This window comes from Paenibacillus sp. MAHUQ-63 (assembly GCF_028765165.1).
Classification (GTDB): Bacteria; Bacillota; Bacilli; order Paenibacillales; family NBRC-103111; genus Paenibacillus_E.
The window spans coordinates 1126042-1183712 of record NZ_JARADB010000003.1; the positions used below are offsets into that span (position 1 = coordinate 1126042).

The window sequence follows — 57671 nt, forward strand, 5'->3', positions numbered from 1 at the left end:
GGCTCCGCTGATGTTTCCGCCGTCTGTCAGCGCATTGCCGTCTTTCTTCCACTGGTAGCTAAGCGGCGCGTCGCCGCTGGCGGTTACACTGAACGTTGCAGTCTGCCCCTCTGTCACTGTCTTGTTCCCTGACTGACTTGTGATCGACGGTGCCACGGGCGCCGGATTCACCGTCAGAGTTGCCGCGTTGCTTGTCGCATTCCCCGCTGCATTGGTGACCGCGACGGTATAGCTGCCCGCATCGCCCGATTGCGCGTTTGTGATGCTTAGGCTCGCCGCCGTGGCTCCGCTGATGTTTCCGCCGTCTGTCAGCGCATTGCCGTCTTTCTTCCACTGGTAGCTAAGCGGCGCGTCGCCGCTGGCGGTTACACTGAACGTTGCAGTCTGCCCCTCTGTCACTGTCTTGTTGACCGGCTGACTTGTGATCGACGGTGCCACGGGCGCCGGATTCACAGTCTGTGTAACCGTAAATGTTACGTTCGTCATGTTGTCCGCATATATCGTCACCGTTGCGGTGTACGTGCCTGCTGCCAGGCCGTCCTTTGCTTTCACCGTAAACGTCGTCGACGTCGTTCCGCTGTTCAGAGTCGTCGCTCCCGGCTGCGTAATTACAAAGTCGGTCGCATTGGTTCCGCTTAACGCTGTGGCTACGTTCGTCAAATCCCCGGTGCCGGTTGTCGTAATCGTGATCGTTTTCGTGTCCTGAGCGCCCGAACTGTAACCTGCCGTCAGTGCCGTTGCCGTTTGATCGGCTATCTCTGCTATCGTGTACGTTGGTGCATAATCGGTCATGACGCTCACCGTGTTCGAGTTGCCTGCGTTCGCCCCGCCGGTGACCACTAACCGGAAATCATATGCGGTGGCCGCGCTGAGCCCCGTTACCGTCGCGGTCGTCGAACTGGTTGCAATCGCGCCGATCGTGGCCGTTGTCCATGTATTCGCTCCGGCTGGCGACTGCTCGATGATGATCCCCGTCGCTCCGCTGGCTGCTGTCCAACTGAACGATGCCGTTGTGCTCGTCTTCGCTGTGCTTGCAAAGTCAGTGATCGCGGATGCAGGTATATCCAGCTTCTGTATGCGATGGTTGGAAGTATCGGCCACATATACATTCCCACTGCTGTCTACCGCCACTCCATAGGGACCACTAAACTCGCCCAAGTTGGTTCCAGTGCCGCCGCCGACCTTTTTCCACTCTCCCCATGTATTCGTCGATAGGGTCAGCTTCTGGATGCGATGGTTGGAACTATCGGCCACATACACATTCCCGCTGCTGTCTACCGCCACTCCATAAGGACTATTAAACTCGCCCAAGCTGGTTCCAGTGCCGCCGCCGATCTTTTTCCACTCGCTCCATGTATTCGTCGATAGGGTCAGCTTCTGGATGCGATGGTTGGAAGTATCGGCCACGTACACATTCCCGCTGCTGTCTACCGCCACTGCACTTGGACCAGTAAACTCACCCAATCCGCTTCCTGCGCCGCCGCCGACCTTCTTCCACTCGCTCCATGTATTCGTCGATAGGGTCAGCTTCTGGATGCGATGGTTGTTACGATCACCCACATACACGTTCCCGCTGCTGTCTACCGCCACTCCCATTGGAGTGTTAAACTCGCCCAAGCTGGTTCCTAAGCCGCCGCTCTTCCCCCACTCGCTCCATGTATTCGTGGATTGGGTCAGCTTCTGGATGCGATGGTTGCCGGAATCGGCCACATACACGTTCCCGCTGCTGTCTACCGCCACTCCATAAGGATTACTAAACTCGCCCAATCCGCTTCCTGCGCCGCCGCCGACCTTTTTCCACTCGCTCCATGTATTCGTCGATAAGGTCAGCTTCTGGATGCGATGGTTGGAGGTATCGGCCACGTACACATTCCCGCTGCTGTCTACCGCCACTCCTCTTGGAAGAGCAAACTCGCCCGGACTAATCCCGTTAACAGGCCCTAATACAGACCACTGAATCCATGTATGGTTGGCTGCGTTCAGCTTCTGTATGCGATTAATGTCATCGGCTACATATACGTTCCCACTACTGTCTACCGCCACTCCATTTGGATTAGTAAACTCGCCCAAGTCGCTTCCTGTTCCGCCGCCGCTCTTCACCCACTCGCTCCATGTATCGTTGGCTGCGGTCAGCTTCTGGATGCGATGGTTGCCAGAATCGGCCACAAAGATATTCCCGCTGTTGTCTACCGCCACTCCTCTTGGAGTATTAAACTCGCCCAAGCCGGTTCCTGCGCCGCCGCCGCTACTTTTCCACTCGCTCCATGTATTCGTGGATTTGGTCAGCTTCTGTATACGATTGTTGAAAGTATCACCCACATACACGTTCCCGCTGCTGTCTACCGCCACTCCATTAGGAAAATTAAACTCGCCCAAGCCGCTTCCTGCGACTGCGCCGGCGCTGGGCTTTTTCCACACGCTCCATGTATTCGTCGATAGGGTCAGCTTCTGTATGCGATGGTTGCTACTATCGGCCACGTACACATTCCCGCTGCTGTCTACCGCCACTCCTCTTGGATTGTTAAACTCGCCCAAACCGAGTCCGCTGCCGCCGCCGACCTTTTTCCATTCGCTCCATGTATTCGTCGATAGGGTCAGCTTCTGTATGCGATGGTTGCCAGAATCGGCTACGTACACATTCCCGCTGCTATCTACCGCCACTGCACTTGGACCACTAAACTCACCCAAACCGGTCCCAGCGCCGCCGCCGACCTTTTTCCACTCGCTCCATGTATTCGTCGATAGGGTCAGCTTCTGTATGCGATGGTTGCCAGAATCGGCCACATACACATTTCCGCTGCTGTCTACCGTCACTCCTTTTGGAATGGTAAAACCTCCCGGGTTTGAACTGATGACCGGCCCAGTCCGGACAAATTGACTCCATGTCTCCGCTGCATATACCGGGATTTCTAACATACATGTACATGCAATAAACAGCGCCACGCTCAATATGTACAGCTTCCACAACCATTGTTTGGCTTTTCTTTGATGATTCACAGCTATCGTTCCCCCTTTTCGACAAAAATCAGGTTTATTATACAAAATCACAATAAACAAAGAATAAACAACAAAGAGCCTTGGAATCCCGATCAATTCCGAAGGCTCTTCATTCTGCTTGTTTCTATTGCGTCAAACTAACGATAAAATCCCGGATTCGGGGATCAGGCTTCGTTCCAAGCTCTTGCAGCAGCATCTCCTCCAGCTTGCGATATTGTCGAAACGCCTCATTCTTCCTCCCCATCGCTGCGTACAAACGGATTACCTCATGATTGATATCCTCTCTAATCAAATCTAATTTCAAAATTTCGCAAAAGTAATGCAACGATCTTTGCGGCTCGTTTCGCTTCATATGGAATCTTGCGGCGGCCTCCAGCAATTCGATATAATTTTGTTCAAGCCGGCGGGTCTTTTCGCTCGCCCATTCGTATGCCTTTCCTTTCAAAAACGGCCCCGTATATAGCGTTTCCGCTTGTTCAAGCAGATCTGCGCTGTTTTCAGAGGACACTCTGATTTGCCGCAGCAACCGTTCGAATTCATACAAATCGCAATAAATGCCGCTCTCTTCAATCCGGATTTCGTTTTTGCCTGCTATAATAAAATTCCCCATCTTGTTCTCGCTGATCGCTTTTCGAATATAGTACAGGGTCGAATTCAAATTTTTCCATGCTTTTTCAGGTTCCAAGTCACTCCATAACGTATCGATAATTTCTTCCCGACTGACTGTTCCCTTGCAAACAAGAAAAGTAAACAGTTCTTCCGTTTTAGGACTCCTCAGCTTTAATGGCTCTTTATTCTGATCCCGCCGGTATATCTTCAATCCATTGAACAGAAGAACCTCTATGGAAGATCCGGAAGCCGCACCCCGATGTTTTTTTCTGATTTTGTCCAACGTTTTTGACAAACGCTCGGTGGTTACAGGCTTCAGCAGATAATCCAGCGCGCTCATATCGAACGCTTGAACTGCATAATTGTCATAACCGGTTACGAAAACCACGTCTATAGATTCATCGAGCTGAAGCAGCAGACTGGAAAGCTTCATACCGTTAATTTCCGGCATGGAAATATCTAGAAATGCGATATGTATCGTATTCGCCTTCACAAATTCATAAGCTTCCAACGGGTTTAGAAACGTCTGGCATATTTCGATGTCTCCGTTCTCGGATAGTATCTTCTTCATTCGTTTCACCGATAATTCTTCATCATCCACGATAATGGCTCGCAGCATGCTTTAGCCTCCAATCTGCTTAATCGGCTTAGCAGGAATCTCAAAGGATACCTTCGTGCCCATTCCTTCCGTGCTTTCTATACGGAGGCTCTTTCCGTAAAGAAGCTTCAGGCGCCGACTAATGTTCCACAGCCCTACGCCTTCCTTTTGATCATCCGATTCCAGTATTTCCTGCCGTTTTTTTTCTGTCATACCGCATCCATTGTCCTCTACGGCAAAGCTGATCACGGTGTCCGCTTCCTTTTTCACGGATATTTGTACGTTTCCTCCCCTTAGAATGGACATCAGGCCATGTCTAATGGCATTTTCCACCAACGGCTGCAAAATCAGCGGGGGAATCAGAATATTCCGATTCACATCCACATCATATTCCACATTCAACCTGTCGCCAAACCGCGCCTTCTCAATGTTGATATATGCTTGTACCAGATTCAATTCATTTTCTATGGTCGTAAGCGAATCCAGTTGCTTGAAATCAAAGCTGCCTCTCAAATACTGCGAAAGCTGCAGCGTCAGCTCCTCCGCCTTCAGAGGCTCATCCGGGCAAAGTGCGGCAATTGAATTTAGGGCGTTGTACAGGAAATGAGGTTTGATCTGGGAACGCAAAAATGCAATTTCAGCGTCCTTTGCGTTTTTCACGGAAGCTTTCAGTCGGATGAGACTTCGGAGTCGCGCCATTAACTCCTCCGCTTCAAACGGTTTCCCAACAAAATCGTTTGCACCATTTTCCAGCGACAAGATCATATCGTCAACCCTATCTTTAGCCGTCAGCATCAGTACCGGCAGTTCAGAGGAAGAGAACCTCTCTCGAATCGCTTTCAGCACCCCGTAGCCGGACATGTCAGGCATCATGATATCCAGTATAACCAGAAAAAATTCCCGTTTTTTTGAAAGTTCATCCAGCGCCATTTGCCCTCGATTCACAGCAAGGGTGGAATACCCCTCCAGCTTCAGCAAATTGATCATGGATTGAAGATTGCCGAATTCATCATCCACCACCAGAATAGATTCGTCTTTTTCCCCTTCGACATATAGGGGATACTCCGAATAAGCGATGCTCACATCCTTTTGCAGCGGTTCCTTCTCATCCGCTTGTCCCTTCATTTTTCTCGAAACCGTGCCCGATATCGGAAGCGTAAAAATAAAAACCGATCCTTGCCCGGGATTGGATTCCACATGAATTTCTCCGTCGTGAAGCTCCACCAGCTTCTTCGTTATGCTTAATCCAAGACCGGTTCCGCCATAATTTTTCGTTTCGGAAGCATCCGCCTGTTCAAAAGCCTTAAAAATACGATCCTGCATAGGCTCTGTAATCCCGATACCCGTATCTTTTACACGAACCTCAACCCTATCACGGATAACTTTGGCACTTACGTCTACCACGCCTTGCTCGGTGAATTTGATCGCATTGCCAATCAGATTGTGCATAATTTGGATCAGACGGTTGCCATCCGCATATACCTCAGGAATATTCTCTGAGATCCGGTTGGCAAGCGTTATCTGCTTTCCTCCCAGCAGAAACAAGTGAATCCCGATGACCGAATCGACGACAGCTTTCAGATCTATGCCGCTTTTATATAACGAAATATCTCCATGTTTCATTTTTGAATAATCGAGGAGCTCGTTTACAAGATAGGATAATCTTCTTCCGCTTTCCATCACAATGGTGAGATTATGCGCTTGTTTTTCGTTAACCGGCCCCTCAACTCCCTTAATAAGGGTATCAGTAATGCTCACTATGGCATTTAATGGCGTCTTCAGCTCATGGGAAGTATTGGACAGAAAATCATCCTTAATTTTGTCTAATTGGAGAAGCTGATTTTTCATTTCATCTATCGTATGATAGGCCTCAAAAAAACGGAGAGCAATCATAAAGATCAGAATGATGTTGAACACAACGATATAAAATTGCCCTAGCCATAGATTTTCTTTAAAAGAAAAGGCAAACAGGATAATGTCTATGGAATACAAATTAATCGCGAGAATCGCCATGAACAGCAGAAAAGATTTAAAGCGATCGGTTTCGGCACTCTTGATATGTAGTAAGGCAATTCTCAAAAGCAGCCAAATAATCATCAACTCATACAAAGCGATCATATACGGTTGGATGACCATATAAGCGCGAATAGGAAGGAACGCTATCATAACCAGATAGCAGCTTAATACGATGGTTACGGCTTGAGTAAACTTTAGCGAAATAATGCTTTTTTGCAGTTGATAGAAAAAGATAGCTAACATAATCATGCAAGCAAATGAACAGATGTCCTTCATCTTAAATAAAACTTCGAATGAAATTCCAGGCAAATATACTATGAGAGGTCGTTCTCCGAGCAAGCCGTTATAAATTGCGTAAAGCAAACAAATTACAGCAAAAACCAGCAATGTATAGTCTTTTTTGCGATATAACGCTGCCGTTACAAAGCAGATGAAGAAAATAAACGCAAGCGTGAGGAGAATAGCGAAGGTACTGAATTGATGCGCCGCGCTCTTCTGCTGAAGCTCATTCATCGCGGCTTGTTCACCAAAATAGATGGATACCGGAATGCCTCCATTTACATAATCATAATTGGCAACCTGGACGATAATTTCAACGTCTCCCTTATCGGAAGAAAAAAAGCCGATTTGCGGAATATTCCCCGGTCGGTAACCCGCTGCTTCCTGCGACGGTTTTCCATCCGCGAAGAGCATGTGCCCGTTTGCATAAACCGCGCTTGAAAAACGTATGTTCGACTTTTTCAAAGCAAATGTTCCGTTGAAAGGCACGTTTTTCAGCACCATTCGGTAAGTGGCAAAACCAAAAGCGGGCAAGGGCTGGCCATTGACTATTTTGCCATTCCACTGAGAGGGCACCTTGATAAAATCCGTCGTAGAGGGCTTGTGTGTTCCTGCTTGGTTGAAATCGTCAGAGGTTAACAATCGATTCCAATAAAATTCCCATTCACCATCCAGCTTGATTCGCTTATTCTGTTCATAATTCCACGCAGAGAGGTCCATTACTCCATCCCGAACCATTAAACCTTTCTGCTGTTTTTCTTTATCCATGACGATGGATAGCGGAATTAGCGAAAAAGAAATCAAGCCAATAAGACAGACGATCAAGGTCCTTTTAAGCACAGGCATCCCCCCTTTAAAAATGATGAAACAGGTATTCGACATTTTTTTCAAAATCCCTCTAAATGCTCTGCGAGAAAATTGGGAAAAACTTTCAATTAAGTCTTAAACGCCCATGCCGGGCGCGCATACAAAAAAGAGCCTGCTACTTGTGTAGCAGAGCTCTTTTTCATTTTGTGGATTAACACTATGTAAGCGAACCGTAGCTTGGTAAATCCATAATTCGACGCCGTGTGATGCTAAAGATTTTTAAGGATGCTACATTAAATCCGCGCGAGTCCTCTTCGATCAGGCGCGTGCGGAGGCTCTTCCAGCCATTCGTACTCAATCATGATATCCATTCCTTCTTTTCCATACTTCATAATTTCCGGGATTAATTTGGAATACTCTGAGACTAGATCAACTCTGGAAGACGTCGATAATGCATGTCCAATATAAGCTGCCCCTTGTGTGTTAAGCGTTGTAATCAAAAACATAATCAACCTATCGGAAAACGGCGAAACTGTAGATGTAGTTACTTCGGAATTAACCATTATAGTCCCAAGAAGATCATCATTAATAAAGGTCTTATTCAAAAACTCAATCTGTTTTTGAGCCAACTGCTTCCCCTTAACCAGATGTTGCTTAACCTTTTCATCTTTGGCAACCTGAATTAATCCGGTCAATAGAAGCAATCCGAAGTAGTTTCGCTCAATATTAAAAAACATCTCCGAAATTTCAATTACATTAAGGGGACGTTGTTTCTCCAACCACTTCGAAATAAAGGTTTCCTTGTTCCTAATAAACTCGATATGATCCGGATAAGGAATCATCGGCGGTCGATCGTATATTCCTTTATGGAGCATTAGTTCGATTGAAATATTGTATAATTCAAGCGTCGATTGAAGACACTTCGTAAAAAATAATCGAACATCTTCACGAGCCACGTTAGAAACGATCTTTCCATAGGTCACCAAACCTACTCGACTCATGCCATACACATAGCTTACGGAAAATAAATCAAAAAACAACGCTGGAGCCGTAAGGTCCACATCATTTTCCGAAAACCCCCTCGGAATAGGGAAGTTTTCTTTTGAAAAAATATTCTTGATTTCCTCCATGTGCTTTTCGGATAAATCCATTGTTCTTTGCAGCAGGACTTCAACGTCTTTATGTCCATTGTACTTTTGCAGATGTTTGATTAAACAAATAGACATGCTCTCATTGATATAAACCGACCATAACCAAGCGATTTCAGTGGATGATAATCCGACTTCATGTGTCACGTTCATTTTCCCTCTCCTCGCCCTTTTCTGAAATTTTCCGCAGATCCTCCAGCGCATTAAGAACTGTATAATTATGGTTTCACATTAACAAGAAGAAAATTCATCCGTTTGTTTTTTAAGTTAGGTTAGAACTCAACAAGGTCATTTAACCGTACAACGACAACAAGCGATGGTTATTATCCATCGCCTACTTATCTTTCTTCATTAGTTTCTCGTCGTCATATTCAATTCTGTCAATTTGCTCAATACGATTAACAACATGAGGTGGCCGTTCCAGCCATCCATGCTTAATTTAAATATTAGCCGCATCCTCCGCATAAATTCCTATTTCAGCAAGAAGTCGACATACCAGCACTATACAATTACTTTCTCGAGAGTGAAACGAACAGATTAAATCGATAAGAAGTAAACAAAATTGCCTTGTAACAGGAACTTACAGACATTAGAAAGTTCCCCCATAGTAGCTATATGGTTTGAGATCTTTGTTAATGCTCAACGGAGATCTTAACACGTTAGGATGGCTGTTTTATTATCCGTCCTCTTGCAGTTTATCTAAGTCCTCTAGGTTTTTGAAAAAACTGATTTTAAGATCGATTTTCTTCAGCGACTCTTCCAGTTCCTTCATTTGATCGATAACTTTCCGGCGATAAGCTTCCATAAATTCTCGTCGTGCTGTTATTTGAGAGACTTCACTATTTTGCAAGTCGATAAACTGCTGCATCTCCCGAATGGGCATCCCCATCGTTCGAAAGTAACTTAAAACTTGAAACCATGCGATATCGGATTCTGAATATTGACGATATCCATTTTCGTCCCGTTCTATACCGTCAATTAGCCCCATTTGCTCATAGTATCGCAATGTGTGGATGCTTAATCCCGTCTCTTCAGAAACTTGTTTGCTCGAAAATTTGTTTTCCATATTTTTTATTATAGCAGTGATTTGACTGTATTGCTATCGAGTGCACTCTATACTTTATCATTGCACATGTAAGCAATAATTTTTCATTTTAGGAGGAATTCATTATGCGTATTTTTGTCACCGGAGCAACCGGATTCATCGGATCTGCGGTCGTCCGCGAACTGATCGATGCTGGACATCAAGTTGTCGGCCTTGCCCGCTCAGACAAGGCAGCTGTGTCGCTGACGGCCGCCGGAGCGGAGGTATACCGTGGTGCTCTCGACGACCTCGACAGCCTGCGCGACGGCGCCGCTGCGGCGGACGGCGTTATTCACCTGGCCTTCATTCACGACTTCGCGGACTATGCAGCCGCTGCAGAGACCGATAGGCTGGCGATCGAGGCGATAGGAGCAGCGCTTGAGGGCTCTGACAAACCATTCGTAGTCACCTCGGGGACGCTCATGCTCACGCCGGGACGTCTTGGGACAGAAGAAGACGCGCCGATCCCGACTACACCACGGCACTCCGAGAAGGCGACGATGGCGCTGGCAAGTCGTGGGGTGCGATCATCGATCGTCCGTCTTGCGCCGTCCGTGCACGGCCCGGGCGATCATGGCTTCGTCCCGGCCCTTATTGACATTGCCCGCGCCAAAGGTGTCTCTGCCTACATCGGCGACGGGTCCAACCGCTGGCCGGCCGTGCATCGCCTTGATGCGGCGCGCCTGTTCCGGTTGGCGGTGGAAGCCGCACCGGCAGGCTCGCGGCTGCACGGCGTCGGCGATGAGGGTGTGCCCTTCCTTGATATCGCCGGCGTCATTGGTCGCCACCTGAACCTGCCGGTGGTCAGCATTCCCCGCGAAGAAGCGGACGCCCACTTCGGCTGGCTTTCCTTCGCCGCGCCAGCCGACAACCCGACTTCGAGCGCACTGACTCAGGAACGTTTGGGATGGCGGCCAGTGCATCCCGCACTGATCCAGGATCTCGAACAGGGGCACTACTTCAACAGCTGAACCGCCATAAAAATGTGACACAGGACGATTCCCTGGTAATTGCCGGGGGATCGTCTTAACCGTATTCAAGTATAATTTTCAAATTGATATTTAGTCCTCTGACGATACCCACTATTTCCATGCAAGGCTACACTCGCGATAGATAATTTTCCTTCAACCAATTCATGCTTTCTGCAACTGCTTCCAGCGAAGGATTTTCACATTTATCCTGCTCGACGATCAGCCAATCGACATCCGCCTCGGAAGCGGCTTCTATAACATCCGGCAAGCGGATAATGCCTCTTCCTAATTCCAACGTATCAATTGTGCCGTCCGGGGCATGTCGGAAATCCTTTAAATGTAACAAAGGAAGACGGCCCGAATATTTGGCGATGTATGCCAGAGGGTCTTGGCCGATGAACTGCACCCAACCGAGGTCCATTTCCACTTTTGCTTCGGATGGGGGAAGTGTATCGTACAAAGCATCAAATACAAATTGCTCCCCAATTTTGTTCTCGAATTCAAATGCATGATTATGATAGGCAAATTGCAGACCTTGTTTTCGCGCTTGCTCGGCAACGCTTTTGAAGAATTCAAAATGCCGCTGCCAATCTTTTCTATCCTCCGGCGCAATACTTGGGCAGATGATATATTGTCCGCCGATCGTTTTTAAGTAAGCCAGCTCATTTTCGAGGTTGTCTTGAAGCAGATGATAGCGTACATGGCTTCCAATCGGCTTCAAATTCAGTTCATCCAGAAGACCCTTCATCTCTTCTGCCGGCACATTGAAATAACCTGCAAATTCTACTCCCTCATATCCCATAGCAGCTACTTTGCGGAGCACGCCCTTAAAATCCTTGGCCGTTTCGTCGCGAAGCGTATACATTTGTAAGCCTAAGCCCATTCTCTTCAAAGCAATCTCTCCTCTCTGTATCCAGAGCCTTATTTCACTGCTCCGCCGGCCAAGCCTGTAACGATTTTCTCCTGGGCCATAAAATAAATCAGAAGCAGCGGTAAGCTTGCTAATGTCAAGCCGGCCATCAACGCCGGAACGTTTACGGTGAATTCACCGTAGAACTTTTGCATACCGAGCGGCAGCGTCATATTTTCCGGACTCGTAATCAAGACCAGCGCAAAGATAAATTCCGTCCAAATATGAATAAAATTATAGATGACGATGGTAGCTAATGCAGGTGTCAGCATCGGTAGTACCACATTCCAAAAAATACGCTGGTGACTGCAGCCGTCGATCTCCGCCGCTTCTTCCACCTCGCGCGGCAATTCGGCCATAAACTGTGACAGAATAAAGATCGAAATCGGCAGGCTAAAGGCAACGTATGGGCCAAACAGGGCAGGAATGGAGTCGCCCAAGCCCATGTTTTTGGTCAATATAAAAATCGGAATCAAGGTAGAGTGGATCGGCAGCATCATTCCGGATATAAATAACAGGAACAATAGTTTATTACCCCGAAATTTCAAGCGGCTGAGCGGATAGCTGGCCAACGCAGAAATGAGCACAATCAGCACAACCGATACCACAGTTACCACGATACTGTTGAACAGGTAGCTGCCGAGTCCTTTTTGAAAAGCCAGTATGTAGTTTCCAAACTGCACCGATGTGAATAAGGAAAAAGGATTCATAAAAAACTCTTCTTGCGTCTTAAATGAAGTCAGCACCATGTATAAAAACGGGTACCCTGTAAATACCAGCAGAAGAAGTGCTATGACATACAAAGGGATTGCCTTTATTGTTGATACCATCTAGAACATCCCCCTCTTCTTCCGGCTTGCTTCCAAGGCTTGAATAATTCCGGCGGCTATAAAGGCCAGCAAAAACATCATAAAGGCAATCGAGCTGCCGTAGCCCATATTAAAGTGAATGAACGCTTGCTTATACATGTAGGTACCGAGCAGCTCTGTACTGTTATTAGGGCCGCCACCCGTCATGATGTAGAAGATATCAAATGATTTCAGGGAGCCTACAATCGCCAAGGTAGATGAAGTGACGATCGTCGGGACAAGCAGCGGAAAGGTGATATGCATAAACCGTTTAACGGCGTTAGCGCCGTCAATGCTTGCCGCCTCGTACAAATCCTCCGGAATCCCGACAATAGCTGCTTTGAACAAAATCATGTAAAAAGGCGCGTATTGCCATACGGTAACGATAAGGATTGCGGTCATTGCGGTTTTTTCCTCGCTTAACCAAGCTACATACTCAAACCCGAACAAGCTAATTAATCGGTTGACTGCACCGTTTAGGGGATCAAACATGAACACCCACAGCAAGCCAATCGCAACAGTCGACATCAAAAAGGGCATAAAATAGATCGTTTGAAAAAACCGTCTTCCTTTTATAGGGGCAAACAGCATTAACGCCATGATCAAGCCCAATGGAATTTGCAAGAATACGGAAGCCAATATGACTTTAATGTTGTTCCACAGAGAATGCCAAAATACAGAATCCGCTAAAAGTCTGAAGTAATTATCAAGTCCGATAAATGTTTTTTCCGCTCCGCCCTTCCAGTCGTAAAGACTGTAGTTGAGCGTTCCCACGATGGGATATAAAATGTAGACGGCATAAATAAGCAGCGCAGGCGTCAGAAACAACCAGATCGTAATCAGTTTTTCAAAATGCTTGGTTTTTCCTTTTATTACCGGAGCAGTTATTGGATTAGCTTCACTAATTTTCTGCAAGGATCCCACGCCTTTCATAGTTGATGAGAATAAGGGGAGGGAGATTCGTCACCTCCCCTCCCTGCTATTATTTTTTCAATACTTGCTTCGCTTTTTCTTCCATTTGTTTAGCGGCTGCCTCTGGAGTCGTCGACAACCCGAACAAGGCTTGTGTTGTGTCTTTATGCAATTCGGCAAGGTCAGCCGGAAGCGTTTGGTCATACGGCCAGAAGATCGTTTTGGCTACATTGACCATATCAGCTAATCTCTTTGCGTACGGATCCTTGTATTCAACGCCTTTCACAGCAACAACAGAGCCCGTACGGTCGGAATAAGCTTGTGCTGTTTCTACGCTGGCCAATTCCTTGATCAATTCGATGGCCAATTCAGGATTTTTCGATTTCTTAGCAACTGACCATACAGGCGCTGTGGAGCCTTGTAGACTGGATTGGTCGCCTTTTCCGCCCGGCAGAGCCGGGAAGTTAAAGAAGTCCAGCTTTTTCTCGAAAGCAGGTGCTTCTGTACGTACATTGTTCACCAGGGAGTTGGACATTAGCATCATAGCAGCCTGCTCGGTATAAAGAATTTGACGGGATTGGCCGGCGTCATATGGAAGCCCGTTAAAGCCTTTGTTGAAGGCTTCCTTCTTCACCAGTTCTTGAATATATTGGCCTGCTTTAACATAGCCGGGGTCATCAAAGCCTTTTCCGGTCCGGGCCAAAGCACCGTTAAACAAATCAGAGCCTGCTTCGCGATCGGCAAGATACATCAAATAATAAGCTCCAGGCCACTTCGGTTGGTTAGCTAATGCTAACGGGATCACTTTATTTGCCTTCAGCGTATCAATAACGGTCATGAACTCTTCCCATGTAACAGGAGGCTTCAAATTATACTTGGCAAAGATGTCTTTATTGTAGAAGATTTGCGCAATGGAAAGTCCCAAGGGCAGCCCGTAAACCTTGCTGTCAAACGTTGCATTATCGAGAGCTTGCTTGCTGAAGGTGTTAGCGTCAAATTTGCCGGAAATATCAAGAACATTCCCTTGGTTCACAAATTCCTTCAGCCAGCCACCGCCCCAAGAATGGAACACATCAGGAGGCGTGCCACCGGACATGGCTACAGCGAATTTTTGTTTATAGGTATCATTTGGCGTTTGCAGCGTCTTCACTTCAACATCCGGATGCTTCTTTTTGAAACGCTCTACCGCTTCCAGATATACTTTTTCTTTGTCACCCGGATCGATATACCAGAACTCAAGAGTTTTCTTTTCTCCGCTCGCCGTCTTTGTGTCCGCTGGCTTCGGATCGGCCGGTTTTGTACCGGAAGCCGCCGGAGCCGGTGCGTTACTGCATGCCGCTAAAGTTAAAAGGGATAGGACGCTCAACAATGCTACTGTCTTTTTCATGTGTGACAACCCTCCTGATAATGTTTTAAATTAGTTTGATATTATAAAACAACGTTTTAACAAAAGTAGCCGGCGAGCCATCCCCCCTCTCAATACAAAAATTTTGTAATCGATTACAAAAAGAAATGTAATCGATTACATTTAGCTAAAAGTTTGATTACCTTAGCTCAGCGCCGCAGGATTGTCGAATAATTAACTCATCACTGATAAAAATATGACTTTTCGACTGCAGCCTCCCTTGCAGTAATGCTATTAACAGCTGCGTAGATATTTTTCCGAACTCTTCTTTTGGTTGGGCAATCGTTGATAAAGGCGGCTCGCATATAGAAGCCATCCTAATATCATCAAACCCCATAACTGCCAGCTGTGAAGGTACTGAAATGCCTAATTCTTTAGCAGCCCTCATGGCGCCAATAGCCATCTCGTCGCTGGCTGCGATAACCGCTGTAGGACGGTTGGGCGAAGACAGCATCTCTAGAGCTAATGAGTACCCTGCATCCAGATAAAAATCTCCTTCACGGATTAAAGCTTCATCCGTCTCCAAACCGTTCTGCTCCATAGCCTGTCGGAAGCCCTTTAACCGCTCGGAGCTTATTTCAAGATTAAGCGTTCCGGCTAAATAGCCGATTCTGCGGTGGCCCAGCTTAATGATATGCTCGGTTGCCGCCCGGGTGCTCACAGCGTTGTCGTTGGTCACAAAAGGAATATCAGGATTAGACACCTTGCGTCCTACTATAACAACCGGATACTCTTCCGCTATAGCTTCTAAGGCTGCTGTTTCCATTCGGGGAAACAGCAGGATCACTCCGTCGACCATCCTTTGCTTAAGCAGGCGGATGTAACTCTCTTCGAGATCCGGAGATCTGTTCGTGTCTCCCAACAGCACTTGGTAACCGCTTTCAATCGCAGTTGCTTGAATAGTCTTAAGTATGGATGTAAAAAAAGTATTCACGATATTAGGAACAACCACCAGAAAGGTATTGGTCTGCAGTCTTCTTAGATTCCGTGCCAAAACATTCGGCTGGTAGTCCAGCTCCTTAATAGCCTCGTATACCTTCTGGCGGTTCTTGGGGGATACCTTATCGGGGTTAGAGTAAACCCTTGAAACGGTTGCTACGGATACGTTAGCTCTCTTAGCCACATCATCCATCGTAGTCTTCTCCATTTAAGGATTCACCTCTTCTTTGATGGAAATGTAATGGATTACATTTAATTGTATGCGCTTTCTTAAATTGATAATAGAGCATAAATAGGAACATGTCAACACGAATTTCCTCCTAAAAAGCGGCCGATTGGAAGCGGTCGAAGAAGAAAAATGCCGTAACTCTGCAGCTTCTCTTCAATGCTGCAGCAACGTCTCGTCCGGCACAGAAACAAGCTCATGCGGCAGTAGATTAAGGTTAGCATATATATGTCTGAGAATGTACGATCTAAAAAAAATCTTAGAGGAAGATTCCTCTAAGATTTTCTTCAGTAGGACAGTCAGTTTTTTAACGCTTATCTTTTCGCGTAACGGTCATAGGCTGCCTGCTGTATTTTCAGCACATTGTCCAATCCCATTGAGTTGATGTGTGCGACGAAGTCGTCGAACTTATCCAGTGGCTCCGTCCCCATAATAAATTTGTTGATCATTTCATCCTTATACGTTGTAATCTCCGTGTACTTCGAGTTCAGCACATCACGTTCCTCCTGATTGAACGACAGGGAAACTGGAAATTTGTCCTTAATAAACGGTGTAATCGAATCGCGGATTTTCTCGATCTTTGGAGTCACCATGGCGTTCTCGTAACGGATATCCCACTGATAAGCAAACTCTCTGTGGCCCAGCTCGTACATTTTGATTAACGGGGAGTTATTCGCGTCCTTCATGATCGCATCCGTATATTTGGGCTGGTTGTTCTCCATCGTGTATGTTTCTCCGAGCTTGCCGAAGTTCATTGCCAATTGGCCTTCCGGACTATAGAACCAGTCCTGCATCTTAGCGATTTCTACTTTATATTTTGATTTGGAGCTAAGCGCGAAGCCGTTCTTAATCAAGGTTTGCTGGCTCTTGGTATAGGGTTCCGCTCCGGACGGTCCCTTCAGCGGAATGGTACCGGTCATCACCGTATTGGGATTCGCTTTTCCGACTAGCTTCTCTAAATATTCAATTCGGGGGAAGGAATCGAAAGTCAGTCCCGACACCTGGTTGGTAAAGCGGGATTCCCACACCTTCTGGTCATTGGTGACGTACTCCTTGTCGATCAGCCCTTCCTTATACAGCTTTGAGACGTAGGTTAGAGCCTCCTTCAACTGAGGATTCGTGAACGTATACTTCACTTTGCCGTTATCTGCGTAGAAGTCCTCCTCCAGCGACACCCCGAACGGCTCAAAGAACGGAAGTAATCCTTTTGTTTTGTTGCGGGTCGTAAACGGAATCTCATCGTTCTTCCCATTACCGTTCGGATCCTTCTCTTTAAAAGCCTTCAGGACCTGATACATCTCTTCGGTTGTGGTCGGCGCCTTAAGCCCCAGCTTATCTAGCCAGTCCTGCCGGAAGATGTTCAGATTAATCGTCTTGACCGCTGAGATTTGGGGAAAGAAATAAATATTTCCATCATCTGATTTGATCTCTTTCATAATTTTCGGATCTGCATCCATAACCTTTTTAAAATTCGGCATATATTGATCAATCAGCTTATTGAGCGGCTCGAAGATGCCATTTTCACCGCCCTTATTGAGCAAATCCGGGGTAGCTTCCATCAAATCCGGAAGATTGCCTCCCGCGAGTGTCAAATTGAACTTCTCGATGTAATCCTTCGTTTCGTTCGGGGCCTTGACCCACTTGAAATAAACGTTGGTCTTCTCCACGATCGGTTTCATCCAAGGGAGGTCGTTGGACTCGACTGATTCCGGTCTAGGTCTCATATAGACGCTGATTTCTGTCTTTTTGTCTACAATTTTCGCATTCGGGTCTTTCTGGGCGGCCGCCGGCTCGGAAACCTTAGCAACTGCGTCTTTCGTCGGCTCGGGTGTGCCCCCGGTTTGGCAAGCTGTGAGCAGTACAGATAGCGCTACTGTAGTAGAAACGCCTTTGATCATTTTTTTTCGTTTCATCTCTGTGAACCTCCTTTACAATTCTCAAAAGTATGATCATGGGACGGGGATCCCGTGATGTAATGAGAAAACGGTACAAGTTCAGCCCTTCACGGAACCGATCATCGATCCCTGTACGAAATACTTCTGGATGAACGGGTAAACAACTAGGATCGGCAGCGTCGCAACCACCAGGGTAGCGTATTTGATTGACTCACTTATCAGATTCTTATCGTCGTAAACATCGACCATCACTTGATCCGTCTGATTCTGGATGACGATATCCCGCAGCAAAATTTGCACCGGAAACTTAGCTTCGTCATTGAGATAGATCATGGCCGGGAAGAAGCTGTTCCACTCGTTCACCGCGTAGAATAGTCCGATGGTCACCAGACTCGGCACAGACAGCGGCAGGACGATGCGGATCAAGGTTTGGAGGTAGGAGCAGCCGTCGATCTTGGCGGCATCCTCCAGCTCGGCCGGAATCTGTTCGAAGAATGTCCGCTGGACAAACACATAGAACGATGCAATCGCCGATGGAATAACGATAGCCCAAATGGTGTCTCTCATGCCTAAGGCATTGACGACTAGAAAGGTCGGGATGAGCCCACCGCTGAACAACATCGGCAGAAGCACCAATGCCGTCAGCACGTTCCGACCGGGTAAATCTCGCCTGGACAGCGGATAGGAAGCGCAGATTGTCAGAACGAGACTGATGGCCGTTCCGACTACCGTATAGGTCACCGTATTCAAGTAAGAACGCGCTAGCATCGGAAATTCAAGCACCCGCCTGTAAGCCTCGAATTGAAGCCCCATCGGGATAATGCCGATTCGCCCCTGCTGGATAAACAGCTGGTCACTTAGCGAAGCTGCCAGAACGTAAAGGAAAGGATATAACGTAATTACAGCCACAACCGACAATACGACCATATTGATGATGTTGAACAGCAGCCTTCCCGGCATTACTCGCATTGAAGACATCTCATTTTCCTCCTACCAAAGACTCGTTTCCGAAACCTTTCGTGCAAATCGGTTGGCCGCTACAATCAGAATCAGGCCCATCACGGATTGGAACAAGCCCACTGCGGCTGCAAAGCTGTAGTTGGTTTCCAATATCCCCCGGCGGTACACATAAGAGCCGATGACGTCAGCTGTTACGTAGGTGTTCGGATTATAGAGCAAAACGATCAGATCGTACCCGACCTCCAGCATGTGCCCTATTTTCAAGAGGAACAAGATAATAATTGTCGGCAAAATGCCGGGCAGTGTAATATGCCATGTCTGTCTCCATCGGCTTGCACCGTCTACTCTCGCCGCCTCATATAGCTCCGTATTAATGCCGGTGAGTGCCGCAAAATACAGTATCGCCGACCAGCCCATCGTTTTCCATAGGTCGATCCCGGTGTAAATGCCCCAGAAATACCCGGGCTTCAACAAAAAGCTGATCCGTTCGTAGCCCATTTGGACAAGCATATTGTTCACCAAGCCGACCGTAGGCGACAGGAAGGTAACCGCCATACTGGCCACGATGACAGTGGACACAAAATGGGGTAAATAACTGATCGTCTGCACCGTCCGTTTGATCATCGAATTGCGAACCTCATTCAGCAGCAGAGCAAAAATAATTGGGGCGGGAAACACAAACACCAGGTTAAGCAGGTTGATCATCAAGGTATTTCTAAGTAGCCTCCAGAAATAGACCGAATGGAAAAAATCGATGAAATGCTTGAAGCCGGCGAAGTGACTCGCCAGTATCCCCTTATATACGTTGTAGTCCATAAACGAAATGGTCAGCGCCATAAACACGGGGACGTACCGAAATACCACATAATAAATCAGCGGTGCCAGAAACATCAGATAGTATGGTAGTGCTTTCTTGAATGTCTTCTTCCAGTTGGCCGCTTTAGGAACGCTTAGCCCTGGAGAAGTAGTGGCGATAGCACTGCTCTGTTTATCCATAGGCACGGTCCTCCTTTCGTGAATTCGTTTTACGCTATAAATGTATACGTTTTCATTCCTTTCGTACATCGATATTTCTTTCGATTCGTCTACATATTTCCATGATGACGATCTCTTTTTTATTGGATTCATAGTCAGACCGTAAGGCAAGGGTCCGGCATGATCAACCGGACCCAGGATCAAGTATGACAAGACAGACCGTCTGTAAAGAAGAGTACTTGACAGGCTCACTTTGGTGATGCTGAAATAAGGCACTGCGTACTAGTTGTTGCAGGTTTCGTTCATATAGCGCATTGTATTTCCCCTTGGCTCTTGGGCCCACCTAGCGGAAATACGATGCGTTATTCTACTCAAAAACGGGCATTTAGGCCGCGGTGCGGAACTACAGGCCTTTATTTCGCGGTGTAGGCCGGTTTCCGGGCCGTATCAGGAGCATTAGCGCATCGTAGTTCCGCTTCACTCGCCAAACACGCCGTATTCGCTGATTTAGCGCATTGTATTTCCCTCGGCCCAATTCCCCGTTCTCGCCCAAGCAGCCCGCCAATAAATAAAGGGTAACCTCTCAGTCACCCCAAAACATATAAATTCTTATATCTCTAAAAAGCCGCCCGGCGCCCGGACAGCCATTATCACGATATTAACTCTGCTGCATTTGTCTAAACTGGCCGGGAGTTACCCCCTCGTATTTCTTAAAAACCCGTATAAACGTATTGGAGTTGGTGAAGCCAACCTGGTCCGAAATATCGGTAATCGTATCACCGCTGCGGCTAAGGAGAGCTTTGGCCTCCTCCACTCTTTTGGAATTGATGTAGTCTACACAGTTCATGCCTGTAATTTCTTTGAAAATGCTGCTTAAGTACGACGGCGACAGCCCGAGTGCATCCCCAAGCACGGTCAGTGATAAATTTTGAGCGTAATTCTGTTCCACATACGCCTTGATCCGGGTAAACATATGCGAAGATTGGCCCTGTTTCCGTTGAAGGATCCAGCCGCTGATTTGGCCGAACGCCTCTTCCATGCATTCCTTCTTCTTGTGTAGCCCGGGCTGCTGGTCGAGCTGCTGGTACAAGTCGAATCCGGCCCCGAAGATCTCTTCCATCGACGAGTGTACTTCATACACGGTTCGCACCGCCGTTCCTGCAAGAGCATGAAACAGGTTGCGGATCATCTCCGGGGTTAGACTCCTGCTATCCAAGTGTTCTTCCCACAATGTCTCCAGAAGCTCGCTCCAGCCCGATCGATTTCCCGTTTTGACAAGATTGACGAGATGCTTCTCCGTTTCCAACGAATAAATCGGCTTACCGGCCAGCCGGCCGCCAACTTCTTCTACAAAAATAACAGTGCCTTCTCCTTGCACGATTTTATATTGCAAAGCGCGCAGTGCCTCGGCATAAGAGGACGGAATATCGTCTGCCCGGGCGTAGAGCTTCCCCACCCCCACCGTGATGGACCGAGAATAAGACATCTGCAGCCCTTCGGTCACCCTATGGATAAATTCATATACGGTCCCCAGCTCAGGGCTGTTCCGGTCTATATTCAGAATGGATACGAGCATATCGCTTCGTTTCCGGATCGTTTTGACTGCATACGAGCAGAATGGTCCGTAACCATCGGGGTTATCAATCGCGCGGATCATTTCTTCTATAGCGGAGCTGCCCGTGTCCGTGAGCGTGAAATCTCCGAGCTCAAAAACGATCACCTGGTAGGAATCGAAGGCAAAAGGCAGCTCGAATTCCTCGGACAGCCTCTCGAGCTCTCCGGAGGAGATCCCGTTCTCGAGCAGATCGTTGAGCACTTTATGCTGCAGAGCCGGAAGGTTGCGGTGAAATGCATTCCGTAGGCTAGAATTCTCATAATACACGAAATTAATGATGCGATTGATGAACTCCAGCTCATTTTCCGGTTTTCGGCCTCCCTCCGGCTGCTTTCGATCGAACTGCTGGATGTAGTCGACGATTTTATGTATGGGCCGGTAAATCCGGTTGGTCAGCCCGTAAGACAGGATCCCCCCGATCACAAGGCACAGCAGAGCAGCCATAATTGTAAACTGTCTGAAGCGGCTAACCTTCTCCGTAATAAACGCAGTAGGGACGACACTGATGTATTTCCAATCGCTGACTTGCGATGAGGTGAATACGATTTCATATTTCTGGCCGGAGACTTCTGCCTGAACATGTCCTTCTTCTGCTTCCATATTTTTGAATTTATCCGAAAGTTCGTTCCTAATCGTGTTGAACAGGTCTTCCTGCCCGTGCCGCATGGGGCTGCCGAATACCACATTTCCCGCCTTGTCCATTGTGTAAATAAACGCTGGATAAGGGTCGCTGACCCGTTGGATCATCTTGGAGAAGTCTTCCGCCTTTACATTGATGTATAAGATGCCCATCGGAGACAGGTCGTTTAAGGGCGCAGTCCGAGCAAACGTAAGCAAATTGGAGGTTACTCCATAGCTCGATGCTTGCTGGCGTCCAACGTATGTAAAGCCGATATGCTCCTTCCGCGGTTCCCTCCATTCGGAAGAAGCATCCGTTTGAAGTATCTCCTGGTAAAAGTACTCCGTGTTATACTTGGAGATATTATTCAGCACTACCGGGTACCGGTAGAACTGGATCCAAATATCGGCAAGCAGCGGATTAGCTAGCTTAATGCTTTTCAAATAATCAATATTATCCATAAATAGAAGTTGGTCCAGATCCCACGTCTTTTCCGATAAATAAAGTGCCCGTCGAATCGATGGCTGCAGCGAAACCTGATAGGTTAGGTTGTCCATCGTACTTAAGGCATGATCGACGTTATCCCGTGCCTGCTCAATATACCTGTTGTTGGATTCCACGACCTCGTCGGTCAGCAGCGCGGACGACTTGCTATAGGAAGCGTAACCGAATGCCAAAATCGTAAAGAGCACAAAGACATTAAATAAAATCAACAGTCGGATAAAAACGCTTCTCTGTTTAAACAGCTTTAAGCTTTGAGGAAGCATTGACAGTTTGACCCCCCATGCCTTCTATTTATTACCCTCACTAACAATACTAGTGGAATGGCCAAAGGGTGTAAAGCGCTTTCAGAATGGGAGCTCACGAATTTCCGCGATATTCAAACTGTTTAAACGTCGCTTTGCCGCTGGGTTGAAACAGTACGCCCATTGCAAAGATCCCCACACGAGGAGCCGTATAGCACTTATATCGGGCATAATTCTCCGGATATAAAAATTCGGCCGGCACGGTAACGTCCAGCTCTGTAAACGATACACCGTCCGTAGAGTACGCGAAGGTGAAATGCTGAGCGTCCAGCCTTGCTTTCAGCCACAAATCCGCTCCTGGCTCCAAATCAAGCTTGCGCTGATAAAGCACATTGCGGAAGCACTTCTCCGAACGGTCCAGCTGTAAATAAAGACCGTCTGCCTCCTGCCTCTCATGCATCCTATTCGTGTCGAATTTCTGTCCCGAGGTTTGGCCGATCCCATTGCGGACACTCATCAGCAGCATGGCATCCATATCGCGATAGAGAATCAGCCCCGCTTCTTCACCTAAAGATCGCGGCGCCAAGGATAGCCGGGTTAGCGCCTCAAACCCGAAATGCTCCCAACGGCGGGTTAAGATCAAGGTGGAGCCTGGAACATATAAGGGATACGCTTGGCATTCCAGCTCTAGTCCGTTCCCCTTAAGCGTATAGCCCCCTTCCAGCGGATAGCGCACCCACTCCCAGACCGGAGACAGCTCCTTTTCGTTAAAGCAGTCCGTCTTCTCCTCGGTCAAATCAGGGGCTTGCCCCCCCTCAATCAGAACCTCCACACGCTCCTGCGGACGGCCGCCGTCTCCAACTTCAAACCAACCGTTGTCCGTCCAGCGTACATGCTCGAGAAATGTCTCGCGGCCTAAGGGGGTTGCTCCGCCCGGCGTCAGCGGACGGCCGGCGAGATGGAGCATCCACCAGTTCCCAAGGGAATCCGCTACCAGCTTGCCATGCCCTGCCTTCTGCAGAGGCTTCGCCGGATCTGGCTGGGATAGAACCGGATTGTGCGGACAAGACTCATACGGTCCCCAAATGGAATGGCTGCGTGCCAACGTTACCTTATGTCCGAAAGAGGTTCCTCCTTCCGCCAGCATCAAATAGTAATAGCCGTTGCGTTTGACGATGTGCGGCGCCTCCGGCGTGCTGCCTCCGGTACCCGGCCACACCTGGCGGGCTTCCCCGATCAGGCGGGTTCCGTCGGCTTTAAGCTCCTGTAGCCAGCCTCCGCCGAAGGCGAGATATCGTCTTCCGTCGTCGTCATGAAAGATCGACGGGTCTATGAAATGATGGTTTAATACAATGCCATCCGAATAAGGTCCCTCCGGCCGGTCAGCCGTAAACAGCAAATTCGTGCATCGCGGCTGACCATGGAAAAAAGGAACGACCACCCAAAACTTCCCGTCCGCATAAGAAATATCGGGAGCGAATACACCGTGAGAATCGGGGACTCCGGTCAGATCGATCTGGCTCCTTCGGGTGATAACGTGCCCGATCGGCCGCCAGTTTATGAGATCACGGGAATGGTGTACCATGACCCCAGGGAAATATTGGAATGTTGAGGAAACGACATAATAATCCTCCCCAACCCGCACAACCGAGGGATCGGGATGATCCCCCGGCAGCACAGGGTTAGGTACAGATTTTATTCTACGCTCAGCCATATGGTTGGAGGCACCTCTTTCAGCTTAATTAAACATCAATTGGATTCAGCAGCCCTTCTTCCTATCCTCAATATATTTCTAAACTGAGCTGACTGTAAATCTTCATTTTTTACGACTCATCTTTATTTTTTTAAGGGCAACTCGTCTTGACATTTGAAAGAGACAGCAATTCATGATGCGCTTTCTGGAGATATTGACGGAACGCTTCGAATTCTAGATTGGAAACGTCACTGTTTTTTATGTGAAAAATGATTTCGAAAGAGAAGTCATGTCGAAGGTGTTTACGTATTGTTCGGAGGTTATAGATTATCTATGAAGCCCGGGGTGCTATTACTCCAGCGTCTTAGCAGCAAATACTAAGTATGACATCAGACTTGTGTTGCATGCGCATCCTTTATGAGCTTCACCACTTCATAGGCTATCAGAGAAGTTGAGTTTACCGTACTCCGTTTCTCTAAAAAAGGGGGATTCCGAATTTAATTTAATGAGATTGGTTCATTGATGAAAAAAACGCCTCGTCCGGTTATCGGACGAGGCGTTAGTTTCGAGATTGGCGGTAATCGCCGTATATCCATTGCTGATTTACCCGGCGTAACAGGCTTAGCGTAAAAGCCTACTTCTTGTTATTTAAGAAATAACGCCTGCGCGTCGCGCAGCAAGTAACCCGCTGCCTCAACATCAATATGCTTTCCGCTTTGTGCGTTTACCTCATGAATAAAGGATTGCAACTCTCCATGTTCCAGCTTCTTCTGCAGGCTGTTAGCTATTCCTCCGTTATCAATCCACTCGCTTGCTGCAAAGCGCGTTACCAGTTTCTTCAATCCCTCTATGCTTGCATAGGTCTGGAAAACCACCGCTTGGCTACCCGTATTCCCCGCCAAGTCGCTACCATTCACAACTAGCGTATGCGTGCCAAGCGGCAGCTCATACAGTTCCATGCTCTCCCCGGGTTGATATGGCATTCCATCCAATGTTGCTTGCGTCTTGCTGTCGGCCACTCCTGACAGATTGTCCTTGAGGATAACGACAGGTGCGATATCGCCTGCATCACTGTGGCTTCCGTAAACAACACCTGTTACGGCGACTTCAGGTGCAGTGGCGTCCAGCTTAAAGCTGGTTGTCTTCGTTGCTTCCAAGTTACCTGCCTGATCCTTCGAACGGTATGCAAGTACATAGTTTCCATCCAAGCTGACCGTAACGGGTGCCGAGTAAGCCAACCACGTATTGCCGCCGTCATAGCTATACTCTATGCCGGATACACCGGACAAATTATCGTAGGCGTCTAATGAAACCGTCACTGGATGTACATACCATCCGTTAGTGCCATCCGGCTGAGAAGGCGTAATCACTGCAGTCGTTTCGGGTGCCTCTACATCATTTTTTACATAGTCCATCTCCAAAGTGAATTGATTTCGCTCGCGGAACAACTGGTTCTTGTCGGTAGAATACCAGTTAACATCCACCTTATTGCTGTCATTGTGGAAGGTAAGCAGCATCAACATGGCGTATCCAAGCGGCATCTTCACTTTATCTGCGTTATTCTCGAATTTGCCCCATACTTGAATGGATTCTTTTTGCTGCTTCAACTCGTAGAACTGTTCCAAATAGCGGTCATCGTTGACAAACCCCGGTGACGGATAGTTGGCGCGCGTGAATTTCGTCAGTGCCAGGGAGATCGCAAGCTTATCCGGATTTTTCAGAATGAGATCGGTATATTTCGGATAGCCGTTCTCCAATTTGTAGGTTTGCCCCTCTACACCGAAGCTCTCCAGCATGTGGCCTTCTTCGCTGAACATGTAATCGAGCCACTTGACCGCTTCCTCCGGATGCTTGTTCGATGCGGAGACCGCTACGCTGCCATCCGGTCGGTAGGCCACCTGCTTATTGACAAAACTCGGTTGATCTCCTTTTTTCAGAACAGGATACTGGGCGGCTGCCAGATCATATTTCGGATCCTTCTCAGATCCGCCTTTCAAATATACGCCGATAGAGCTGCCCGCAAAGCCAAATACCGCGCCTGACTTACCGGATGTCATCTTCGCGTCGATCGTTTTCTTATCGTTGGCGCCGAAGTCCGGATCGATTAACCCTTCTTTATACCAGCTGCGGAGGAATTGCAGGTACTCCTTATAAGCCGGCTCCAACGGCCCGTATTTCACTTTACCGTTATCTAGGTAGAAGTCACGTCCGATGCCGAAAGCTCCCGCGATAAAATCATTCGTTTTATTGGCATCCGCTTTATCGATATAAGTCGTATAAGGAGCTGCTACGCCTTTTTTGCTTTTAAATTCGCGCAGCACCTTCGTCCACTCGTCCAATGTTTCCGGAACAGCCAGTCCCAGCTCATCGAGCCAATCCTTCCGGACCAGTGGTCCAGAGAACGTATTCACCTTACCGATGCCAAGCGATGGTATGACATACATGGTCCCGCTGTCTGTCTTCACTTGCTTCGCTACCTGCGGATTGTCGTTCAAATATTTCTTGAGGTTCGGCGCGAACTTATCGACCAGATCGTTTAATTTGATAATAACCTTATCATTAATGGCCTTCTCCGGGCCGCCGGGATATGCCAGCCAGTTGTATTCCATAAGATCCGGCAAATCTTTGGAAGCGATCAGCAGGTTAAACTGTTCTTTCTCATTCCCTTGCGGCGGGTGGGAGAAGTCCGCGTGAACACCCGTGCGTTTCTCCAATTCTTTATACATCTCAACCTCGCCTAAATTTTTGACAACAGCAGCCGCATTAGGATTCAGCGGTGACCAGTATTTGAAGCTGATCTTCCCTTCGCTCGTACCTTGTGGTGTTGAAACGCTTTCAGTTGTAGACCCTTGATTCGCACATCCCGTTAACAAGCTTCCTACCAATGTACAGGTTAGAAGCAAACTTGCCTTTTGCTTGCCGCTTAATCCGGATTGTTTTCGATGTGGCATGTGAAGTTGACCCTCCCTTTTGTGGCTCCGTGTAAGAGCGATTACACAATTTATCTTAGCTAGCCACCATGGCTTAAGAAATCCTCGAAATCATCGATGCATCATCCAAATCCGACTTTTTGCATGGCCTGATTCTGTATATATCGCCCATTTGCCATATCCGCTTTGCGCGCATTGACAGCGTTTCCGGCTCACTCGTAGAGTGGAGATAGAACGCCATGTATGGCGATTCTACGAACAGGAGATGATCTACTATGACTCAACGGCCAAAGCCGCATATCGTCGTCATCATGGCGGATCAATTGCGCGCAGATTTCATCTCGGCGCATGTCACGCCGAATATTCACAACCTATCACAGGATAGTGTCCGATTCAACCGGGCTTATTGTGCGTCTCCCCTCTGTGTACCTGCCCGCGGTTCATTCTTTACAGGAAGGTATCCGAATCAAACCGGTTGCTTGATTAATCCGTGGGAGGAGGAAGATGCGGTTCACGGTTATGTGCAACGCGGTACTCCGAATCTCTATCAGCTTCTTGAAAAAGAATGGGATGCCTGGCACACGGGCAAGCAGCATTTGCTGACCGAAGACCGGTTTGATCGGGCGGAAGGGTCACGTATTCACTGGCTGCCGCTCGAGGGGCGGTATGCCCGATATTTAAAGGAACGAGGTATCCGTACACCTGGCGGATCGGCGTTCCAAGGTATTGTGCCGGAAATGGCTGGCGGCACAACGACCCGTGCGGTCAAGTATTCCATTCCGGCCACCGGCTGTTACGAAGAAGGTTTCGAGCCCTTCTTTGACGGATTTATTTTGAAAGATACGCTGGAGGCCTTGAAACGGAGGGATCGAACGAAGCCGCTCTTCTTGAGCGCCATGTTCCTCGCTCCCCATCCTCCGCTCGAGATCCCGGAGCCTTGGTATTCCATGTTCAAGCAGGATGATCTCCCGCTGCCCGAGAATGTCGGGGAATGGGCACCGGGTCAATCGCCGTTGCAGCTTTACAATTTAACCGGTGCTGTCGGCACCCGGTATACACGTGAGGACTGGCACCGGGTCTGGACCGTGTACGCCGGGCTTGTCCGGCTGCTGGACGATTGCGTCGGCCGTATCGTTGAGGAGCTGAAGACGCAGGGCATTTATGACGATACCTTGCTTATTTTTACCAGCGATCATGGGGAAATGCTTGGTTCCCACTCCTTATGGCAAAAAATGTGCATGTACGAAGAGTCCGTGCGTACGCCGTTGATGTTGAAATTCCCGGCAGTGTCGCAGACGGAACCGCACGATGTGGATGAACTCGTGAGCGCGGTAGATCTTATACCGACGATCTGCGAGTATGCAGGGATAACGGTACCCAATGGCGTCGCTGGCGTTTCCTTACTGCCGCTTCTTCAGGGGCAGGCTGCCTACCGCGAACGCATCTTTATCCAATTCGACGGCAACGGCGCGCGAGGGAATTTTCAACGCTGTGTGATTGAAGGCGACCACAAGCTGATCGTAGACATGTTTAAGGATGAAATCTACCTTGAGTTATATGATGTGGCCGGAGATCCACAGGAACGAAACAATCTTGCATTTCTACCCTCGCAACAAGAACGGGTACTAATGCTGCTAGGCCATCTACAGGAACACATGAAGGTAACAGGAGATCTGTTGAAACTGCCGGAAGGTGTGTATGAAGAATTTATTGCGCGATATTCGAAGTTTTCGGGAATTGGTATAGGTTGAATGATTATGGGGGTGTCCTGAACTCAAAAAAGACTTTGGGGCATCCACCCTCATAATAGGAATGCTGCCGTTCGTAGGTTAACATAAAATCAATTTATTGATTTTCGCTAAACAACAAAACCGGAACCCCAACGGAGTCCCGGCCCTCACTACCCTACCTCGCTCAGCCTCCCATCCCGAAAATATGCAACCCGCTTCGCCTGCTGCGCAATCGCCAGGTCGTGCGTAATCTACCGTGACTGATTCATGAAGGTCGGCCTTACATTTCATTCATCTTCTATCCAAGCTTGATTTAATTCAGCCCTCAAAACATCTCTGTATGCCACCCATTCCCAACCCTCAGGCCCATCCTGCGGTTCGAGTAAATCCAACCGAAATTCGCCATGCTTACTGCGACCGACAATTCCGACGATAGAGCGGTTCCTATATTCCCCATATAAAGTTAACGTAACTGGTTTCTTATACATCTGAGAAAGACTTAGAACCGCTGATATGTTCTGTATCTCCTGCTCGTCACGTATTGGTTGTGATAAGCGCTGAGCCTCTTTTCGCTTCCTGATCGCCGCCTCTTTATGTTGAGGAAGCATCATCCGACTGGACTCCCAAAGTCCGTTAAGCTCTAACTTCTTACTCATTTGTAGTGACCTCCTATTTTGCCGGCTCGATCTGCGGCTAGACCGGCTTTCATCAAACTCGAAGCGCGTATAATTGCCGTATTGCCAAAACGGTCTTTAATCCCATCCAGAACGCCATCCAGTTTCCTTAGCTTAGTTAAATCCTCAAAAAGATCCAGCTGTGTAACTTCCTCGTCCTCAAGTGTTCCTAGCGTTACACCAACCTTTCGAACCGGATGCCCATTCCAGTTACGATGAAAAATCTCCCGAACGGACTTGAAAACTTTTAACGTATTGTTCGTTGTAAAGGGCATTTTTCGTTGTTGACTAAAGCCTGTAGGCGCATCGTAGGGTGAGCACATGCAGAATACATGAACGGTTCCACTCGTATATCCCTTCGCTCGCGCATCGCGGCAAACTTCTTCCGTTAATTCTAAAAGCACAATATCAACTTCTTCTGCCGTTGTGTAATCCCGCGGCAAGGTCATTCCGTGACCGATTGATTTAGGGGCTACGTTAAACGTTCCAGGAGTGACTGGACTGTCATCCAGACCATTTGCTGTACGCCACATAACCTCTGCTTGAATGTCCGATTGTTTACCAAAGCGCGAACGAAACTTCTGTTTAAGCAAGTGCAGCGGTGTTTGAGCGACATGGCCGATCGTTGTCATGCCAAGAGCCACAAAATGTCTGGTCATCCGCGACCCAACTCCATACATTTTATCTACACTTAAAGGCCATAAGACACGTTCTACATCTTCTTTACCAAGCGTAAAAATACCCCTCGGGTTTTTCTTCGCGAAATTATCCGTTGCTTGTTTAGCAAGGATTTTCGTAGGGCCGATGCCAACACGAATGCGTACATTCATTGACGCTGCGACCTTCTTTTGAATCATGACTGCCAGTTCTTCTGGCGTACACCGAAAATGATTCAGCGAGCCTGTCACGTCCAAAAACTGTTCATCAATCGAAAATACTTCCACAAGGTCCGTGTACTCTTTGTAAATATCCGTAATTGCAAGAGATACATCAATATAGCGTTGCATGTGCGGCCGCATGACAATCACGTTGGGACATAACTGAAGCGCTTCTCCAAGCCGCTGCGCTGTGCTAATTCCAAAGCTCTTGGCAATTGGGCAGGCAGCCAAAATAATACCTGATCTTCTAGCCGGATCCCCAGCCACGACAACCGGGAGATAATCTAAGCCTGGATGAGAAGCCTTTTCGACGCTTGCGTAAAAAGATTGGCAATCCGAGAGGTAGATCGTACGATCACTTTTTTCTCTCATTACCATTTACAACGACCTCCGCATTCTCATTAAGGTGGTCATCAGTTCAGCCTTGATCAAGCTTCTTAACATTGAAAATGGTGAACGTATCCGCGAACTTTATATTCAACATGAATTCCTAATGCCGTCGTTGATGTGTTCAACACTTTAATGTCACGTTTCTTCATCGAACTTTTAATATTTTGAATCTCAGGATAAATTACGTTCTCAACCTCTTTCAAATAAAACAGAATATGACCGTAAATAATTTTACCTTTGTGAATCTTGAGCTCTTCAGAATCCCTTGCTATCATATCAAGCAAAATGGGGAACAATGTAAATTCTTTGATTAATTGAACATCCTCGTCAGTCTCAACATTTGTCATGACACTCATTTAATCACCTCGAAATAGGAACATGTGTTTGTGTTTTATATTATATACCGAACACGTATTCGCTATGCAAGTGATTTTTATAAATAGAAAAATCCCCACCGTGAAATGGAGCCGGTGGGGAATACGCCAAAACATAATAAACCTATTGTATGAAAACAGGGAACATACCAGCGGCAGTCTGCTCCCTGTATGTTGCGCTATCTTTCCTCGGTCAATGAAAGCATCCAAATCACGACTCGAATAATTTCCTTGTTATTGGAAAATATATTTCGATGAAAGGGGGGACATCCATGGTTGAGTACACGAACATTCAAGACAATTCCGAAGAAATTATGAAGTGTATTGTTAACTGCGACACCGAGAAAGATCAGAAAAGAACAGACGATAACCTTTTGAGCAGCATGCCGAATGAAGAAGAATATATCGATGAACCGTAACCTTATAAGGCGACGGTTATTCTATTGTGTCTAAAGATAAACACCTTGTCGCTTTCCTGTATATTGCGGTCAAAATAACATCTTAAATTGGTAAATCACATTTATGCTAACATTCCAATTGTAAAATAATAACAAGGTATCCAGGAACAAAACCAATGTTCCTGGCTGCCTATTACTTATTAAACACTTATTCTCTCGTTAGTTACTACTGACTTTATAGGCATCAACCTTCACTTAATCATTTTAACCTTTAGACGTAAGATCCGATGAAGAGTTACTTTAAACTATTGTAGCTCTGTACCCTGTATTCTTACCTTTTTCAACTGCCTCGATATAGCCATCGAAATAATATGGTATATCATCTTCTTTACCATTCCGAATTCTGCCTCTAACTTTATCGAATGCAAATATAGAAATTGAATATTCAGGCTCTCCAGTAACCAACACAGGCTGCTCTCTCTCTTGTACCCAAATGTACTGTCCGCCATAATTCCTTCTTGCCACTTCAAATATGTAACTTCCAGCCATTGAAGAAACAGAATCTAGAGTATCATCATCTATTTGATACTCGCCTAACTCTTCTAAAATGTCGTCAAGTTTTCGTAAACTTTGCACACTATAATCAAAATTTCCTTTATCAGAAAAATTAGTTGCGAAACTTTCTGCCGTTGTAATAATGTCTTGTTCTAATCTACTTTGCATAATGCTCCCCCCTGGAATCGTGAACTTACAGTTAGAATTATTCACCCTTTAACGGTAACTATCCTGCACCAAACTTATCAATAAGGCAGCTAGCAGTACCGCGGTGGTCTGCTCCCTGTTTTGGTTGAACTATAGTTCCCCGTTTGCGTAATGATCTCACTTTTCATCTATAGTACTTCTGTAACGGCATTTTAGGGCCACCCTAGAGGGATGGCCCTTTCGTTGCACGGATAAACCGGAAACAGTTTCACAGCACGTCTATAGAGGTAAAGACACTTTTAAAAAGTCTTTTAACGTCAACGGAGGTCGCCTGATCAGGTCAGCTAAGGCGTTACTCGTTTGCGCAAAGTCCCCGTTACGGCTGGCACGGAATAAACCCAAGGTGATTGCAATGCGCGCTTCCGGAAAACCTTGTGCAGTCAGATGCGCTCGATACGCTTCGTCCGTTACGACCTTACGATAAATAGGCCGGCCGATGATATCCGATACCATTGCCGCAACCCCCTCCATATCAATCGCTTCAGAGGCCGTTAGATTCGGAGATGGACCATCCCAGTTCTTCTCGGTTAAGATCACTGCAGTAGCTTCAGCCAAATCCGAATGCGTTGTCCAGGCAATCGGACCGTCCTCGGGAACAATCAACTCGCCCGTTTTGACGGCATCGCCTAGTAATCCAACTAATGAAGAGGCGTAAAAACCGTTGCGAAGAGACGTGTGGCGCATACCCGACTCTTTAAGCAAATCTTCTGTCGCTCCATGGTGAACCATAGGCGGAAAATACGACGTCGAAGAAGAGCCCATATGACTCGTGTACAGAACCCGTCCGGCGCCGGATTTCATTGCTGTTTCAATTGCGGTTTGGTGCTGACGGATCCCCGCATCTCCCAAAATACCGGTTGAAACAAGGAGAACTTGTGACGCGCCTTCAAAAGCATTCAGCAAGCTCTCCGCCTCAATGAAATCGCCATGACGAACACGTACGCCGCGCTCTTTTAAATCTTGCGCCTGGCTCACATCCCGAATACTGACACCAATCTGCTCAGCCGGGAGGCGTTTCAGCAGCTGCTCGACCACGCCCCTGCCTAACCTCCCATTCGCTCCAGTAACGATCAGCATGTTACTCTCACCCTTCTTCTCTACAAAAAAATTTGCTAACTATACGGATTTGTGTAACCATATATCGCATAAGTAAAAGATAAAGGGTTGGAGCCCAGTCAACAATCAGCAAAAGGCCGGTTTCGTTGCGTTCCCAACACTATCGCCGTTTTGTTTGTTTTTGAGATCCGAAGAAAGAGTGGTATAGCATGCCGGTAAATCCTAGCGACCCCCGTGTAAAGAGAACCCGCCAGTTGTTTATTCAAGCCTTTAACGATCTGCTTGACGAAAAGAGAAACATCTATTCCATTTCTGTTCACGACATTGCGAATCGAGCGGCCGTCAACCGCGCAACCTTCTATGCCCATTATGAAGACAAATTCGCTTTTCTCGCTTATTGGATGACAGAGAAGTTTCAACTTATTCTCCAAAAAAGACTGCCGGACGATGCAGCCTTCAGTCCGGATAATTTGTATATCCTTGTTCAGAGCGTCTTTCAATTTCTAGTCCGATTTCGACAGTACCTCACGCCGGGAGACAAGCAATTTGAGCCGCTGCTGGAGAACGCCATGCAAAAGGAATTGTATCGTCTCCTGCTCCAATGGCTAAAATCGGGGCCTAAACAGAACGGCCTGCAAGAAAAGCGGGAAGCTACGGCTCTTGTGGTCAGTTGGGGCATATTCGGGTCGGCCCTGCAGTGGAGCAGGGAGATTCAAACTCGTACGCTGGAGTCAATGGTGGAAGAGGTTATTGAAGTTGTAACGGTTAATTTAGGCGCTTTTTGGGAGCAAGGAACCGGATGAGCTTGAACGTGAATGGCCGCAATCTCCTGCTATCTACGGAGTCAAACCTGTTCAATTGCTTCCTCCTCAACCATCTCTGAAAAATACCGAAAAGTTGTAGTAACGAAAACAGGGAACAACTGCCGGCGCGGCGATCTGCTCCCTGTCTGGGTTAACTAACGTACCCCGTTAGTTCAGCAAATGAGTCCAGTTTTGATTAAACTACTTCTGGATGTTACATAGTTACTCAAAAATAACAAAGGCTGGCCATGGCATTAATTTTTAACCGATAATTTTTGTAGTAAAGCCTCACCAGCTGACTTAAATATTTTATTTCTGTTTACGAACTCTTCCACTTCTGATAATTTTGCTGGCCGATAACCTGGCCCATTGTATCCGCAAGAATGGTAAGCAAAGCCACTTTTATATAACAGTTCTACCTTTGCCCATTGCTTTTTATCATCTTGTTTTGGTGCCTTGAAATCATGCCCCATATCGTTCATGATATCGCTGCATTGGGGACATTTATATTGTCTATTTCCAATCTCCGTGCCACTAAGTTCAAGATCAGATACTTGTTTAAATACCTTTCTACAATTAAAACATGCAAAAATGCCTTTGTATGGCCCATATATCGCATATCTGCACATAAAATTTCACTCTCCTTTTTGCGTATTTTGAAGTCAAACTATCGTTTCCGTTATCAGAACTTTAAAGCTATCTCTATTCAGTTCTAGGGTTTGTAAATAGACCGATAATTTCTATAATTTCGGCTTCAGCAACACGGTTTGGTCCCTCCATGAAATATCCTTTAAGTCCTACTTTAATATCATGAATATGTCTTTCCTCTCGTGCTTTAGGAAACATTATCCACATTCTAGCGGTCCCCGATTCTAAAACTGAACATGTCTCATTAATAATTATTTCTCCGTTCTCATCTTCGAACTCAGGGTGGATGACTCTCAACTCAATCCCTGTCTCTAAAAAATCCCCTTCTAAAGCAAAATCACTTCTATATCCTTGTCTGGGAAGTATTTTCCTACCTCCTTCTTCTTTCGTAAAAAATCTATACCTTACTTTAAAATCTGGTGGAAACCCACGCTTTACTTCATTTGATATCCACATGCGAGTACCCCCATATTATAAAGTTATTCTCTGCAATAGAAATTTTTCCTTTATTTGTAACTATCCGGCCCGTTGTAGTTGTTCCAGTCTCCACATCCTATTCTGTTTCCAGTTCGCGTTGTCACCATTCCTCAAAATTGGCTATCATTCTTCGCGGATGACCTTGGCATTATCCTATATGTGATTGACACTTTTGTTTATTCGTATGCAAACAGGTCGGCTTTATAATAGAAAGTAAAGAGATCTTTAATATTTTGACGGAGATGGATGCAAGTCATCACATGGAGGTATTTAAATGAACGAAGTATTGAAAATGACAACGACTCGCTACCCGGACTTAGAAGCATGTATACCGGTGATAGAAGCGGCATTTGAGCTGATGCGAGTCTCCTTCAGCCAAGGCGGGAAGCTACTATTATGCGGTAATGGCGGTAGTGCGGCAGATTGTGAGCATGTTGTGGGAGAATTAATGAAGGGGTTTATGTCCAAACGTCCGCTTCAAGCATCCACAATTGAACGATTTGAATCTGAATTTCCTGGAGAAGGCACTTCGATTGCAACGAAACTCCAAGGTGCTTTACCGGCGATTTCCCTAGTCAGCCATTCCTCTTTTTTAACCGCTTATGCAAATGATGTAGCTTCGGAAATGATTTTTGCTCAGCAGGTCTATGGATATGGTCGCCCGGGAGATGTTTTGATCGGGTTTAGTACTTCCGGCAACTCAGTAAATGTGCTTCGAGCTTTACAAGTCGCTAAGCTGCAGGGGATGAAAACGATCGGTTTCACAGGATTTAACGGTGGCAAAATGAGAGCGTTGTGCGATGTTTCGATCTGCGTGCCATCGGAACGAACCCCTCACATCCAAGAGAGGCATCTGCCCATATATCATGCGCTGTGCATTATGCTGGAGGAGGTGTTCTTCCCCTCATGACAGTATTAGCTGCAATCGATATTGGCGGAACAAAATGCGCAGTCAGTTTAGGTGCTGTGAAGCAAGGCAAAATGAACATTATGGAAAAATTACGTTTTCCCACACCATTGAATCCAGAAGCTGCTATCCAACAAATCATTTCCTCTTTGGAAATTTTGCTTCCCAAGTATCCGAAAGAAAAAATTGCAGCAATAGGCGTTAGCTGCGGTGGTCCGTTAGACAGTCGGAAGGGGCTTATTCTCTCGCCGCCGAATCTGCCAGGTTGGGATCAAATTGATATCATTACTCCTTTTCAAGAACGGTTCGGCATTCCAGTCAGCTTGCAAAACGATGCAAACGCTTGTGCATTGGCAGAGTGGCATTGGGGGGCTGGGAAGGGCTGTAAGAACATGATCTTTCTTACTTTTGGCACAGGTATGGGAGCAGGATTGATTCTGAACGGACAGCTATATAGCGGAACGAATGATATGGCTGGAGAAGTCGGGCATATCCGTTTAAAAGCGGATGGTCCGATCGGATATGGTAAAGCGGGCTCTTTCGAAGGCTTTTGCAGTGGCGGTGGAATCGCACAAATTGCGAAAAACATGGCAGCAACCGCGTTACGACAAGGACAAGGCCCCTCTTACTGCAGAACATGGAATGATTTGGCGGAAGTCACCGCACAAAAAGCAGGTGAAGCTGCGCAAGCAGGAGATCAAACCGCTTTGCATGTTTTCGATCTGGTAGGTCAACAATTAGGTCAAGGCTTGGCCATGCTAATTGACCTGCTCAACCCAGAGCGGATCGTGATTGGCAGCATCTACGGCCGCCAGCAAGGACTTCTTGAGCCTATAATAATGAACGTGCTGCGGCAAGAAGCATTATCCATTTCCTTGAATATTTGCGAAGTCATTCCGTCCGGATTAGGTGAACAAGTTGGCGATTATGCTGGGTTGTCCGTCGCGATGGAACTAGCCTATCAAAATGGAACAAAATTTTATTAATTAAAACAATATACTGCCCAAATTGAAACAGCCTTTCCGAAAGTGGACGTTTCATTTCCTATTTGGTTAAGTTAACCTGAAATTGTTAAGAAAAAAGGGAAATGGGGAATTCGTTTGATCATCGACCGACTGGATCATAGTCATTTGTACAAAGACCTGCACCCTAAATTCAATAGAGCCTTTAAATATTTAAAGGAAGCCCCACTCATTACCATGCAGCCTGGCAAGTATGACATTGAGGGTGATGATATTTTTCTGCTGCTTCAGGAGTATCAAACAAAAAGCGAGGAAACTCAATTCTGGGAAGCCCATAATCGCTACATCGATATCCAGTATATGGTGCAAGGCTCAGAACGGATGGGGTATGCATTTGTAGAGGATTTGCATCAAACGGAAGATTTTCTGGCGGAAAAAGACTACATGGTTTTGGAAGGAAAAGGACAGGATTTGGTAGTTCATGAGGGTGCCTTCGCCATATTTTTCCCCCAAGATGCGCACATGCCCTGCTTATACGACGAGCAGCCAACACTCATAAAAAAGGCAGTAATTAAAGTAAAAAGGTAAGAAGAGAGGAGAATCCCTATGAATAATAAAGAATTGCAGAATCATCTCCACAATGGACAAAGAGTATATGGGACACTGATCGTTTCGACATCGCCCCGCTGGCCTACCGAAGTAAAAAAATTGAATCTCGACTTCGTATTTATCGATACGGAGCACATGTCTATCGACCGGGATATGCTCTCCTGGATGTGCAGGGCCTATACAGCGTCTGGGCTCGCGCCAATCGTACGCATACCATCGCCGGATCCCTACGAAGCAAGTAAAGCTATGGATGCAGGAGCCGCAGGAATTGTAGCCCCCTATATTGAAACACCGGAGCAAGTGCAGGCGCTTCGCGGAGCCGTTAAACTTCGGCCTATCAAAGGGAAGAAATTAGGCAATATTTTAAGTGAAACAGACAAACCGGTGGAACCACTGAAATCCTATCTGGAAGAGTTTAATTCAGGCAACATTCTGATTGTTAATATCGAGAGCGGACCCGCTCTCGAGGCACTAGATGAAATCCTGCAGGTTCCTCAGCTGGACGGAGTATTAATCGGTCCGCATGATTTATCCTGCAGCCTGAATGTACCCGAACAATACGACCACCCCGTGTTTAAGGAAGCTGTCAGCACGATCATCCGTAAGGCAAGAGCTGCTAATGTAGCTGCCGGTATCCATTACTTTTGGGGTGTAGAGCAAGAAATCGCTTGGGGACAAGAAGGAATGAACCTCTTCGTCCACGCTTCTGACATGACTGCTTTCACAGCCCAAATGTCTCGCGACATCAACGAAATTAAACAAAGGCTAGGCGATCGGTTAGAGAACGCAGATAACCGTATCCATATTTGATTTCAAGAGAAAGGAGCGCAGGCTATGCCTGTGCTCCTTATGTTTGTTGTCATCACAAAGCCTTATTATTCCTGTTGGAATTACGAAACAGATTAGGCGTTGTGCCTTCGTATTTTTTGAACAACCGAATAAAAGTCGTTCTGCTGTAAATACCTACCCGATCCACAATTTCATTAATCGTCAGATCTGTTTCTACGAGCAGCTCCTTCGCTTTTGAAATTCGGTACCAGCTTATATAGCCGACAAGATTAATGCCTGTCTTTTCTTTGAAAATCCGTGAGATATACTTGGCGGAAACGCCCATGCCCTCCGCAATTTTCTCTAAGCCCAGATCACTGTGATAATTCTCCTCGATATACTTGATAATTACCGAGCTGATCTCATTAGATGTGTCACGATTTCGTGACGTAGTCTGTTCAATAATTGTATCGAAAAACAGGAGTAGATTAACCTTTTTCTCTTCGTTGTCATCGCCTTTGAATAGAGTTTCGTTTCCGGCTATATTATGTGGGATTAAACCACGCTCAATTAAAAACCTGCAGCCCGTATTATACATTTCTTTAAGCAAATTTGTTATAAGATGACGCGGCAAATGCTTCTCTTTGTTTTTCTTTATAATCTCTTCGACTTTTATTTGCAGATTTTCCTTATCTCCTGCCTTTAAACAGTTAATTATGCTGTTTTCATCCGAAAAGGAATAGGAAACATGCATAAGCTCATCCGAAAGCGTTCCCGCATCGATGATCTGAAAATCAGCTTTCACATCGCTGGATTCCAAGGCGTTCATTGCGTCCGAATAGGATTGGGAGATTCCCAACACATCCTGATACTCCTTACCGATCCCGATGCGTATAAGGCAATACCGTGAATCATATTGGAAGGTATCGATTATTTTCTGCAAGGCTTTCTTCAATTGATTGGTTTCCTCGCGGTCATTTAAATTAAATATGCCGATGTAGAGGTTTTCTTTTTCCTCAAGCAAATAGACATCTACATAAGAACGCAGCAATCCCCCTATCAAGTTTCCCATCTTGCTCAAAATATTCATTCTATCCACATCTTGAACCTCGTTATAAAATGGCTCTTTGAAGTAGAAACGGATGGCGAAGCACTGATACATTGGTTTCAGAAACATCATGTCATTTCTTAGCATCTTCCAAATTTCCTCTTGCCCATTCTTCGACTTCATACCACGGAATAAATTGATCAAGCACTCCTTGAGATATTCAGCAGATTGCGTTTCCAGCTTGCTTTGGATTTTATGATTACGCTCGATCAAGCTATTAATCCTCTTGCCGATATAATCGAACTCATTGTATTTGCCCGTTTCATTATTGACTTCATCCGTGATTTCATTTGTATCGCTGAGGATATCACGAAACCTTTTTATAGGGCTGTACAGGTTATAGGCAAAGATAAAAGAAAAAATAATACCGATTAGAATAAGGGTAAAACAGATTACCATGATGGATGCAACGAAATAACTGGTATCCTTGTTGAATTCATTGGCAGGTGTGACGGAATAATAATTCCACCCATAACTCTCTGAAATGATGCGGCTTACGACAACCTTTTTATTGCCAATCATGGCTTCACTGTGAGACATTGCCGTTGAATTGAAAATTTTGTGCAGTTGCTCAATAACAGAAGGATCACTCAAATTCTGATCACTGCTCACTATTACACGATTGCGGTTATCCGTGACTAGCACTTGAGTCGCATCCATCACTGCATGGTTCTGAATCGTCTTCAGAATCATATCCGTTGGCACAGTCGTCACCAGAACAACCTTATTTCCGCTGCTCGTGTTTGTGAAAACGAATGGGATCACCTTTCTCGCATGCGAAGTACTTTGACTAACTCGGGATGTAACATCCAGAATTTCAAGGAAAGCCCCGCTCATAAGCTTATTATCCCAATACTTTTTATCGTAAGCATTCATATGATAATATTGATCGAAGAAAAAGTTGAAATCGTTAAGTCCTTCCGGAAGATAGACTTTATCCGTATCTGCGTAAGCAAATATAAAATCAACAAGCACACCGAGGTTACTAGAAATGCGCCCTAACGTTGCAGGGATTTCTGGAATACGTACTCTGTCAGATAGACTGTATTCGTCATACGGACGCAGCAGATCTTTATTCTCTGAGAAAAAGTTTGCGCTTGAATCTTGAATCGTACGCAAATAAATCTCTATTGTGTCAATAGATGAACGTAAATTCATTTCTACTTTTTGCGTATAGTTTTCTTGTATTCGGTTTGTTGAGTTGAAATAAAAAACTGTCCCTATAATTAATATAGGGACTAGAAGGGATAAGAAATAACCTAGAATGCGAAAAAAAAGGCGGTTCAACGGAATGAACAATTTAATTCTATTTTTGATCATCATTGAACCTCCCCCTCCTTCAGGTGTTATGGTGTATTAGCGCGAATGTAAGCATCATTGTAAATTTTTTCAATTTCCGCTACGCCATTGTCTGCCATACTCTTCATAAACTTATCGTAGTCAGACAATGGACGAACGCCGATAATAAATTTATCCATTTCCTGATCTACCAAAGTATCCACCTTGACAGTTAATTTTTTTAACTTTTCACTTTCTTCCTTTGTAAATGGAGGAACACTGCGTACTTGGACATATCCATTCGCTTCTGTCATTTGAGAAGCCCAACGGATTAAATCCGGATGGGATACTTGAGCCATCGGGTGTTCATCTACATTCGGATCGAAAGCCTCAAATCCAACAGCGATATCCTTCTGCATGAAACGATAAGGATCTTTTGTATCTGCATACTTCTTTACAATATCTTCCTTCATCATTGGCTGGCCATTTACCACCGTATAGTGTACACCCTCAATACCATAGTTCAGTAAGCGTGTGCCTTCAGGGCTATACATCCAATCCATGAATTTAACAACTTTCTCAGGATCCTTTACTTTTGCACTGATTACATAGTGATGCAGCCAATCCTTAACATACATAGACGCCCTTGGCTTTGCCTGCCCGTACTGCAGTGGAGGCAGCAGATCGAATTTCGCATTTGGGTTAACCGCTTTCAAAGCCTGATTAAAATTGACACCAAAGGAGTTATTGTCCCAATAGAATAACGCTTTACCCGAAGCCAGCTTTTCTTTCATTTGGTCACCGGTATTCACCGCATAATCGGGATCTAGCAGCTTTTCATTATAAAGTTTGTTGAGGAACTCCAGCACCGGTTTAAATTCAGGGTGAGCCTGCCCATAAGACCAACTACCGCCTTTAATCGCCGGGTCGTAGTACATCCGGTTTCCTGAGCCCATTGCAAAGGATATTTCATTTAGCAGCTTCTTAGCGTTCTCTCTGCCTGTATAGGGAATCGAATCCGGATATGCTTCTTTGAACTTCTTCAAAACCTTATATAAGTCATCGAAAGTCTTAGGCATTGGCATTCCCAGCTTTTCAATTAAATCTACTCGGATCATAGGCGCACCAGCAAGCTGGAGTCTCCAATTTCCCAATTGCGGGAAGGAGTAAAATTTACCGTCCACTTTGTTATTGTTGATAGCCGGGTTATCCTTTATTAATTTAGCGAGGTTCGGCGCATATTGCATATAATCGCTAATATTAAGCAGCAGCCCGTCTTTTGCTGCACTGGCAAAAAGTTGATTGCCATTAGCCACCTTCATTATATCCGGTAAAGTATTCGTAGCGAAGATGGTTTGCAACCTTTGATCCAAGTTAGCTGGTGCAAGCTCAAAGTCCAATCTGACATTTGTCTTCTCAAATACAGCATCAAATACTGGCGATTTGGTGTTAATTTCACCATATAGTACTTTAATGGTTAAGGGAGCGTCCAGCAGTTTACCGCTAGTTTGAGCAATGCCGGGTTCTGTTTTCTTCGGTTCATCCGCGTTCTTATTTACCGTATTGCTCGAACATGCCGAAATAACCAAAACAAGAACCAAAACCATGGATAAGATGATCGCTGTTTTGCTTTTTGGATTAGCCAATTGATACCCTCCTAGAATACTATTTTCTTCCCAAACTTTCAATTTCCTAAAATCCCCTTTATTAATGAAGCGCCATCACTCCTTTCAAGGCTAAAAAACTATCCTTTTAGCGATCCAACCATAACGCCTTTGACAAAATATTTTTGAATAAACGGATATACAGCAAGAATCGGTAGAAGAGTAATAAAAATAAATGCATATTTCATGCTGGTCACGATCGTTTTCGAATCACTCTCAGCATTGCTGCCGCTACTGACCAGCCCGTCAATCACATAATTGCGCACAATAACCTGGATAGGATACAGTTTAGAGTCACTCAGGTAAAGCGTTGCCGGAAAGAAGCTGTTCCAATGGGCAACTGCATAAAACATGCACATGGTTGCGATGACCGGCATGGAAAGCGGAAGTACGATTCGCAAGAAGATCTTCATATCGTGCGCACCATCCATATGAGCCGACTCGTAAATCTCGTTCGGGATGTTCTGAAAGAACGTTCTCATGATGATCATGTTCCAAACATTGATTGCCGCAGGAATTACGATCGCCCAGATGGAATTCAACATATGCAAACGATAAACAACGAGATAATTGGGGATCAAACCTCCGTGGAATAACATGGTAATAATAATGAATACGGTAAAAACATTTCTTCCATAAAACCGGTTTCGGGATAAGGGGTAGGCGCATAGTGCGGTCATCATTACATTGATGAAAGTTCCGACTACAGTGTATAAGATCGTATTACCATAGGCACGAAGGACCAAAGGATTGTCCAGTACGGCGCGGTAGGCTTCAAAGTTGATTCCGATGGGTAACCACCTGATATCTCCCCTCATGACGCTAAGCCCATCACTGAGAGATACGATAACGACATAATATAGGGGATATAAAAAGGTGAAAAGCATGATGATTATCATCAAATAAATGATGGCATTAAAACAAAAAGAACCGAATTCTATTTTCCGAATTACCATAAACTGGTTTCACCGACTTTTCGGGAAATTTTGTTCGCTGAAGTAATAAATACTAAGGCGATTACCGATTGGAAAAGTTCAACCGCTGTACCATAACTGAAGTCGCTGGAAAGCAATCCGCGTCTATATACATAGGTAGAAATCACATCTGCTGTTTCATAGGTAGGTCCGGTATATAAGAGCAGTATTTTTTCAAAGCCGATTGTCATAATGTTCCCCAAGCTAAGTAGAAACATAATTGTCACAACAGGAATGATCCCAGGAATTGTAATGTTCCAAATTTGCTGCCAACGATTGGCTCCATCCATCTTAGCAGCCTCGTACTGCTGGGGGTCAACAGAAGTAAGGGCAGCTAAATAAATGATCGAGCCCCAACCTATGCCCTGCCAGATTTCCGAGCTTACATAAATACTGCGAAACCAACTCGCATCCATCAAAAATGGGATAGGTTCTTTTCCAAAGCTCCCTAACAGCTGATTGATTAATCCTCCATTGGACATTAAATTAACGACCATACCGCATACAATGACAGTTGATAAAAAATGCGGGAGATAACTGATTGTTTGTACGAGTTTTTTAAACCGTAGAAATTTGATTTCGTTTATGACTAGAGCTAGTATAATTGGAGCAGGGAAAGCAAAAATGAGCATATATAGATTGATCACAACTGTATTCCGTACAAGTTTCCAAAAATAAGAGTCAGTTAAAAATTCGCGAAAATTTGCGAAACCAACCCACTCGCTATGAAAGATGCCTTTCACAAAATTATAATCTTGGAATGCTATCACAATGCCAAGCATCGGAACGTACTTGAACAGGATAAAGTAAACAACGGGTAAAAACATCATAATGTATAAATACTTGTTTTCCGCGATCCTTTTTCTCATTGTTTTGCCAACGGCTGTGTTATGAAAATTCAAATCAGATCTCCTCCTTTTTTAAAAAAAGTTAGCGTTTTCAAAATATATCACTTCCTTAGCATTAAATTAACACCCACTTTCGCACTTTTCGTTTCATTTTGCCTCCTGTATTGTTTATGTTTCATTTTTCCACCTTGTATCATTTATGGCTACCTCCCATTTTGCAAAAAAAAGCTATTTCACTCGCCTATATATGAAGTGTAAATAGCTTTTTTTAAGTTGTCGTTTACTTTATAGGGGTTAGCCAAATCTCTCCAATATTCATCCGTTTGGTGCCTTTAACACGGAGGAAGTTTAGCTTCAGTTTCCCCTTGCTTATTATCTCTTTTGGGATATATGATTCATGAATAGTAACTGTTGATCCATTTACTGGCAGATTCTCATAAACGATGAAGGAATCATTCGCTGTCAATTTCACTTGAACAGCTTTGTGCGCTTCCACCCCAATTTCCCCCACATAGGCCACTTTCAATTGATAATCTGCCGATGGGTCAAGGTTCTCATAACGGATGATGATCGGGGTGTCGAGCATCACATTCACATGATTGATCCAAGCTAATGGTATGCCGCCAAGCTCCTTTTCTATTTCCTCTGCACGACCGGGTGCTAGTAAATAAACGGCATGAGCGGTTCTTGGCGAGGCCAAATAACCGGGATCGTTGGACCAACCCTGCCCCGGATCGATACGGCGGTTGCTGCGGTACGATCCCAAATTATCATAAAAGCCACCAGGTCCGGGATTCGTCCGATTCAGAATATCATCAATAATCGCCAATCGCGCTGCTTCATCCTTCGCCTCATGGATCATGGCGCATCGGATGCGCAGCCAACGGGAATCGTTCAAGGGATAGTTGATTGCATCTATGAATGCACCGCGATCCTGAGCAATCGCGAAATGCCGTGTCACAGTAAGCTGATACCCAATATTCTCAAATAAGCGGTCTGCCAATTCATCGCATCTTCTGCGATAATCCTGTGCAACGGGTTCGGATACAGCCCGGGCAAGGATTTGTTCAACCTGGTTCGCAGCATCCAATGCTCCCGTTAGCTCCACTTCCCGCAACGCATCCATGGCTCTATATTCCAGCTCAGTTTCATAGACAAGTCTACGCTTTGTGTACGCATCGTAGTAAGCCCGAAGCAATCCCATCTGAAAACGGTAATTGTTCAGTACGTTCTGGGGTGCTTCCCTTTCCATTTGCTGCCACTGCAGCAAGGTCACTTCCACTCCTCCGTTCGCCAGGAGTGGACCAACCCAGTTGTCCTCCAGTGCCAGCAGTCCTTGTGCTACTCCATCCGCTTGCTCATAGCCGATAAACCACCTGCCGTAATCTCGTAACGTTTCTACCACCGGTATCTGTGGATTCCAATCCTGATCGCTCCATACGAATTTGTTCACATCGTCATTAATGCCTTCCGAATATGAAATATTGCCTACAGCGTAAGAGGCGAATACATTATGGATTTGTTTTTGTGCCAAAGGACGCGGATTCGTGCTTTCCCTGCCTAGGGTTAGTGCAAATGGCAAATCCCAATCAGTTACTGGATATTGACAATGGAAATTATGCGTGATGTCTTCATAACGGCGAATCGGATATTTCTGCGGAACGATCTTCCTTAACTCGGGCAGAGTTTCATCCACATGAGGGCCAAACACGATGCCGCCAAGCCAATCCGGCTCCTTGCTCAGTTGCTCATAGAACTCCTTCTTCCATGCGGAAGGATCCGCATTCATGACCTGCGATGATAACCAAATCTGAGCATCCGGGTGATAGGTGTGCAGAAGTTCCGCAACTTTTTCGCACCAGACGAACAGCGGTTCAGGATCCAAATCGCCAGGATCACTACCCGGAATGAAGACGTGTTGAATATGGGGAACCTTGCTGAATATTTGTTCGCGTTCGGCCAATTCCGCTTCAACTATTTTCGGATCCGAGAAATCCTTTCCGAGGTTTGGGTACCAGATCCATGTGTCGAGACCATAAGAATGAATGACTTCCGATAGCCGAATCATCATTTCCATCGGTTCGACCTTCATCACTGGCCCTCTGGCGTCATCATCGGTTCTAGGCGGCATTATTTCAATGCTGTTGGCGCCGAAAATGGCTAAATCTCGGATATATTGGTCAAACTGCTCCACATTCCAGGCATCATAGGCATTGTTCTTAGGTCTGTACCCAAGCTGATGTCCTCGGATTGGAAAGCTGGGAGCTTGGCTTAGGTTGAGCTCACTATCCAGCTGTATGACATTGTCTCCCCAGTGCAATGAACGCAAAAGTTTTCCCGTACCGTAGAGAACGCCACGGGCATCTGCACCGATAACGAAAACAGCTTGGAGTGTAGCTTCAGACACTGTTCTCAGAGCATACCCTTCCGGTGATAGAGCAGGAATGCCCTCATGAAGCTGGATCGGACCTATTCGATCAAACGATTCAAGCGTCCCGATTGCAATATATGGAACGTTTCCATCCGGGTAACTGTGAGAGCGCTTCAGCATAATTCCCGTTCGTTTGGCTAATTCTTCAATCAGGACATCGACCGCCTTAGCTTCCGCACCCTCAGCATCCTTGGCATATACGACAGTGGCTTGTATCAAATTCAAATATGTCATTGGAGACAACTCCGTTCATATTCATTTTATTATCTAATTTAGTTAAATCCGTGATCTTCCTTCACAAAACTATTTGTACTGTTCGGAGTATTCTTTGGACACTGCATAAAACTGCTCGACCATTTGCTTTCCGGTCTCGTTGAGGTCCTCAAACTTCCTTGAGCGTGAATAAAGTCCAATACCAACACCATCCAAGCTCATGAAATATTTGGCATTAATCGGATAAGGCTGTCCTTCATGCGAAGAGGCCATTCCGATAAAGTTCATCAACCTTTGCGCTTCTACAGGCTGGGTAAACCAATTACGGCACAGCCAGACGTAAAGTTCTGGATGAAAGTTAGCCATGATCCCGCTAAAGCCTGCAGCTCCTGCCTTTAACGAATCAAGCAGCGTTGTTGCATTCGCATTAAAAATTTTAAGTTGACTTCCTTCTACCGCTTTCAATTTGGCCTTGATTAGAGGAAGTGAACAGCTGGTGTCTTTCAGAAACAGAAACCGTTCTGTCCCTGCGCACCATTCCAGCAAAGCTGGTGAGAGCTCCCTTTTATATGGATAAGGGCATTCATAGAAACCGAGTGAAATGTCTCGAGGCAGCTTCTCGAGCAATCGTTCCAGATTAGCTTTCCAAACATGATCAGATTCATCTTCCCGAGCTAACCGGTTAGTAACCAGGACGACGGCATCCGCTCCGGCAGCGGCGATCGCAAGAATTTCCTCTACCTGCTCTTCATGAGAATCAGAAACGTGCCCCGATGCTATAACCGGTAGCCGGCCCGATGCTTTGTCTACAATAAATTGGGTCAATTCACTTCTTTCCTGCCGCGATAAATAGAACATTTCACTTGATAAACAAACGGCGAACAATCCGTCTACTCCATGAGCGATATACCATTCCACCAAATCCCCTAAGGCAGGATAGTCAATTTCATTCTTTTCATTGAAAGGCGTAATCATCGTGCTCCAGACACCATTAATAATCTCTTTCCCCATCGCTTTCACCTCCTAATTTCATTAACATTTTTCAAAATATAACACTTCTTTCGCGCTAAATTAACACCCACTTTCGTATTGTTCGTTTCATTTTAGCTCCTCTCTTGGCTTTGTTTCATTTCTCCACCTTGTATCATTTATGAATACGTCCACATCTTGAAAAAAAAGCTATTACACCTCGCCTGTTACTGGCGTGTAATAGCTTTTTATTGGAATAGTACACCGATATAACGAAGATCAGGAAGCTGGTCAATCGTATCTGATGAAAGTGGCGTTTTATTCGTGAACAGGACATCCGCACCTTTTGATCGTTCCACGATTAACTCTGCGGGAGTTCGTTCATATACCGTAACCTCCCCCATTACCTGCAGTTCCTCCCGGCTTAAGTCTCCTGGATTCAGGGTATGTCCATCTAATATTACAATTTCCACCTTTTTCACCCTTTCAAGTTGTCTTTTTTAGAAACTTCATGACAAAGTCTATTTCTTGTCCGAAGCTTTGTTAATGGCATTGAGTGCGCTTACATTTCATATAAAAACAGAGGTTAGATAGGATTCATGTAGAAATATGGTCAATTATCAACCAAATGGGTGTTAATGGAGGATCTAAACAAAATACAGTTGGCATAATTTTATAAACGAAAGTCATTATTTCACATTCTTATCAATCTCCAAATCCGTTACATTGAAAATGAAAAGACGCGATAAAACAAACTGAGGAGAGTAGGGGTAATTATTGGAAAAGAAGACACAATTACATCTTATCGGAAACGCTCATTTGGATCCTGTGTGGCTATGGCAATGGCAGGAAGGTTATGCAGAGATTAAGGCAACCTTCCGGTCTGCACTTGATAGAATCAAGGAATTCCCTGATTTCATCTTTACCTGTGCTTGCGCAGCCTATTATCAGTGGATTGAGGAAAATGCGCCTGAAATGTTTACGGAAATCCAGCAGCGTGTTGCTGAAGGCAGATGGGTCATCGTCGGAGGCTGGTGGATTCAACCCGATTGCAATCTTCCTTCTGGAGAATCGTTTGCCAGACAAGGCCTGTACAGTCAAAGATACTTCCTTGAAAAATTCGGCGTCATGGCCAATGTTGGCTATAATGTCGATTCTTTCGGCCATCATGGCATGCTGCCGCAAATTTTGAAAAAAAGCGGGCTTGATTACTATGTGTTTCAGCGCCCGAATATAAAAGAGAAAGATCTCGTGAATAGTCTTTTCTGGTGGGAAAGCGAGGATGGCACTCGCGTTATGACGTTCCGCTTGCCGACCGGCTATACAGACCAAGGGCCATTGCGAATGGAAGAACGAATCCTTAAGCATATGGATTTGTCTGAGAATGAAGGGAATCCTGTTATGTCTTTCTATGGTGTAGGAAACCATGGAGGCGGTCCGACAATTGCCGCACTTCTTAAATTGGAAGAACTGCAGAAGAAGTACGGAGAGGACAAACTCGTGTTCAGTTCCCCGAACGCATTCTTTGCTGACGTAGAGCAGCAGAATTTGGATATCCCTACTCTGAAAGAGGATCTGCAGTTGCACGCCATAGGCTGTTATTCAGCCCATTCAGAAACGAAAGCTTACAACCGCAAGGCAGAGCACCGCTTATTGACAGCAGAAAAATTCTCAGCGTTGACCCATCATATCCTTGCTCTCCCTTACCCGCAAGAAAAACTTCAACACGCCTGGCAGCTTGTAATGTTCAACCAGTTTCATGATATAATGGGCGGCTGCAGCATTAAAGAAGCTTACGAGGACTCACGCGAATCCTATGGGGAAGCACTGAATATATCAGCTGTTGCGCTTAATGCAGCGCTGCAGAAAATTTCGTGGTCGATTGATACGATGCTGCCCGAAGTAAAGTCATTAAGCAAAGAAAACGATTGGATGCTCTGGGAGCAAGCGGATTTAGGCATCCCACTAGTTGTCTTTAATCCCTTGTCATGGGAAGTAAATGCTCCGATTTATCTTACAACTGAGCTCACAAGCATAACGGATGAAACTCAGAAACCTATCGCGAGCCAAACGATCCGTGCTTCACGTACAAACGGAAAGAATGACAAGTGGGGTAGTATGTTCATTGGCCGTATCCCGGCTATGGGTTACCGCGTTTACTGGATTTCTAAAAAGAAAACCCAGGAAAAGGCGCTGCAGACTGCTGCACTTACAGTAAGCTCCACACTTTTGGAAAACGACTTTATCCGTGTTGAATTTGATCCCCATAACGGCAGCATCGTCAAGCTTTGGGACAAACGCCTTGAACTCGATATCTTCAACGTCAAAGGGGTTGTCGCCCAAATCATCGATGAATACGATTCAGATACCTGGAGCCACGAACTTCGAGCGTTTCCAAACCTCATAGGTCAGTTCACCGACGCGAGGTTTCGAATTCTAGAGCAGGGCCCGCTGCGGGCAGGAATACGTATAACCAGTCGATATAATCAGTCCGTGCTGCAGCAAGACTTCTTCCTTTATCACGACCGTGCTGATATTGAAGTAAAGGTGCAGCTTGACTGGCGGGAAAAGCATAAAATGCTTAAGTTTGCATTTCCAATCAACGCTCAACAGCCTGAGGCAACTTATGAAATTCCATATGGTTACATGGTCAGACCGGGAGATGGAGAGGAAAAGCCTGGTCAGCAGTGGGTAGATATAAGCGAAGCTAATGCCGATGGGAGCAAACCGCAATACGGATTTGCATTGCTCAATGACAGTAAATACGCCTATGATGTCAATGAACATATCCTTCGTATGACCGTCGCACGCGGAGCCATCTTTGCCGACCACTTTGGCTACCATCATGGTTCGCGGGACGATTTATGTGAATATATGGATCAAGGGATTCAACAATTCAAATACACCATGGTGCCCCATGAAGGTACATGGCAAGAGGCAAGTATCGTGAAGAAAGCCTATGAGCTCAATGTACCGCCAATCACGATCATCGAAACGTACCATCACGGTTCACTGCCGCAAAAGATGGACGGGATTCATATTTCCAACGATGGAATCATAGCTACAGTATTCAAGAAAGCGGAGGACGGCAATGGCTATGTGCTGCGCTGCTATGAGTCCTCTGGCTTCAAGACAGATACAACAATTGAAATCCCTTTCTTAAACCGCAGATGGACAGCTACCTTTGGTAAATGCGAGATCTTAACCTTTATGATCCCAGATGATGCGACTCAGCCGGTTAGGGAATTAAATTTATTAGAGATGTAGTCAATAGGGTACTATTACCTTGCCGGGATGCGGTACAATAGAAAGATAAACCAATTCCCTCAAGGAGTATCCGGTCCCTATGTCTATTCTGATTGAAAGCTATGCAGAACAGCTGCGTGCTCTGCAAAAATGCATCATGCAGCCTATTACCTTTAACGATATGTCATTTGTGCTTCTAGATGCATTACCCGCTTATCATGAACCGGATTGGACCTGTGAAGAACATCGCCATCCATGGTTTGAGTTTAATTATGTCATGAAGGGTAGCACGATAACGACATTAAACGGTGTTCCCTTCCGTATTGAAGCAGGTCAATCCTACTTAATTCCACCTGGCCAAATGCATGGTCACTACCATGAAATTAAGGAAGTGGAGGATGGCTTTTGCTTACGCTGGCAGCTTCAACTGCTTGAAGCTAATTCCAATCATGCAGCCACCAGCTGCGGAAATGAGTGGATTCGATGCTTTTCACAACCTAAAGCAATTGCTTTTGGCGCAGAGCACAACATACCGCTGCTGAAACTAAATCGTGATATGAGTATGTCAACCATACAAGCTACCTTAATCCATTGGCTCAGCAATATATATGAAGCCTGGCGTCCCGAACAAACCAATAAAGTTGAATTGAAACATAATGTGAATTTCCTTCTCGTTCAACAAACAGACCTCTACCTAGAAAAATATTATGCCACAGAATTTAAAGTCCATGATGTTGCCAATGCGTTACATGTGAGCTATCGCAACCTGTCGAGGATGTATAAACGGGAAACAGGACTTACTTTAATTGAAAAGTTAAACGTTATCCGAATACGACAAACAAAAAGATTAATTAAGGAAACTAATCTATCCCTAAGAGAAATCGCCATGGCTGTTGGCTTTAAAAATGAATTCTACCTTTCCAATATGTTCCGGCGCTATGCATTAATGTCCCCAACTCAATTTAAGCTACAGATAGACCCGTCTATCACCCCACCGTTTGATTTTGAACGGCATAAATAAAGAACTTATAATCAAAAATGCGTGACCACGTAAATTCAACTGGGTCGTTTAGACTTTCCAGCTCTTATGTAGCTTTCGAATATAACAGATTTGACCAATGTGATATGCATTATGAGTTGACACATTTCCGAGTATCTCCCACCACTTGGCAGCCATTGGGAAACCATTCACATCACTTTCAACTTTTTCTTCAGTAAGTAGACCTTGCCATTTTAATAGAACCTCTAATAATCGTTCTTTTAAGTCAGTGAAATTTTGATCTTTGGGAACTATAAAACTTTTATTATTATTTCCTATGGAAGGTACAGCATTGACATGAGATTTCTCGTACCTAGTTTGCCAAGTCTCATTCCAATAAATTAAATGCTGCACAATCTCAGCGATACTATTACTATCTTCATTAGGTTTCCAAAACGCTACTTCCTCTGACAAATTTTTAACTGCGTCTGAAAATGGTAGATACCAACTAGGGTCATTAGCATTTGCTAATAACTGATCGGATAAAATATCTTTTACATGAACCATACTTTCGTCACTCCTTCTTATTGATATGCGGTTGCCTGTTAATGTTCATGCACAGCTATCGTGTCCCGTTAGTACACTGTGCGCCTCGACATCACTCAACCTTAGGTATAACATTACCTGGCATTTCTTTTATGATTTCTAAGAATTGATCAACTTCCTTGGATGGATGTAATGGATATATCAAACCATATGGAACCTCGAAATCTAAATCACTAGGGATCGTCACCAGGGATGGATGAATATCTGCCCAGGCCTCCAATGTTAGCATAACCGTATTACTTTCCTCGCAGCGATTAAACACATCAAGATCATAGAGACGCGGAACATCCTTAATTCGTATTTGAGGATGATTCATTTTCAGGAAATCACGTATGTCATGAATGACGGCACTTTCCCCACCGTTCACTACAGCCAATCTTTCCCCATGCAAATCTTTGACAGAGAGTGTTTTTCTTGAAGCTAGCCTATGTTGCCGAGATACGGCAAAGCAAACGCGATAACTTCCAAGTTCAAGCAAACGGTAGTAATTCTTCAAGTTATCTGTAAGAAATGGCCCCGCAATGATATCGAGTGATTGGCCAATCATGCGGTAAGTGGTTGGGAGTGTATGTGCGTCATCTTCGAAATGTACGATGTTTATTCCGAATTGCGGGTATAGGTTGCTAATTCCATTCCACAAATCAATCAAAACATTACAGGGGTTAAGCATAGAGGTGCCCACCCGAACAATATGCCGATTGTTCTGTGCGGACTGATGCATACGGATAAGAGATTCTTGAAAATACTGCAGCATAAATTCTGCATCTTTAATAAAAGATATTCCTGCTTTTGTGAGCCTGACACCGTGGTTGGTACGGATAAAAAGTGGGACTCCGGCTTGCTTTTCCAACAAATTCATTTGCTTCATCACAGCGGTTGAAGAAATAAAAAGCTTTTCAGCTGCCTTAGAGAAGCTTCCGGACTCCGCCACTTGAACAAAAGTCTTCAGTTGCTCAATCATTCAGGAAAGACTCTCCTTTTGTATAAACCATAAGTTAATGCCATGCTAACATATTTGAAATTCCGTATCAAGCTAATAAGCCGTAACATTAGAGAGGAACGAAACTACACACAGGATCTGTATTGGAGGAGAATACAATGGAAAAAAAAATCTGGTTCATTACAGGAGCCTCTCGCGGATTAGGGCGCATTTGGGCCGAGGCCGCACTCTCTCGCGGGGATAAGGTTGCCGCGACCGCTCGTACACCGGAAAGCATCGTCGATCTTAAGGAACGTTTTGGAGACGCTGTTCTCCCCCTAGCGCTCGATGTAACGGATTCCCGTCAGGTCGAGCTTGTCGTTCAGCAGGCTCACGCGCATTTCGGCAGGCTGGACGTCGTCCTAAACAATGCCGGTTACACGTTGGTTGGCACGACTGAGGAGGCTGACGAATCCGACGTCCGCGAACTATTTGACGCCAATTACTTTGGCACGCTTCGTGTCATCCAAGCTGCCCTACCTCTGCTTCGACTACAGGGCAGCGGGCACATTCTAGGCGTCTCAAGCGCTATGGGTATTGTTGCGGCGCCGCTCATTGGCTTCTATTGCGCTTCCAAATGGGCCGTCGAAGCACTGCACGATAGCCTCGCTCAAGAGGTTAAGGGCTTCGGCATTAAGGTCACGTTGCTCGAGCCGGGCGCCTTTGCTACCGACTTTGGAAGCCCCTTGTCCATGAAGACATCACAGGCATTGGAAGCCTACGCTGAACTTCGAAATCGGGTGTCCATTCGTTTATCGACCGAAGAACGAGGCGATCCGAAGGCGACGGCTGAAGCGATTCTTCAAATCGTAGACGCCGAGGACCCACCTCTGCGGTTTGCGGTAGGCGCTGGGGTCTTGCCGTTGGTGCGCGGAACCTATGCCGATCGTTTAGCCACTTGGGAGACATGGGAAGCTATATCGAACGGAGCGCAAGGAAAACCGATAAGCCATCGTTAGAATTGGAATTAGCAGAAGGTGAAGAAACAGGGGAATTAAGTCGATACGTAGACTTCAATTCAACTCTTCTGCCCTTTACTTCAATGAAACAAGGGACAGCTGCCTATCGCGGCGATCTGTCCCTTATTTTTGCACCAGTTAGCTTAATCAACCTTCTACGATTTACCACATAAATGTGATACGATTCAGCGTGCCATCTATAGAGTGAAATGAAGGACACCTTGATTAGGCGTCCTTCACAGCGGGAATAGGGGTTTAAAGCGACGAAGCATGCCTTGATAAATCTACAATCCTCCGACGCGTGATGCTCAGAATGACAATTCAGATTTGAAATGAGGCCCCCGTCAGTTTCTCACTCAGTTGCCAGAGCCGCTCGGCTGCTTGAATGTCCATTGCCCACGGGCATACACCGGGTATGCCGGGCTCATGGATTCGGTCCTTGGGCACCGGTGGAGCAATGTCAACATTCTGACAATAAACGCCCCCCTTGCCGTACAACTGCTTACTTACGGCACACCAAACGATCGTGGCCGCTCCTTCAGGAATCGTCTTATGATCTGACGTCATTTTAGTAAAAGTACGCTGTCCCAGTTCGTCAAGCGCCCCCATGGCCTTCATCTCGTCATCGGACAAATGGCGAGACAGATCGGTTACAATGGTGCCGGGGTGAACCGAGAAAGCCCGTACATGGTGAGCGGCCCCCTTCTTATCCAACTCTTGAGCAAAGAGTGCATTCGCTGTTTTCGATTGCCCGTATGCCTTCCATTTATCGTAGGGCTGGCTCCAAAAATTCGGATCTTCGAAGTTGATGCCACCCAATCGGTGTCCGCCTGAAGAAACAGAGACGACACGCGCGCCATTTGCACGTTCCAACGCTGGCCACAGCCTTGCCGTAAGCTGAAAGTGTCCCAAATGGTTTGTGGCGAACTGCAATTCGTACCCTCTACCATCGCGTTGCTCCGAAGTAGCCATAATACCGGCACAGTTCACCAAGATGTGCAACGGACGCCCAGATCTTACGAACGAATGGGCAAACCGATCAATGGAGGCGGGATCAGCCAGATCCAATTCCGCCAGTTCCACTCCCGGAATAGATGCTACAGCGGCTTCCGCTTTTTGCAGCGATCTCGCTGGGACGATAATACGAGCGCCAGCCTTGGCAAGCACTCGGGAAACTTCAAGTCCGAGATCGGCATAACCGCCCGTGACAATAGCCGTTTTTCCATTCAAGTCGAGATTACCGATCACTTCCTCTGCAGTGGTACGCGGTCCGTAACCGGTATTGAGCGGCCACTGAGGTTTCCTTTCCAAATTTGCTTTATCCATCATAATGCACCTTCCTTTTCTTTTCCGTCTTTAACTTCCTGAAAATGTTCAAGCTTGTACTCGATCAACTGAAGTGTTGTGTTCAGTTCGGTCAACTGCCACTCGATTGACGCACGATGTTCATCGAGCAATGCATAGCAAGAGTCTTCATCCTGTTCGTTATAGAATTGAACGTAGGCTAGGATTTTTTTAAGTGGCATGTTCGTTCGCTTGAGATAAGTAACAAATTGGATCTTCCCCACATCTTCACTTCTGTACATTCGTTGCCCGCCGGGACCGCGTTGTGGAGAAGTGACCAGTCCAATTTTCTCGTAATAGCGAAGCGTATCAACACTAAGTCTGGTCATTTCCGCGGCTTCGGCAATGGTAAAGGTCTGTCCAGGTAACAGTTTGAAGACCTCCTAACAAGGATACAATGTTGCTGTTCATCCTAACTTTAATCCCTGGAGTATGCTCCAGGTCAAGCCGATTTTTAAAAAACTACAGTTGCCCAATTATCCGCCACCAATTGAATATTAATCATACCAATCGGAAAGCACAAAGGGTTGCTCGCGGGACAAGGGACAGTACCCTGATTTCGCGGAAAGGGGTTAAACGCGGCGGGAGGCTGGATAAAAATCAAGTCCAGGACACGCGGGTGTCTTGGACCTGATCTTTATTTATCTGATTTTCGCCTACTTGTGGTATGGTTCAGCTTTCCCTTATCCTATCCTTTTCAAAGCGAAAATAAAAATAAGTGTAAGCTACGCATACCCTTACCTCCAAAGGTTAAATCATAAAGCCTCCGTTAATATCAAGCGACGCACCGGTAATATAGCTTGCTTCCGGGCTGGATAAGAACATAACCAGGCTAGCGATGTCATTTGCTGTACCATAGCGGTCAAGAGCCATCATATTCTTTAACATGGATGCCATAGAGCCTTCAGCAGGATTCATATCGGTATCAACCGGACCAGGCTGAATATTATTAACTGTTACCCCTTGCGGTGCTAGATCCCTGGCAAGACCGCGAGTCATAGCGGCGACTGCGGCTTTGGACATGCTATATAAACTCATTCCGGGAAAACCGCTTACGTCAGCATTTACACTGCCTATCGTAATGATTCTGTCACCACTCTGCATTTGGGGACCGGCTGCTTGAACGGCAGCAAAAACTGCTCTAACATTAACAGCAACCGTGCGGTCGAACTCTTCCATTGTAAATTGGTCATATGGTTTAACATCAAGGATCCCTGCATTATTAACCAGTATATTTAAATGACCGAAAGTTTTAATCGCTTCGGCAACGGCTGACTTCACCGAGTCGGCATTTTCACTATTGGCTCTAATGGCCAGAGCTCTCCCACCATTTGCCTCAATGCTCTTAACCAATTCATCAGCTTTCTCAGCTGAATTGGCATACGTGAACGCTACAGCCGCGCCGTCTTTAACCAACCTTTTAACAATCTGTGCCCCAATACCGCGAGAACCGCC

46 protein-coding genes (1 of these 46 running past the window's edge) are annotated in these 57671 nt (G+C 45.9%); 11 read left to right on the forward strand and 35 right to left on the reverse strand.

Annotated features, from left to right (window positions below; translation table 11 throughout):
* The 5 genes from PUT07_RS20860 to PUT07_RS20880 all read right to left on the reverse strand — a co-directional run.
* Nucleotides 1-2997: immunoglobulin domain-containing protein (locus PUT07_RS20860; protein WP_274470338.1), on the reverse strand; the 2997-nt coding region annotated here is incomplete at its 3' end.
* A 124-nt stretch (nt 2998-3121) separates the two neighbouring features.
* The gene (locus PUT07_RS20865; RefSeq protein WP_274470339.1) at nt 3122-4225 is read right to left on the reverse strand and encodes a response regulator; all 1104 of its coding nucleotides are present in this window, start codon (nt 4223-4225) and stop codon (nt 3122-3124) included.
* Between the two features lie 3 nt (nt 4226-4228).
* On the reverse strand, nt 4229-7381 hold the full coding sequence (locus PUT07_RS20870) for an ATP-binding protein (protein ID WP_274470916.1): 3153 nt from the start codon (nt 7379-7381) through the stop codon (nt 4229-4231).
* 218 nt (nt 7382-7599) lie between these two features.
* The gene (locus PUT07_RS20875; protein WP_274470340.1) at nt 7600-8607 is read right to left on the reverse strand and encodes a DUF3231 family protein; all 1008 of its coding nucleotides are present in this window, start codon (nt 8605-8607) and stop codon (nt 7600-7602) included.
* Between the two features lie 523 nt (nt 8608-9130).
* A complete protein-coding gene (locus tag PUT07_RS20880) occupies nt 9131-9520 on the reverse strand; it encodes a MerR family transcriptional regulator (RefSeq protein ID WP_274470342.1) in 390 nt (129 codons plus the stop codon).
* A 104-nt stretch (nt 9521-9624) separates the two neighbouring features.
* Here PUT07_RS20880 and PUT07_RS20885 point away from each other — a divergent pair, with 104 nt between their 5' ends.
* Nucleotides 9625-10509 carry an SDR family oxidoreductase gene (locus PUT07_RS20885; protein ID WP_274470344.1) on the forward strand — a complete coding sequence of 295 codons (885 nt, stop codon included), beginning with the start codon at nt 9625-9627 and terminating at the stop codon, nt 10507-10509.
* 127 nt (nt 10510-10636) lie between these two features.
* On the opposite strand, the gene PUT07_RS20890 is transcribed toward PUT07_RS20885, so the two are convergent.
* The 11 genes from PUT07_RS20890 to PUT07_RS20940 form a co-directional block, all read right to left on the reverse strand.
* On the reverse strand, nt 10637-11401 hold the full coding sequence (locus PUT07_RS20890) for a sugar phosphate isomerase/epimerase family protein (RefSeq protein ID WP_274470345.1): 765 nt from the start codon (nt 11399-11401) through the stop codon (nt 10637-10639).
* Nucleotides 11402-11430: 29 nt separating this feature from the next.
* The gene (locus tag PUT07_RS20895; protein WP_274470346.1) at nt 11431-12249 is read right to left on the reverse strand and encodes a carbohydrate ABC transporter permease; all 819 of its coding nucleotides are present in this window, start codon (nt 12247-12249) and stop codon (nt 11431-11433) included.
* The gene (locus tag PUT07_RS20900; RefSeq protein ID WP_274470347.1) at nt 12250-13182 is read right to left on the reverse strand and encodes a carbohydrate ABC transporter permease; all 933 of its coding nucleotides are present in this window, start codon (nt 13180-13182) and stop codon (nt 12250-12252) included.
* A gap of 67 nt (nt 13183-13249) precedes the next feature.
* Nucleotides 13250-14566: an extracellular solute-binding protein gene (locus tag PUT07_RS20905; RefSeq protein ID WP_274470349.1), complete on the reverse strand. Its 1317-nt coding sequence runs from the start codon at nt 14564-14566 to the stop codon at nt 13250-13252.
* A 157-nt stretch (nt 14567-14723) separates the two neighbouring features.
* The gene (locus tag PUT07_RS20910; RefSeq protein WP_274470350.1) at nt 14724-15731 is read right to left on the reverse strand and encodes a LacI family DNA-binding transcriptional regulator; all 1008 of its coding nucleotides are present in this window, start codon (nt 15729-15731) and stop codon (nt 14724-14726) included.
* Between the two features lie 332 nt (nt 15732-16063).
* Complete coding sequence (locus tag PUT07_RS20915; RefSeq protein ID WP_274470351.1) at nt 16064-17662, reverse strand: extracellular solute-binding protein; 1599 nt, start codon at nt 17660-17662, stop codon at nt 16064-16066.
* A gap of 81 nt (nt 17663-17743) precedes the next feature.
* Nucleotides 17744-18622 carry a carbohydrate ABC transporter permease gene (locus PUT07_RS20920; protein ID WP_274470352.1) on the reverse strand — a complete coding sequence of 293 codons (879 nt, stop codon included), beginning with the start codon at nt 18620-18622 and terminating at the stop codon, nt 17744-17746.
* A gap of 12 nt (nt 18623-18634) precedes the next feature.
* Nucleotides 18635-19600 carry an ABC transporter permease gene (locus tag PUT07_RS20925; RefSeq protein WP_274470353.1) on the reverse strand — a complete coding sequence of 322 codons (966 nt, stop codon included), beginning with the start codon at nt 19598-19600 and terminating at the stop codon, nt 18635-18637.
* Nucleotides 19601-20237: 637 nt separating this feature from the next.
* Nucleotides 20238-22580 (reverse strand): helix-turn-helix domain-containing protein, encoded by a 2343-nt coding sequence (locus PUT07_RS20930; RefSeq protein WP_274470355.1) that lies wholly within the window; start codon nt 22578-22580, stop codon nt 20238-20240.
* Between the two features lie 94 nt (nt 22581-22674).
* Complete coding sequence (locus PUT07_RS20935; RefSeq protein ID WP_274470356.1) at nt 22675-24273, reverse strand: glycoside hydrolase family 43 protein; 1599 nt, start codon at nt 24271-24273, stop codon at nt 22675-22677.
* Between the two features lie 623 nt (nt 24274-24896).
* Nucleotides 24897-27203, reverse strand: coding sequence for an extracellular solute-binding protein (locus tag PUT07_RS20940; RefSeq protein WP_274470357.1), 2307 nt, complete (start codon nt 27201-27203; stop codon nt 24897-24899).
* A gap of 254 nt (nt 27204-27457) precedes the next feature.
* On the opposite strand from PUT07_RS20940, the gene PUT07_RS20945 reads away from it, so the two are divergent.
* Nucleotides 27458-28933, forward strand: coding sequence for a sulfatase family protein (locus PUT07_RS20945; protein WP_274470358.1), 1476 nt, complete (start codon nt 27458-27460; stop codon nt 28931-28933).
* A 266-nt stretch (nt 28934-29199) separates the two neighbouring features.
* On the opposite strand, the gene PUT07_RS20950 is transcribed toward PUT07_RS20945, so the two are convergent.
* The 3 genes from PUT07_RS20950 to PUT07_RS20960 all read right to left on the reverse strand — a co-directional run bounded on the left by PUT07_RS20950 (nt 29200) and on the right by PUT07_RS20960 (nt 31210).
* On the reverse strand, nt 29200-29568 hold the full coding sequence (locus PUT07_RS20950; protein ID WP_274470359.1) for a YolD-like family protein: 369 nt from the start codon (nt 29566-29568) through the stop codon (nt 29200-29202).
* Complete coding sequence (locus PUT07_RS20955) at nt 29565-30836, reverse strand: DNA polymerase IV (protein WP_274470917.1); 1272 nt, start codon at nt 30834-30836, stop codon at nt 29565-29567. The genes PUT07_RS20950 and PUT07_RS20955 overlap by 4 nt, the downstream gene beginning before the upstream one ends.
* A 65-nt stretch (nt 30837-30901) precedes the next feature.
* Entirely contained in the window at nt 30902-31210 is a 309-nt protein-coding gene (locus PUT07_RS20960) for a hypothetical protein (RefSeq protein ID WP_274470361.1), read from the reverse strand.
* 290 nt (nt 31211-31500) lie between these two features.
* On the opposite strand from PUT07_RS20960, the gene PUT07_RS20965 reads away from it, so the two are divergent.
* On the forward strand, nt 31501-31647 hold the full coding sequence (locus PUT07_RS20965) for a hypothetical protein (protein ID WP_274470363.1): 147 nt from the start codon (nt 31501-31503) through the stop codon (nt 31645-31647).
* Nucleotides 31648-31926: 279 nt separating this feature from the next.
* On the opposite strand, the gene PUT07_RS20970 is transcribed toward PUT07_RS20965, so the two are convergent.
* Nucleotides 31927-32349: a hypothetical protein gene (locus PUT07_RS20970; protein ID WP_274470364.1), complete on the reverse strand. Its 423-nt coding sequence runs from the start codon at nt 32347-32349 to the stop codon at nt 31927-31929.
* A 258-nt stretch (nt 32350-32607) separates the two neighbouring features.
* Nucleotides 32608-33465 carry an SDR family oxidoreductase gene (locus PUT07_RS20975; protein ID WP_274470365.1) on the reverse strand — a complete coding sequence of 286 codons (858 nt, stop codon included), beginning with the start codon at nt 33463-33465 and terminating at the stop codon, nt 32608-32610.
* Nucleotides 33466-33653: 188 nt separating this feature from the next.
* Here PUT07_RS20975 and PUT07_RS20980 point away from each other — a divergent pair, with 188 nt between their 5' ends.
* Nucleotides 33654-34247: a TetR/AcrR family transcriptional regulator gene (locus tag PUT07_RS20980; protein ID WP_274470367.1), complete on the forward strand. Its 594-nt coding sequence runs from the start codon at nt 33654-33656 to the stop codon at nt 34245-34247.
* Between the two features lie 254 nt (nt 34248-34501).
* Here the strand turns inward: PUT07_RS20980 and PUT07_RS20985 are convergent, their stop codons facing one another.
* Both PUT07_RS20985 and PUT07_RS20990 read right to left on the reverse strand, forming a co-directional pair.
* Nucleotides 34502-34876: a hypothetical protein gene (locus PUT07_RS20985; protein ID WP_274470368.1), complete on the reverse strand. Its 375-nt coding sequence runs from the start codon at nt 34874-34876 to the stop codon at nt 34502-34504.
* Nucleotides 34877-34949: 73 nt separating this feature from the next.
* Nucleotides 34950-35351 (reverse strand): hypothetical protein, encoded by a 402-nt coding sequence (locus PUT07_RS20990; RefSeq protein WP_274470370.1) that lies wholly within the window; start codon nt 35349-35351, stop codon nt 34950-34952.
* 295 nt (nt 35352-35646) lie between these two features.
* Here PUT07_RS20990 and PUT07_RS20995 point away from each other — a divergent pair, with 295 nt between their 5' ends.
* The 4 genes from PUT07_RS20995 (at nt 35647) to PUT07_RS21010 (ending at nt 38660) form a co-directional block, all read left to right on the forward strand.
* Nucleotides 35647-36282 carry a D-sedoheptulose-7-phosphate isomerase gene (locus PUT07_RS20995; protein WP_274470371.1) on the forward strand — a complete coding sequence of 212 codons (636 nt, stop codon included), beginning with the start codon at nt 35647-35649 and terminating at the stop codon, nt 36280-36282.
* Nucleotides 36279-37265, forward strand: a complete 987-nt coding sequence (locus PUT07_RS21000; RefSeq protein ID WP_274470372.1) for an ROK family protein — start codon at nt 36279-36281, stop codon at nt 37263-37265. The genes PUT07_RS20995 and PUT07_RS21000 overlap by 4 nt, the downstream gene beginning before the upstream one ends.
* A gap of 114 nt (nt 37266-37379) precedes the next feature.
* On the forward strand, nt 37380-37829 hold the full coding sequence (locus PUT07_RS21005; protein WP_274470373.1) for a YhcH/YjgK/YiaL family protein: 450 nt from the start codon (nt 37380-37382) through the stop codon (nt 37827-37829).
* A gap of 18 nt (nt 37830-37847) precedes the next feature.
* The gene (locus PUT07_RS21010) at nt 37848-38660 is read left to right on the forward strand and encodes an HpcH/HpaI aldolase family protein (protein WP_274470374.1); all 813 of its coding nucleotides are present in this window, start codon (nt 37848-37850) and stop codon (nt 38658-38660) included.
* Nucleotides 38661-38712: 52 nt separating this feature from the next.
* On the opposite strand, the gene PUT07_RS21015 is transcribed toward PUT07_RS21010, so the two are convergent.
* From PUT07_RS21015 to PUT07_RS21045, 7 genes are all read right to left on the reverse strand, one after another.
* Nucleotides 38713-41049, reverse strand: a complete 2337-nt coding sequence (locus tag PUT07_RS21015) for a helix-turn-helix domain-containing protein (RefSeq protein ID WP_274470375.1) — start codon at nt 41047-41049, stop codon at nt 38713-38715.
* Nucleotides 41050-41072: 23 nt separating this feature from the next.
* The gene (locus PUT07_RS21020; protein WP_274470376.1) at nt 41073-42650 is read right to left on the reverse strand and encodes an extracellular solute-binding protein; all 1578 of its coding nucleotides are present in this window, start codon (nt 42648-42650) and stop codon (nt 41073-41075) included.
* A 98-nt stretch (nt 42651-42748) separates the two neighbouring features.
* Entirely contained in the window at nt 42749-43624 is an 876-nt protein-coding gene (locus PUT07_RS21025) for a carbohydrate ABC transporter permease (RefSeq protein WP_274470378.1), read from the reverse strand.
* Nucleotides 43618-44544, reverse strand: coding sequence for an ABC transporter permease (locus PUT07_RS21030; protein ID WP_274470380.1), 927 nt, complete (start codon nt 44542-44544; stop codon nt 43618-43620). The genes PUT07_RS21025 and PUT07_RS21030 overlap by 7 nt, the downstream gene beginning before the upstream one ends.
* A gap of 226 nt (nt 44545-44770) precedes the next feature.
* Nucleotides 44771-47155: an alpha-glucuronidase family glycosyl hydrolase gene (locus PUT07_RS21035; RefSeq protein ID WP_274470382.1), complete on the reverse strand. Its 2385-nt coding sequence runs from the start codon at nt 47153-47155 to the stop codon at nt 44771-44773.
* A gap of 69 nt (nt 47156-47224) precedes the next feature.
* Complete coding sequence (locus tag PUT07_RS21040) at nt 47225-48145, reverse strand: dihydrodipicolinate synthase family protein (RefSeq protein ID WP_274470384.1); 921 nt, start codon at nt 48143-48145, stop codon at nt 47225-47227.
* 206 nt (nt 48146-48351) lie between these two features.
* Entirely contained in the window at nt 48352-48507 is a 156-nt protein-coding gene (locus tag PUT07_RS21045) for a hypothetical protein (protein WP_274470385.1), read from the reverse strand.
* A 373-nt stretch (nt 48508-48880) separates the two neighbouring features.
* On the opposite strand from PUT07_RS21045, the gene PUT07_RS21050 reads away from it, so the two are divergent.
* Nucleotides 48881-51370, forward strand: coding sequence for an alpha-mannosidase (locus tag PUT07_RS21050; protein ID WP_274470386.1), 2490 nt, complete (start codon nt 48881-48883; stop codon nt 51368-51370).
* 79 nt (nt 51371-51449) lie between these two features.
* Entirely contained in the window at nt 51450-52370 is a 921-nt protein-coding gene (locus PUT07_RS21055) for an AraC family transcriptional regulator (protein ID WP_274470387.1), read from the forward strand.
* A gap of 48 nt (nt 52371-52418) precedes the next feature.
* On the opposite strand, the gene PUT07_RS21060 is transcribed toward PUT07_RS21055, so the two are convergent.
* On the reverse strand, nt 52419-52895 hold the full coding sequence (locus tag PUT07_RS21060; protein ID WP_274470388.1) for a DinB family protein: 477 nt from the start codon (nt 52893-52895) through the stop codon (nt 52419-52421).
* A gap of 91 nt (nt 52896-52986) precedes the next feature.
* Nucleotides 52987-53895, reverse strand: coding sequence for a LysR family transcriptional regulator (locus PUT07_RS21065; RefSeq protein ID WP_274470389.1), 909 nt, complete (start codon nt 53893-53895; stop codon nt 52987-52989).
* Between the two features lie 137 nt (nt 53896-54032).
* Between PUT07_RS21065 and PUT07_RS21070 the strand changes: the two genes are divergently transcribed.
* The gene (locus PUT07_RS21070; protein ID WP_274470390.1) at nt 54033-54872 is read left to right on the forward strand and encodes an SDR family NAD(P)-dependent oxidoreductase; all 840 of its coding nucleotides are present in this window, start codon (nt 54033-54035) and stop codon (nt 54870-54872) included.
* Nucleotides 54873-55193: 321 nt separating this feature from the next.
* On the opposite strand, the gene PUT07_RS21075 is transcribed toward PUT07_RS21070, so the two are convergent.
* The 3 genes from PUT07_RS21075 to PUT07_RS21085 form a co-directional block, all read right to left on the reverse strand.
* Nucleotides 55194-56198 carry an oxidoreductase gene (locus tag PUT07_RS21075; RefSeq protein WP_379240386.1) on the reverse strand — a complete coding sequence of 335 codons (1005 nt, stop codon included), beginning with the start codon at nt 56196-56198 and terminating at the stop codon, nt 55194-55196.
* A complete protein-coding gene (locus PUT07_RS21080; protein WP_274470918.1) occupies nt 56198-56587 on the reverse strand; it encodes a MerR family transcriptional regulator in 390 nt (129 codons plus the stop codon). Before PUT07_RS21080 ends, PUT07_RS21075 begins: the two co-directional genes overlap by 1 nt.
* A 379-nt stretch (nt 56588-56966) precedes the next feature.
* On the reverse strand, nt 56967-57671 hold the 3' portion of the coding sequence (locus PUT07_RS21085; RefSeq protein ID WP_274470392.1) for a 3-oxoacyl-ACP reductase family protein. It continues 42 nt past the right edge of the window; the window shows 705 of its 747 coding nt (coding positions 43-747); the start codon falls outside the window, past its right edge — the gene reads right to left on this strand; its stop codon occupies nt 56967-56969.

Bases quoted from the DNA above. Each gene is read 5' to 3' on its own strand.
- PUT07_RS20865 (WP_274470339.1), bottom strand. From the start codon at position 4,225: ATGCTGCGAGCCATTATCGTGGATGATGAAGAATTATCGGTGAAACGA.
- PUT07_RS20870 (WP_274470916.1), bottom strand. From the start codon at position 7,381: ATGTCGAATACCTGTTTCATCATTTTTAAAGGGGGGATGCCTGTGCTT.
- PUT07_RS20875 (WP_274470340.1), bottom strand. From the start codon at position 8,607: ATGAACGTGACACATGAAGTCGGATTATCATCCACTGAAATCGCTTGG.
- PUT07_RS20880 (WP_274470342.1), bottom strand. From the start codon at position 9,520: ATGGAAAACAAATTTTCGAGCAAACAAGTTTCTGAAGAGACGGGATTA.
- PUT07_RS20885 (WP_274470344.1), top strand. From the start codon at position 9,625: ATGCGTATTTTTGTCACCGGAGCAACCGGATTCATCGGATCTGCGGTC.
- PUT07_RS20895 (WP_274470346.1), bottom strand. From the start codon at position 12,249: ATGGTATCAACAATAAAGGCAATCCCTTTGTATGTCATAGCACTTCTT.
- PUT07_RS20905 (WP_274470349.1), bottom strand. From the start codon at position 14,566: ATGAAAAAGACAGTAGCATTGTTGAGCGTCCTATCCCTTTTAACTTTA.
- PUT07_RS20910 (WP_274470350.1), bottom strand. From the start codon at position 15,731: ATGGAGAAGACTACGATGGATGATGTGGCTAAGAGAGCTAACGTATCC.
- PUT07_RS20915 (WP_274470351.1), bottom strand. From the start codon at position 17,662: ATGAAACGAAAAAAAATGATCAAAGGCGTTTCTACTACAGTAGCGCTA.
- PUT07_RS20920 (WP_274470352.1), bottom strand. From the start codon at position 18,622: ATGTCTTCAATGCGAGTAATGCCGGGAAGGCTGCTGTTCAACATCATC.
- PUT07_RS20925 (WP_274470353.1), bottom strand. From the start codon at position 19,600: ATGGATAAACAGAGCAGTGCTATCGCCACTACTTCTCCAGGGCTAAGC.
- PUT07_RS20930 (WP_274470355.1), bottom strand. From the start codon at position 22,580: ATGCTTCCTCAAAGCTTAAAGCTGTTTAAACAGAGAAGCGTTTTTATC.
- PUT07_RS20935 (WP_274470356.1), bottom strand. From the start codon at position 24,273: ATGGCTGAGCGTAGAATAAAATCTGTACCTAACCCTGTGCTGCCGGGG.
- PUT07_RS20940 (WP_274470357.1), bottom strand. From the start codon at position 27,203: ATGCCACATCGAAAACAATCCGGATTAAGCGGCAAGCAAAAGGCAAGT.
- PUT07_RS20945 (WP_274470358.1), top strand. From the start codon at position 27,458: ATGACTCAACGGCCAAAGCCGCATATCGTCGTCATCATGGCGGATCAA.
- PUT07_RS20950 (WP_274470359.1), bottom strand. From the start codon at position 29,568: ATGAGTAAGAAGTTAGAGCTTAACGGACTTTGGGAGTCCAGTCGGATG.
- PUT07_RS20955 (WP_274470917.1), bottom strand. From the start codon at position 30,836: ATGAGAGAAAAAAGTGATCGTACGATCTACCTCTCGGATTGCCAATCT.
- PUT07_RS20960 (WP_274470361.1), bottom strand. From the start codon at position 31,210: ATGAGTGTCATGACAAATGTTGAGACTGACGAGGATGTTCAATTAATC.
- PUT07_RS20965 (WP_274470363.1), top strand. From the start codon at position 31,501: ATGGTTGAGTACACGAACATTCAAGACAATTCCGAAGAAATTATGAAG.
- PUT07_RS20970 (WP_274470364.1), bottom strand. From the start codon at position 32,349: ATGCAAAGTAGATTAGAACAAGACATTATTACAACGGCAGAAAGTTTC.
- PUT07_RS20975 (WP_274470365.1), bottom strand. From the start codon at position 33,465: ATGCTGATCGTTACTGGAGCGAATGGGAGGTTAGGCAGGGGCGTGGTC.
- PUT07_RS20980 (WP_274470367.1), top strand. From the start codon at position 33,654: ATGCCGGTAAATCCTAGCGACCCCCGTGTAAAGAGAACCCGCCAGTTG.
- PUT07_RS20985 (WP_274470368.1), bottom strand. From the start codon at position 34,876: ATGTGCAGATATGCGATATATGGGCCATACAAAGGCATTTTTGCATGT.
- PUT07_RS20990 (WP_274470370.1), bottom strand. From the start codon at position 35,351: ATGTGGATATCAAATGAAGTAAAGCGTGGGTTTCCACCAGATTTTAAA.
- PUT07_RS20995 (WP_274470371.1), top strand. From the start codon at position 35,647: ATGAACGAAGTATTGAAAATGACAACGACTCGCTACCCGGACTTAGAA.
- PUT07_RS21000 (WP_274470372.1), top strand. From the start codon at position 36,279: ATGACAGTATTAGCTGCAATCGATATTGGCGGAACAAAATGCGCAGTC.
- PUT07_RS21010 (WP_274470374.1), top strand. From the start codon at position 37,848: ATGAATAATAAAGAATTGCAGAATCATCTCCACAATGGACAAAGAGTA.
- PUT07_RS21015 (WP_274470375.1), bottom strand. From the start codon at position 41,049: ATGATGATCAAAAATAGAATTAAATTGTTCATTCCGTTGAACCGCCTT.
- PUT07_RS21025 (WP_274470378.1), bottom strand. From the start codon at position 43,624: ATGGTAATTCGGAAAATAGAATTCGGTTCTTTTTGTTTTAATGCCATC.
- PUT07_RS21035 (WP_274470382.1), bottom strand. From the start codon at position 47,155: ATGACATATTTGAATTTGATACAAGCCACTGTCGTATATGCCAAGGAT.
- PUT07_RS21040 (WP_274470384.1), bottom strand. From the start codon at position 48,145: ATGGGGAAAGAGATTATTAATGGTGTCTGGAGCACGATGATTACGCCT.
- PUT07_RS21045 (WP_274470385.1), bottom strand. From the start codon at position 48,507: ATGGGGGAGGTTACGGTATATGAACGAACTCCCGCAGAGTTAATCGTG.
- PUT07_RS21055 (WP_274470387.1), top strand. From the start codon at position 51,450: ATGTCTATTCTGATTGAAAGCTATGCAGAACAGCTGCGTGCTCTGCAA.
- PUT07_RS21060 (WP_274470388.1), bottom strand. From the start codon at position 52,895: ATGGTTCATGTAAAAGATATTTTATCCGATCAGTTATTAGCAAATGCT.
- PUT07_RS21065 (WP_274470389.1), bottom strand. From the start codon at position 53,895: ATGATTGAGCAACTGAAGACTTTTGTTCAAGTGGCGGAGTCCGGAAGC.
- PUT07_RS21070 (WP_274470390.1), top strand. From the start codon at position 54,033: ATGGAAAAAAAAATCTGGTTCATTACAGGAGCCTCTCGCGGATTAGGG.
- PUT07_RS21075 (WP_379240386.1), bottom strand. From the start codon at position 56,198: ATGGATAAAGCAAATTTGGAAAGGAAACCTCAGTGGCCGCTCAATACC.